Here is a 57,671-nt window from a genome sequence, read left to right on the forward strand (position 1 = left end):
TATAACAATCCCAGAGCATTCGCTCAATAAAGTTGATTTTTTAAAGAGCCGTGTTCAGAAAGGGGGGATTTGCTTTCGTTTTTCTTGTCTTTGTTTCTTGATTTCTGTATCCTTAATGTGATTGGGCCGTTATGCCGCTGAATGTGCCGCATAACGTGGCTTTCGAAAGTTTGAATTGCCCGTGAAGCAGATGGCAGATAGCTTTCTTAGGGGATGCCAGCAGGCAAATGTAGAAACATGCCAGCAGTTTTCTTATGCCATCCAGATTTCTGCGTGCAAATAGTACTCGTGCGCGCGACATATAAAATTCTCTCAGTGGCGTACCTCTTTGTGCCGTCATGCTTTCCTTATGATAGACCACGGAGGCGGGTTCGTACCAAAGTCTGTATCCGGCACGGCGTATCCGCACGGACCAGTCTATCTCTTCATAGAAAAGAAAGAAAATGTCGGTCATGGGACCTACCCGTTGCAGTACGTCCCGGCGCACCATCATGGCGGCACCATGCAGATAGGGAATTTCACGGGGAGAGGAGTATTGCCCGTGGTCCGGTTCTCGTTCTCCTATCATCCGGTTTCGCAGGGTAATGGGGGAGAGGGGAGTGAATCCGGCAAATTGTATGACGTTCATATTACTGCCATATTTCAACATCGGTGATACCCCACCGTTCTGTCGGTCCTTGAGGCGATGTACTAATTTTTTTAATATCGGTCCTGTGATGAAAGCGTCGTTGTTGATGAAGAAGAGATAATCGCCTTCTGCCACTTTCAATCCGGCGTTGTTTCCTCCTGCAAAGCCGTTGTTGATATTCTGCACGACTTTAATCTGAGGTTTGTCGGGATACTGTTTCTTGATTTTTTCTGCCTGGGGAGATTGAGAACCGTTATCCACTACAATAATTTCGTAAGGATAGGTCTCGTTTTTCAGAAATGAGTCAATCATTTCGCAAGTGTCGGACAAACCGTTATAGTTTACGGTAATGATGGATACCATTGCATTGGGTTGTTTATTGTTTTATCCATTCTTTCTTTTCAAAATCATATCGCTTGATTACTTTTGCGGGGTTTCCTACGGCTACCGAGTAGTCGGGTATGTCTTTAGTGACAACGCTTCCGGCTCCTATCTGGCAACGGCATCCTATATGTACGCCCGCTACAATCACAGAGTTGGCGCCTATATGTGTATCTTTCCCTATAATTACTTCTTTTTTATCAAGAGGCTGTATGGAGGAATTTTGCGTTCCGTCTTTATATCCGTGATTGAACCCCGAAATAAAGACATGCTGCCCTAATCCGGCACCCGACTGTATCGTGACTGGGCCTATCACTACGGAGCCGATACCAATGCGTACCCCATCTCCCAATATCACATCTCCTGCTCCGTTGTTGACGGTAGCAAAAGTCTCAATAACCGTTTCTTTTCCCATGCGGAATTGTTTCCAGGGAAAAACATCCATACGTGAAGGACGGCGTATGATGCTACCTTTTCCTCTGCTGTGAACCAGTGGATTCAAAAAAAACTTGACCCATAATCGCGGTTTGGGATTTCGCTGGGGGGTGATAATCCAGATTGCGAAATCGTGAATCTGTTTATTCTGCTTGATTTTTTGTTTTAGTTTGGATAGTGACATATTGTTGGGCTCTTATTATATAATCATATAACTTTGACACACTGTTTTCCCAAGTGTGTGTATGCGCAAATTCGATGCGTCTCTTTGTTGCATCCGGATTGTGCTCTTGCAATGCCTTGCGGATGGCTTGTATATATTCGGAGGCTCCCAGGCAATTCAAAACATAGTTGTCGAAAATCTCCATCGTTTTGGTTCTTGTTGCTACCACGGGTTTGCCTAACGCCAGATATTCGTCCACTTTGCGGGGATAGTTCCCGACGGTGATTTCATTGATTAGCTGCGGATTGATGCATATATCGAAATGCGACATATAGGCTACTGTCTCTGCTTGTTGCTTTGCTCCCAAAAAGAAGACATTCTTCAGTGAGTGCAATTTGTGTGCCTTGAAATAGTCGTCTTCTCCACCCACCAAGACCATTGAGCATTCAGGAAGTTTTTTTGCCGTTTCATACATAAGGTCAGCGTCTAAGCGGCGGGAAGTAATCCATCCCATATAACCGATGATGGGGCGTTTGATGTCCTTCATATCTTCAGGAAGCGGATAGTTACCGTCTGCTTGGTAATTTTTCAAGTCTACGCCTTGACCTATGTCGTAGCAATGGGTATTATAGGGGCTGACTGCCTCTGCCAGTTGCCGTGAGTTGGCGACTATCAAATCACTTTTGCCGCACAATAGCGGCTCTAAGCGTGGAGCGTGTTTTTTCCAGAAAGCACTGACCATATTGTCTCGCCTGTAATAGACGGACAGTGAGGGTTTTAAAAAGTTTTTGGCATAGAAACTGCGGTAGATGTCATTGTCTATGAAAAGAATATAATCCTTGAATCCGATTGAACGGGCCGTGGAAAGGACGTGATTGTATATTTTCCGGTTATTCAGTTTGTTTACCGCGTCGAATAAACATCCGTCGGGAAGACTGTTCACCGGATAGACAGTGAAAGGGCAGTCCAACACCCATAGGTTGGATGAAACCTGTCTGACCCCGTTTCCTTTATTCTTTCTGAGGTTCTTGATGCGTTGTACGTTGGCATCCTCAGGATGTCTTAGGTAATTCAGTTTATCCACCGGCGTGTTTATATAGAGTACACGGTTGTGTCTGGCTATTTCCATGGCTATGTCTTTGGCGTTGCTGCCAATCGTGATGTCCCACGGTTGCATGCCGCTGATGATGAAGTCTCGTCCTGTAATCATGACATCAGATATTTATGGATTGATAAACTTTCAGCAGTTCTTCTGCGGTTTTTGTCCATGAGAACTGCCGCGCCCTTTGCAGGCCGTACTCTTTTTGCTTCTGGTATAAATCCGGTTGCTGTTCCAGTTCCAGTAGTTTGCCGGCAATTTCTTCCGGTTTGAAGGGATTGACGGTCAGCGCGCCGCTTCCCGCCACTTCGGGCATGGCGGAGGTGTTTCCTGTGATGACGGGCGTGCCGCATGCCATGGCTTCCAGCATGGGAATACCGAAACTCTCGCGCAACGAGGGGTAGAGAAATGCAAAAGCTGCGTTGTAGAGTGTGGCGAGGTCGCTGTTTGGAATGTAACCGGGGAAGTGCAGGTATTGTTTGATATCGTTGATGCCCTCCTGTTGCAGCAGTTGGTCTATATAGGTTTCCTTGAGGTCGGCTATGAGCAGAGGACGTTTTATAATGGACTGTTGCAGATACAGGCTGTACGCCTTCAGCACACGTGCCGCATTCTTTTTGGGATCGGTATTGCCCAGAAAGAACAGATAGCCCTTTTGGGGGATATATCGCTGCACAATATGCAGATCGGTGTCCGGCAACGGGTGGAAGTGCGTATTGTAGCCGTTGTAGATGGCGGTGATACGTTCGGCGGGAATATGGAGCGTCTGGCGGATGCGGTCGCACTCAAAGCGGGAAACGGTGATGATTTTCCGGCATTTCTTCAGAATGCGGGGTACTACCAATCGGCGATAATGCCGGCCCATTTCCTGATAGAGAGAGGGACTGCGGTGTTGGCGGGGTTCCAGATAGATGATGTCGTGAAGCGTCAGCACCAACGGCACGGGACACCACAGTGGTGCGGTGTTGGAGGTGCAGTGCAGCAGGTCCGCTCCTAAACTCTTGACGGCAAGCGGTAGCGCCACTTGCTCCCAAAGCGGATAGCCACCGGGGCAGCTTATCTCTACAATGGACAAGTTGGACGAATTTTCCAGGCAACGGTCTTCACCCGGAGCTACAAGCACATAGTATTCGTTGCCGTCCTTCTGTTTCTGCAATTCGCGGATAGATTCCAATGCTACGAAATCCATACCGTGTTTGTTGGCGCGGAAAATGCGCTGGGCTTCAATGGCTATTTTCATAAGATTCTTTATTGGGCTTTTCTTTTTTTCTTGAACTGCAGGACATGACTGAAAATGGATTTGAACATAAGGACGGGGAACGCCCATATCGCTTTTCTGAAGCGCAGGGCTATCTCTCCTTCGGGCAACGCCATGATAAACGTGAAGCCCATGGCGGCCGATAGCAGGTACCACTTGGGGCAAAGCGTCCAGTCTGTGACGGTGGTGACAACTGTGAAAAAAAGGATAAGCGCTATCAGCAGGAAGCGTGAGGGGAGCAGCCATTGGAACAGTTTGTTGCAATAGTCCCATTTGCCTTTCAGAACCGCCATAGGAAGGTGCCTGATGGCAAACAGTCCGCTACTGTACTGCGAGTGAAGCCATCCCAGTCGGCGGGCTTCGTAGCCGTCGGCGTTTTCTTCTTTCTTGCTGTAGCACACCACTTCTTCCATGTATTCTGTATAAATATTCTGTTTTAAGAGGGCTATTTCCGTCGTTTTGCTGATGTCTGATCCTCTCAAGGTGGGGGCTATCTCATGAAACATCTTGAAGTCAAAAGCCATGGCCGATCCTATTAAGGCTGCCGAGAGCCCCATGCGGGTATGTCCTTTACGGAAAATGTTGTTGTTTATTTCTTCACTGGTGGCATTGAGCACGGCAATGTCGGTGGTCAAGTTTTCGGTCATACGGTGTGCCTGCATGGCATCGCAACCGGAGTAATAGGCATTGTTGAATAGACATAAGGCGTTGGAGACCGCTTTGTTGTCGGAATTGAAGATGACTATCATGTCATACTCGTCGGGAGAATAGCGTTCCATGACTTGTTGGATAGCATAGACTTTGGTACATCGGTCATTATCCGGAACCACAATGTTGACGGGCATTTGCAATAATGTCATCAAGTCTTCTTCAGGCAGTCGGGTGGCAGCTACGGCTATGTCGTATTTTTCGCGCGGATAATCTTGGTTCTCCAGAAAGTGGCTGACGGATTCTATGACTTCTTTCCCGTCGCGCAATACGGTAAACAGTACCAGGAAGCGATGCTTTATCCTGCTGGCAGGGTAGGGGTTTCTGTACCGTCCCAATGAGAAGAGGGCACAGACAAACAGGTATAGTACCGGTATGGCCATGAAAAGGAACAATATGGAATCTGTTATTTGCAGTGTATTGTTGTTGTCGTTCATCCACCAGCCCGGGTTGAATATGGAGAAGATATCAAGATTCATGTTTCCGTTTATTTAGTTTGTTATATTTTGTCTGTGAATGCAAGCGTCTATCCGTTGTCCGTTCAATGTTGCAGCCAAGAAAGTGAATACGATGATCTGGGTGGGGAACTGATTGAAGAAGGCATTGCCATAGGCGCTGACCATCAGTCCGAACACACCGCACAGCATGGCTGTGAGTATTCCCCGGAACTCTTTGTTCTTGATGCGGAACATCACTATGTAGCATGCCCGCAAAAGACTTGTGATAAGTACTCCCAGATATAGTGAAAGGCCGACTATTCCGGTTTCCATCCATAGTTTTACGTAGGTGGAATCATGGGGGATAACTGTGGTGACGCGCATGGCGAAACGTTGCGCTTCCACACCGCCCAGCCCCAGGCCTTCACCGAAAGGACGTTTTTTGAGATATACCGCCAATTTCTTCTTGTTTTCTGCACGCACGTTGTACGAAGCGTCTTCCGTGGGATTGAAAGCCGTACGCATGCGGCGTATCATGGGGTTGTCCTGGCCTATGTAGGTATGGGCGAAGAATATGTAAATGCTGATGCCGAGCAGACCAGTCATCAGCATCATACTGACTTGCTTGTTTATCAAGGCGAAAAGTAGCATTCCGCCCAACGGGACGGCTATGGCTCCGCGGGTTCCGGAAAGGAACATGGCATATATTCCCAATGAAGCGACGATGGCGTAATAGATTTTATACCGCTTTTCGGGAGTATAGAAGGCAATGATGCCGTAAAGCACACCGGCCATACCCATATTGGAACCGAGATTGCCTGCATCCGTAAAGAAAGAGAAGTAGCGGGTACCCGTAGCGATGATGTGTGTTTTGGCACCGCCTTGGGCGAGCCATACTTTCTCTAAAGAGTCGAATCCTATATATTTCTGGATAAGAGTTTTCAACACTGCCAGCAGCACCAATATAGATAAGATAAAGACAAGCTGTTTCACGTACTTTAGCCGGTTGATGAGCACGCTGCCCAAAAAAGCGGTCAGAAGCCCGGTGTATATGATTCCTCGTGAAGCGCTCCATGCCTCGAAAGTGGCAGTGGGATTGGCTACTTCAAGAAGACAGTAGAGGCTCCATAGGAGGCAGCCTGCTGTAAGTATGTTTCTACCGTTCTCCCACGGAAGTTTCCGGCTTAGTATGGAGTGGGTCAGAGCGATAAACAGTGTGCCGAACAAACCGACGTCCATGATTACGCTGAAACCGGATAACTGGCCGTAGCGTATGATATAGTTGATGAAGTAGTTGAGTATGAACAGCCCATAGAAGGCGACTACCGGGAAACGCAGCGTCTGTATCAGGTAATACAAAGCCACCGGAAGCAACATGACTGCGATGACTCCGGACAGGCTTCCGCTGCCGGAGCAGATCGCTATGACTGCCAATCCTGTGATAAGGCCTGCATAAAGTAGCAGTTTGGGTGATATGTATCCTTGTTCTATCATCTTGGCTTTTATTTTACCGCTGCCTTGTGGGAGGTCAGTCCCAATTGGGCCAGATTACTGAGGAAACTGTGCGCAGGGTTGTAAGGTGGAAGCGGACCGGTGAATGATTCCACTACTTCACGGTCGGCATTGTTGAGGTAGAGGTAGAAAGGTTTCCCGGACAGTGTTTTCCGCAAGGAACGCAAGCGTGCGTCATCCTTGGCACTCCATAAACGCGCTGCATTGGCTATCAGTAAGTTGACGTCCGCAGTGGCTAGCACGGATTCCGGTACTGTATGGTGGCACAGAGCGGGATATTCTACCAGCAGTATGTCAGGAATCTTTTCGGCTTCATTCTTTTGCCAGAAGTCCGACAGTTGCCGGGCCTGTACATATTTTTTGTCTTCTATTTCAAAATCCGACTGATGGGTGACGATACGGACATTCAAGCTTTCTGTTCTCCAATAGTCGGCAAAGTACTTGGCAAGGAACGATTTCCCCTCCCGTTCTTCCATGCTGAGCAGGTTGATGACAGTCGTTTTTCCCGGTACGAGATATTGGTTAAGTTGCTGGCAGGCGTATGCGGCTGCACGGCGGTTGCATGCTTTGAGGAAACCGCGGAACTTCAGGTTGCTGATTCCATTGAATGCAGCGATTACAGGTAGTCCGGTAAGCCGCTTGCTACGTTCTACGTCCCGTAGGGTTCTGTCTATGAGTTCAACCAGCAAGGAGAGTCCTATGATAAATATCAGACTGCCGAAGAAAGCGGCAGCGATGAACAAGGCTCGTTTGCGTCCATTATCAGTCAGAGGATACTCCGGAGGGGTAATGATTTGAAGGTTGCTGGTACTCATTTCAATATTTTTCAGACGGAGACGAGCCTCGGATAATCCACGGAGGACTTCGCGGTAAGTATCTTCCGCAATGCCCACCGCACGTTCTTTACGGTTTACTTGAGTACCTACGGGAGAAAGCGCCTTGTAGCCTTCACGGATATCTTCCCGGCGTTCGTCCAGAACTTTAAGCTCCGCCTTGGCCTTGGCTTCATTGATCACCGCCAGCAACCATTCATTGACCATATTCTGGATACCGACTCCTTCCTTGGAGAAAGCATATTCATTGATATTGTCGGACAGGCGGCTGATGTTGTCCTCTGCCTGTTTCAACTCGCGTTTGCTTTTCAAAAGCTCTTCATTCTTACTATGTTCTGTATCGGTAGTGAAGATTTCTTGTTCCGTAATCTTCTCGTTCAACTTGCTGACCTTGTCCAATTCTTGCAATAGGTTGGTATTAGTACGCATCAGGCGGGCACGTATATCCATTTTCTTTTCCAGCATGTCGAGTAAGGCTCGTGCCCCTGCGTATTCTCTTTTGGTGAGTTCATAGCGGTCATCCACTTCATATTTGGTAATGGCGAGGGCTTTGGTCTGTTCTCCATAGTTAATGACTTCCTCTTGTACGCTGTAGCGCATCAAGTCATCCTCCTCTTTGGTGAGAATGCTTTTCGCTTTTTTTACTTGTTCTTCAAAGTAGGCTATTACATTTCTGGTCGAACTGAACCGCAATATCTCATAAGCTTTGGTCAGTTCATCTTCCAGAAGAATAAGAGTGTTCTGAGTGATACCGGGGTCGCCGCAAGTATAGGTGATGTCTATCAAATCGCTGTTGCCAAGACGTTTGATGACGATTTTACTTAATGCATTATAACTGAAGAAAGGACTTGTAGGCCGACTGAAGAGGGTGAATACGAAATTACCTTGGTTGGGCTTGCGGTATTTGAACAGGTTTTCGGTGGTTTTGCTGACCGACTCGCGGTCAACCAATGCAAGAACCTCTTTCGGTGTGTTTTTTATCAGTTGCCGGTAATGCTTGGCAAGGAGGTAGGGGGTGTCTTTGTTTTCGTCGCCATGAACCAGACAGGTGGCGAGCAGGCGGACGGAGACTTTTTCCAAAGTTCCTTTGGATTTACCAATGTTAATGATATTGTCGAATGTGCTGTTGATTGAGAAAAAATTGAAACTTTCTTCTGTAACGGCACTTGCGTTGGTCACACCTGCATAAATACTGCTGTTTACTGTGTAGCTGAACGGTAAGAATTGGGTGAAATAAATCACCAAGGCAGTTACAATGAGACTTCCCCATAACATTCGGTAACGGATGCGGTAAAGAAATAGGGATATGAACTGTATTACATCCATAGGGATTATTTGTCTTTGATGATTTTTACATTGGTCAGCATCTCCAGCAGGATGATGGCGTTGTGGAGGCTTACACGTGCCTGTTCATATTGTACCACGGCAGTAGAGCGTCTGCTCCTTTCTAAGGAAAGGGAGATGATGTCGATAGTCCCGTTGATGAAGTTATTTTCTGATATTTTCATTTGGGCGTTGTAGAGTGCGGCTGATTCTGCTTTTGCCTTGATGGTTGCAAGTTGTTCTGTCACGGAGTTATAAGCATCAAGAACTTTCAGCTTGCGGTCTTCCATGACCTCCTCTTGTGTATATTGCAACTGCTCAATGTCATACTTGTATTTTTTCAATTTTAGGGGACGATTGAATAGATCACTGAGGCTGACACTGATATTGGCTCCTACATAGAATGAATGACGAAAACTGGATGTGGAGGTCTGATACCAATTCTCGGTAGTAGTGCTGTTGTTGTCGAGCATGTTGTAGTAACCGTAGGTGTAATTGCTGTTCAGACGGAAGTAGTTCCACCAGTCTCTTTTTTGAAGGCGGTATTCGTTTTTCACTTGTTCTACCTGGGACTGGGCGCGTTTCACGCTGGCGTTTTCCGTCACCGCATCCAAAAAAGCCGAAAGGGGAGGCAGTTCCAGATTGTTGATCTCTTTGGAAATCTTGTCTGTACTTTGGGGTTGAACGGCCTTTTCTAATTCAGCGTCACTCTCTTTCAATAACTGTAATGTTTTGATGCGTTCAGAACGTGTCATATCTTGTTGAGCTACAATATTGCCTGAATAGCACAACAAAGCAAAAAATATGATTTTATATGTGTGAGCCAGATTATGTTTATTTCTCATTCTACATTTCATAAAGCAACAGGAGGTTTTGAAAATCATTATACATTCTCTTTCTGTACAAACGCCGTCGCTGTTCTGAGCAGAATCTTCATGTCCATCCAGAATGAGAAATTCCTGGCATATTTGATGTCCAGTTGTTTCCGTTCTTCAGCGGACATTTTTCCGGCTCCGCCACGTTTTTCCACCTGCCACAGCCCTGTCAGCCCGGAAGGTGCCATGAAGCGTTCCACGTAGTCGTCGCTGGTCAACAGCTCTGCCTCGTAGAGGGGCAGGGGGCGGTTTCCTACGATGCTCATGTCTCCATTCAGGACATTGATGAGCTGGGGCAATTCATCAATGCTGTATTTGCGGATGAAGCGTCCTACACGGGTGACGCGCGGGTCATTTTCTATCTTGACAAAAGCATTTTGTTTCTCTTGGGATTTCTTTTTCAGGAAATCTTCTTCCGAAATCACGAAATCGTCCGATATCAGTAAGGTGGCTTCTTCCTCCTCACTCCCCACAAGGTCCTCAAACCGGATATCCGGTTTCTCGTCAGCTGCCTCTTCTTCCATCTTGTACTGGTTCAGAGAGTTCAGTTCCTTCAGATGCTTGTCCGCATTGGCGTACATGGAACGGAACTTGAGAAAGTTGAATATGCGGTAATTACTCCCGACACGTTGTGACTTGTAAATGATCCTTCCCCTGCTTTCCATGCGGATGGCTATGACTGTGGCTATAAGCAACGGTGACAACGCGATGAGTACCCCTGCGGCAAAAAAGATGTCAAACAGCCGTTTCCACAAGGGCAATCGGAATTCGTTGAGCGACTTGCGGTGATACAAACTGAATTCCTGCAGCTTGCTTTCCTTGCGTGTTTTGAGAAACCGGGTCATTTGCCGGATCGAACTCTCATTTGCTTCGGGAGGTAGCGTATTGTTGACCCCTGCCTGCAGGTAGAGCCTGCGGTCCCGGTCCTGCAGCAGTTTCGTGATGAGAATGATATAGACACGGGGAAAGCGTTTGTGCAGGAAGGATATGTTCCTGCAATCCTCTTCCGCGTTGTTTTGCTCATAGAGAATGGAGGTGTTGTACCGTTCGCGGATACCGTCGATGACCTTTGTCGCTTTGTTGCAGGACGGGACAGCCATGAACATACCGTCTGTGACTTTGCTCAAGTGGTTTATGATGGTATGGTCGTTCCCTATGTAGATATAATATAGCATATCCTTGTTATGATGGGAGTTTAGAGATATTTCTTGATACGTGCCTTCAGTTCCATGGGGTTGAAAGGCTTCAGGATATAGTCTTCGGCACCGGCATTGAGCAGGTTGATCCGTTCTGTAGTACTTTCTTCACTGGAGAGCATGACAACAGGGATGTGCCTGAAAAGGGCGTTGCTTTTCAGATAGCATAAAAATTCACTGCCGGTCATTCGGGGCATCCGTATGTCTGAGATGATAAGTGCGGGTTCGTTTCCTTCGTTCAGCCATTCTATGGCTCTGATGGGATCTTCCACATATACTAAATCGTTTTCTTTTCCTAAATAGACAGAAAGTACCTTACCTATGGCAGGTTTGTCATCTACAAATAATATTGTTTTCATTGTTTATGTTATATACCTTGTTTGCTATAAACAAAAATACATGTTATTATTATCTTTTTATATAATTGGTAATAAAAACAAGAATGCATTAATGATTATTAACTGTTTCCTCCAAAAGTGTGAGAAGTCATACCGTCTGATGTTGTTTCACACTTTGAGTGAGGAAGTAAAAAGTACGGATCTCTAATCTTCCTTTATAGGAGACAACTGGGTCAGAGGGTATATTTCTCCGTTGTTATAGTTGTACCATTTTCCGTTTCCGCTTTCATCTCCGTCTTCTTTGCCGCCGGTGGTCACCCATTTCTTGAAATAGGGATATACGGAGGAAATCTTGTAGTGCTCCATAGGCCATGGGAATTCGGTAGGGATGACAACGGCCCATGCCAGATTCTCGTTGCTGACATAGTATTGGCCTTTGGTCAGGGACCGGTCATTTCCTTGGTCGAAATATCTGGTGTTTGCCAGTTCGGTAGGCTTGAAACCAACCACATGCACTTCGGTGCGTAAAGACTTGACTGTGGCGGGGGATGTGATGGCGAAGACGTCTATATGGTTGATGTTGAAGGCGTCTGCCTTGATGCCTGCCGAAGCGGGGATTTCCATAATGATATCGAATCCTTTGGTATCGTATTTGCAGTTGACCCCGTTGGGCAGGGTATTGATGAACGGGCCATTTTCTTTATAGTCATCGTTTCCCCATAAGGTGAGGTGGGCGTTGTCAAAGAGGATGTAGGTAGGGGCGTTCTGTCCTTTTTCAAAGGAACTTGCCGTACCGTTGACCGTGAATTTGTCCGGTTGCAGGCCGGCTGGCAATTGAAGGAAACGGATGCCGGCTCCCAAGGTTTTGGATGCTCCTACGGCACGGACTTCTATCCGCATTCTAAGACGCGTTACGTGGTTGTCACCGTTTAGCTGGAGTTTTTTGACCGGCATCACAAGGACGAGGTCATTCAGTTCGAAGTCTCCGTATGCGGGCCAGTTATCTTCGAAGGCAAAGGTATAGACATTGCTTTCACCTGTTTCTATCGGAAATTCAGGATTAGTTGGCGTACTGCCTTCATTGCCGTCATAAATGATGCCCGCACACGTTTCGACGGTGTATTTTGATGCATCGGTGCCGACGGACGAGCAGTGGGTCTTTGTCACTTGCCAGTCTTCACTTCCTAACGGGTAATAATCGGTCTTGTTGTCTTGCCAATTGTATTTACGGACATATTCTTTTCCAAGATCCAGGATCAGGCCATTGAATGTGTTTTTACCGGGGTAGTAAGTTTCCGCGGCTTTTATCATGGAGAGGGAGGTTCCTTCACCGGTGCATGTTCCTGTATTCCCGCCGGTGAGTTTTTCGGCCAGAATAATGGAACTGTTCTTCAGTATGGCCTTTGCGCTGTTGTAAAAGGTGAAGTTTTTGACCGGTTTCCACGTCTTTCCATCCTGTGGTCCTGTGATGGAGCCATTGTCCAGTATTAGTGTGCCGCTGAATACAAACAGGTCGGATATGATGAAGGTACAGGCGTTGTATATGGAGCTGGCTCCATTGTTTTGAGTGTCGTATGTATTCAGAACGATTGTTCCATGATTGTTGACGGTAGATCCGTTCATGATGGAGGTGGCGTGAATGGTGGCGTTCCCGAAGTTGTTGAGGATAGCGTCGGAATTCCCGTTCATTTGGATAGTCAGTTTGTCTGCCGGATGAACGGTTCCGATTTTGCCTTGATTGTCAAACTGTGCGGAGACCAACGAAAGCAGGCCGGTAGCTTTGATTTCTCCTTTGTTCAGTATCTGGCTTGTACCGGCATGGAATTCTTTACTTGAGACAGTGGTACCGAGGTTGTAGAATCTCACGCTTCCGGCTTGTATTTCTATTCTTGTTTTTCCTGTAAATATACCTTTATTATAGAACTCGGCTGATTCTTGCAGCTTTGCATGGTCTGTTGTCAGCACGTTGAAATTCTTGATTCGGCTGGCCGATTGGGCTGTCAGGGATGTGCAATCCGCTTGTCCGTCGCTTGAGACGGTCAAGGTTGCATTATTCTGCAATGTGATGCTTTTCCCGCTGAAAGTTCCTTGAATGTAAATGTTGACTCCCTGTCCTGCCGTGATTGGTTGGCTGAAGGTGGTACCGGACTTTATGAGGTAGTTTCCGGCATTCCATAAGCTGCATCCCCATGGATAGTCCTCATTCTTCAGTTCCTTGGCATCTGCCGGGATAGCCGGCTCCGTATATGACGGGTCGGCAATGGCACTTTCTGCATGTGCGGTGCCGTAAGCGCGCGTGTCGGTCTGTGCGATGTACGGCTTGCAGTGCAATGTCCCTCCATGTTCCGGGACTTCGTATTCGTAAATTTCTTTACGCTGTTTCGGGTCTGTCTGCCGGATATACAGGCGCTTTATGGCGTTGGATATATTGATGCCGGCTGTGTAGTCGCTGCCGCCTTTTGCCATTCCGGCTGCAATGGGAGTGGCTGCCGGGTCATTCAAAGGATTGGCTGTAAACACTTCTATCAGATAATTGTATCGCCCGTTGAATTCATCCTTGACCGCAACATTCAGATTGATGGAGTTGATCATTGACCAGTTAAAGCCGTCGGGAGCAATAAAATCTTCTCCTAATGGGTTTTCCTTGGGCTCTGTTTGTATCCCTCTCTCGGGATCATACACATCCTCTGTACAACCGGTAAATGTCAATGTGCATGCAATGGCGGTCATTGCCGAAAAATAATTTAATGATTTCATAAGCTAATCCGATGTGCGTTTTTATCTTTCGATATTGTTTTGTTTGCCTAAAATAATCAAGTTTTTGATTCCTCACGCCACAAAATTAGGCATATTCTTTGGAATATAGCTTGTGATAATTGTTTTTTTTATTCTATGAATAAGTGTTTCTTGCCAAAAACAGGCTTTTTAACCTTTGGAAAAGTTGTATATGCTGTTCATATGGTCCGGCAGGCTTAGTCTTTGGTGATTTCGCCTGCGAGGTCGGAGTTCATGCGGTAACGGATTTCTTCTTGTGTCAGTCCGTGTCCGAGGAGGAACATAAGTTTGGTGACCGCACATTCGGGAGTGCTGTCGTAACCGCTGATCACACCTGCCTGAAGCAGATGAAGTCCGGTTTCGTAACGTCCCATTTCTACAGCACCGCTTTGGCATTGGGTGATGTTGACAATGACGATTCCACGTTCCGAGGCATCCTTCAATTGGCGGATGAACCATTCCTTCTGGGGGGCATTCCCGGAACCGAAAGTCTTGAGGACTACAGCTTTCAGCCCCGGAACGTGCAGTACGGAGTTGATGATACTTTCCTGTATGCCGGGGAAGAGGGTGAGCACCACGACGTTGGTATCGAAAAGGTAGTGCGGCTTCATGGAACGTGACGGGTCCGGGCGGCGGATCAAATGCTCGTTATAGCGGATATGAATGCCTGCTTTTGCCAGGGCGGGATAGTTGAAGGAACGGAAAGCGTTGAAATTCTCGGCATTGATTTTGGTTGTCCGGTTGCCCCTCATCAGTTCGTTTTCAAAAAAGATACATACCTCGGGAACTGCGGGGGTACCGTCAGGATTCTTGGCAGCGGCTATTTCGATGGAGGTGATGAGGTTTTCCTTGCCGTCGGTGCGTAAGGTACCGATGGGAAGTTGCGAGCCGGTAAGAATGACGGGTTTGGAAAGATTTTCGAGCATGAAGCTGAGGGCAGAGGCAGTGTAGGCCATTGTGTCAGTGCCGTGCAGGATGACAAAGCCGTCAAAGCGGTCATAGTTGCGGTGAATGATTTCGACAATCTTTGCCCAGAAAGAGGGCTCCATATCCGAAGAATCGATGGGAGGGTCGAATGGATGTGAGGAGATGTGATAGTTGAAACGTTTCAATTCCGGAACATGTTTGAGCAAGTGGTCGAAATTAAAGTTTTCAAGGGCACCGGTTTCCGGGTTTTCTATCATTCCGATAGTTCCACCTGTGTAAATCAATAGTACGGAAGGGCAATTGGCTTTCATAAATATTGTATTTGCGTTCTTTTCGGGGCACAAAGATAGTGAAAAAGTGATTACCTTCCGATTTCTTCCTTCAGTTTTTTTATCGCTTTTTCAGTGTTCCCACCGGCTTCATTGAGCAAAGTGACGAAACGGCTGCCGATGATGGCACCGGAGGAGTTGCTGCAGGCAGCGTCAAATGTCTGTTTGTTGCTGATTCCGAAACCCACCATGAGGGGATTGCGGAGATTCATATCCTGTATCTTCTTGAAGTAGGCCTGCTTTTGGATGTCGAAGTCTTTTTGGGCGCCGGTGGTGGCTGCACTGGAAACCATGTAGATGAAACTGTCTGTATGGGCATCAATTTCGCGGACACGGGATTCATCGGTTTCGGGAGTGATGAGCATGATGACCCGTATGTCACATTTCCGGGCAATGGCCTTGTAACTTTCTTCGTAATCCTTGAAGGGGAGGTCGGGGATGATGACACCGTCGATGCCGCATTCGGTACACTTCCGGCAGAAATTCTCGAAACCGAATTGCATGATGGGGTTGAGGTAGCCCATGAGGATGAGCGGGATGTGGACGTCACGGCGAATGTCCTGCAGCTGTTCGAAAAGGAGGCGGAGGGACATGCCGTTCCGGAGGGCGCGGGTGGCGGCGTTTTGGATGACGATGCCGTCAGCCATCGGGTCGCTGAACGGGATGCCGATTTCTATCATGTTGACTCCGTTCTTTTCAAGGGTACGGATAACATCGGCTGTACCTTCCAGGTTCGGACAGCCGGCACAGAAGTATATGGACAGCAGATTCTTGGGGCTGTCCTGGAAAAGTGGGTGGATGCGGTTTACCATTGTTGTTTACGATTTTATGATTTTACAATTCTATGATTTTATGATGTACCGTTTACGGTTAGTTTTATTTGTGATTTTTATCTGTGAATCTGATTCTGGTCGTAAACGGTACATCGTCAAATCGAACTTTCTTTCAGTTCTCTCAGAAAGGTTTCGATACGCTCTGTGTCTTTTATGCCCGGCGCCGTTTCGAAGCGGCTGTTGAGGTCGATGCCTGCAAAGCGGGAATGACGGAATTCCTTGATGGATTTTGCGCTGTAGGGATTGATGCCGCCGCTGAGCAGAAAAGGGGTGGGACCGCTGTAGCGGTACAGCAGGTTCCAGTCGAACTGGTTGCCCGAGCCGCCGTAGCAGGGTGTTTTCGTATCGAAAAGATAGTAGTCGCACAGACCGTTGTAGCTTGAGGTGGCGAGCAGGTCTTTCAGGTGAGAAATGGAAAATACCTTGATGAGGCGCAGGCCGTGGCTTTGCAGGGAGCGGCAATATTCGGGTGATTCCGTTCCGTGCAGCTGGATGTAGTCCAGACTGAAACGGTCGGCATACATCAGGATATTCTCTTTGTTTTCGTTGACGAAGACACCTACACGTTTAGCGTGTGTGGGCAGGTACTCGGGCATTTCGCACAGGCAACGGGGAGATTTGGGGTAGAAAATAAAGCCAATCATATCCACGCCCAGTTGTTCTACATTGCGGATGTTCTCCGCTTCGGTCATTCCGCATACTTTGATAAGGGTAGCCATGGTGTTTTACTGTTTATCGGTTTATGAATAATTAATAATTATTTTTTACAGTCTGTCACTGACCTTTATAAACTCTTTCAGTGCATCGCCCGGACTTGCTGTTTTCATGAAGGTTTCACCGATAAGGAAACCGTGGAAGCCGGCAGCACGCAGGTTGTGCAGAGTGGCGGGACTGGAGATGCCGCTTTCGGATACCAACAGTGGAAATTCCGTTCCGTTGGTAGCTTCGCGGAGTTGTCCGGCTATTCGGAATGAGTTTTCCACATCGGTGGTGAAAGAACCGAGGTTACGGTTGTTGACCCCGACCATATCTATCTCCTTATTTATATAGGAGAGTTCTGAAGGGCTGTGAATTTCAAGTAGCACCTCCAGGCCGAGCTCATGGGCAAGGAGGGTGAGGTCATTGCATTGCTCCGGGGTGAGGCAGGCTGCAATGAGCAGCACGGCATCGGCGCCGACAATACGGGCTTGCAAAAGTTGATACTCGTCAATGATGAAATCCTTGCGCAGGATAGGGATATTGACCAGCGGGCGTGCCGTGCGGATGTCACGCAGGGAACCGCCGAAGAATCTTTCGTCTGTAAGTATGGAGAGGGCAGAAGCGCCGCCGGCTTCGTAGGCTACGGGAATCTCTTCCGACCGGGCGCTCTCGTTAATCCAGCCTTTGGAGGGAGACCGGCGCTTGAACTCGGCGATGATGCCTGTGGCTGAAGCGGCAAGGGCGCTTTTCATACTGCGGCAGGGCGTAGTGCCTTCATGTAGGACGATGGCAGCTTGTCCGCGCAGATGCTGCAAAGAAACGGCGTCTTTCTGTGATGCGATCTCTACTTTCTTGTGGGCAATTATTTCGGATAAAATATCTTTCATTGTTAATCAAATATGGCTGTTAATCTCTATGAATTTCTTCAGTGCCTGCAATGCCCGCCCGCTTTCCAGGGATTCGCGGGCAATGGCGATGCACTCTTCAATCTCTTTCTCCGGCTCCATGATCTGGATGGCAAACGCAGCATTGACAATCACGCATTGGGTCTGGGCTGCCGTGGCACAGTTGGCCAGGATATTGTCGAATATGCGGGCGGCATCTTCCTTGCAGGCTCCCCCCGAGAGTTCTTCAGGATGGGCGTCCCTGAAGCCAAGCGCCTGCGGGCGATAAATGCGTTCGTAGTTGCGGGTCATCACCTTGAACTCGTCAGTCAGTGAAATTTCGTCGTAGTTGTCAAGGCTGTTGACTACGGCAAAGTCGATACCTAATTTGTAGAACACGTGGGTGTAAAGCCGCATTTGCGAGAGGTCGGCAACTCCGAGCAACTGATAGGAGGGCTGGCAGGGATTGACCAGCGGGCCGAGCAGGTTAAATAGAGTACGTACCCCCAATGCCTTGCGGACAGGCCCTACCAATTTCATGGCCGGGTTGAACAGTTGGGCGTGCAGATAGGCAATGTTGCACTCCTCCATACTGCGTTTCAGAATGTCGGGATTGTTGGTGAAGCGCACTCCGTGCTGCTCGATGACATTGCTGGCACCGCTGACGGAAGTGGCGCCATAATTACCGTGCTTGGCAACTTTGTAACCGGCACCGGCTACAATGAAACAGGCGCAGGTGGAGATGTTGAACGTGTTCTTGCCGTCTCCTCCCGTGCCCACGATATCTATAGGCCGGTAAGGGGCAAAGTCTATCGGAATACGTGTTTCCATCAGTGCTTCACGGAATCCGGTGAGTTCGTCAACCGTGATTCCGCGCATCTGAAATGCGGTGAGCAGGGCGGCTATCTGCGCTTCCGGGTACATCTCCCTGGTAATATTCAGGAGGATTTGCTTGGTTTCCTCCGAAGTAAGTTCTTCATGGTTGAAGAGACGGGACAATATTGCTTTCATCTTGATATTTACAGTTAAAGTTACTCCTTTTTGAAATGCCGTTCATTTGAAAAGCCAGTTCTTCAGGATGGTTTTCCCGTCCGGAGTCAGTATGGATTCCGGATGGAATTGAATGCCATGAATATCATATTTCCGGTGCTTCAGTGCCATGATTTGCCCTTCGGGGCTGAGGGCGGTTACTGCCAACTCTCCGGGGAATCCTTCCGTATCCACTACCCAGGAATGATACCGTCCTACGGGAATCTCCTCGGGTAAGTCGCGGAAGATGTAGTCTTCTTCGAGCATGACATTTCCTTGGGTTCTCTCTTCGATTTCTCCTTTTTTCTCTTTACAGTTTCCGGTTCTCACCTTCGTCTGCACTCCGTGGAATACCTTGCTCAGGTTGACAAGTTTTCCTCCGAATGCCTGGCCGATGGCTTGTTCGCCGAGGCAAACGCCCAGTATCGGTTTCCGTCCGGCATAAGTGCGGATGGTATCCAGCAGCAGTCCGGCTTCTTCGGGAATGCCGGGACCGGGCGAGAGTATGATCTTGCTGTAGGGAGCCAGGTCTTCAAGATTGAATTGGTCGTTGCGCAGAACGTCTGTTTCTACGCCGAGTTCTTTCACCAAATGGGCAAGGTTGTAAGTGAAAGAGTCGTAATTGTCTATGATAACTGTTTTCATTGCTGATTATTATTGGGGGTTCGTTACAGGTTGTCACTTTCTGCCATCTCAATCGCCTTTTTCAGTGCACCGAGCTTGTTGTTGACCTCTTGCAGTTCATATTCATCATTGCTTTTGGCTACAATACCGCCTCCGGCCTGGAACCAAAGTACGCCATTGCGGCTGACGAAGGTGCGGATGGTGATGGCTTGGTTCAGTGAGCCGTTCAGGCCGATGAACCCGATGCAACCGCCGTAAGCGCCGCGGTTGTGCGGTTCCAGTTCGCTGATGAGTTCCATGGCACGTACTTTCGGTGCACCGCTCAGAGTGCCGGCAGGAAAGGTGTCGATGAAAGTCTTGATAGGGTCGGCATCTTCATTCAGCGTGCCGCTGACACGGCTGACGAGGTGAATGACGTGGCTGTAATATTGCATCTCCTTGTAGAAGTCCACCTTTACTTCCCGGCAGTTGCGGGACAGGTCGTTGCGGGCAAGATCCACCAGCATGACGTGTTCGGCATTCTCTTTGGGGTCATCGTGCAGGTAACGGGCGTTGATGGCGTCCTGAACGGCATCTCCGGTGCGTCTGGTGGTTCCGGCGATGGGGTCGATATAGGCATGGCGTCCTTCGATGCGGCAGTGGGTTTCGGGTGAGGAACCGAAGATGCGGAAACCGCCAAAGTCAAAATAGAACAGGTAGGGGGAGGGGTTGATGCTGCGCAGGGCACGGTAAAGTTTGAAGTCATCGCCCACAAAGCGTTGTTCAAAACGGCGGGACAGGACCATCTGGAAAACGTCTCCTCGCAGACAATGGGCTATGCCTTGGCGGATGTTCGCTTTATGCTCTTCGTCGGTGAGCGGAGAGGTGGTTTCACCGACGGCACGGAAATCGTATACGGTGTAGTTGCGGTTGTGGATGGCTTTCTGCACGGTATCCAGTTCGCTGGCTTCACCGGGGGCAAGCATTTCAAGAAGCATCATCTCGTTTTTGAAATCGTTGAAGATGATAAGGTATTTGTACAGTATGTAGAGCATGTCCGGTGCGTCATTGGTTGCCTCTCGACTGTCCTTGACGGGGATATTCTCAAAATAGCGTATTGCGTTGAAGGAAGTGTATCCGTAGAGTCCGCAATAACGGCTATACTCGCCTTCCACGCGGAAGCGGCCCAGAAAATCATTAAGGGCGTTTTCCACACGGTATCCTTCTGTTACGGGATGCTCCTCACGGGTACCGTCGGGCAGACGGAAAACGGCGATACCGTGGTCAATGCTGACGCTTGCCACCGGACAGAGACCGATGAAAGAACGGTTGTTTTCGCTGCTATGATAATCGGAACTTTCCATCAGGGCGCTCTGTGGAAAGAGATCACGTACTTTCAGATACGTGCTCACCGGAGTATGCAGGTCGCCAAGTACGGTGCGGCTGACTGTGGCATATGGATATTGTTTCATTGCCTTCTCAAATAATTTATAATTCAAAATTCAAAAACGTCTCTACATCCTTGTCCCCTCTTCCCGAAACGGTCAGGACCACCACATCTTCCGGTTTGAATTTCATCTTTTCCAGTGCACCGAGTGCATGGGCACTTTCGAGTGCGGGGATGATGCCTTCCAACTTTGTCAGTTCATAGGCAGCCCGGATGGCCTCGTCGTCATTGACAGAGAGGACAAGGGCACGCTTCTGTGCCGCAAGGTTGGCGTGCATGGGCCCTATGCCCGGATAGTCCAGTCCGGCAGAGATGGAATAAGGTTCCTCAATCTGCCCGTCCTCATTCTGGATAACGTATGTGCGTGCACCGTGGATGATGCCCAGTTTGCCGAGAGCGATGGTGGCGGCGGTCATGCCCGTTTCTATCCCTTTTCCGCCTGCCTCGGCAAGTACAATCTGCACGCGTGGGTCATCTATGTAATGATAGATTGTGCCGGCCGCATTGCTTCCTCCGCCCACGCAGGCAATGAGATAGTCGGGGCATTCCCGTCCTTCGTGTTCAAGGAGCTGTTTCCTGATTTCTTCGCTGATGACGGATTGGAGGCGTGCCACCATGTCGGGGTATGGGTGTGGCCCTACGGTAGAGCCTATGACGTAGTAGGTGTCCGATGGATGGCAGCACCAGTCACGGATGGCTTCATTGGTGGCATCTTTCAGCGTCATGTTGCCGCTGGTGACCGGGACTACGGTTGCTCCCAGCATCTTCATCTTCTCCACATTGACGTGCTGGCGCTCCACGTCGGTCTTGCCCATGTAAACAATGCATTCCATGTTCATCAGTGCACAGACGGTGGCCGTGGCAACTCCGTGCTGTCCGGCACCGGTTTCGGCAATGATACGGCGCTTGCCCATGCGGCGCGCCAGAAGTACCTGTCCGATACTGTTATTGATTTTGTGGGCACCGGTGTGGTTCAGGTCTTCACGCTTGAGATAGATTTTGCAGCCGTACTTTTCGGACAGGCGGTGTGCCGGATAGAGTGGGGAAGGACGCCCTACATAGTCACGAAGCAACTGGTCGTATTCATGCTTGAAGTCTTCACTTTGCAATACCTTGAGATAGGTGTCCTGCAATTCATCTACACATTTGTGAAGTATCTCGGGGATGTATGCTCCGCCGAATTCTCCGTAATAACCATCTTTGTCAACTAAATAACTCATAACTGATATTTGAAGGTGTTGATTTAACGAAAAAAGCCCCGTCGCTTGGTGCGACAGGGCTCTTTCTTATTCCTTATAATATATTACATATATACATACGAGCACTGCTCCCTTACGACTGCCGGAGTTGTAACGGGTGCCACCACCAATATGTATTTACGAATCTTGTTTTCATTGTCTTTTTTTGTTTTTGACGGGGGACAAATATAAGCACTATGTCTGAAACATCAAAATAAAACTTACTTTTTTTCTTCAATAGAACATTTTTATTGAATTGTTGTTCTATTAGCGTATGATATGACAATTATTTACACTAAAAAAAGAAAGGAACAAACAATGAAACGAAAACATTTGGTCGCGATTGGAGTGGCTATTGCAATTCTTCTGTTATTATATTGGCTTTTGGTAGCCGAAGACATGAATGCCTGGTTGAATGTGAATTGATTTTTCGGGGCTTTCCTGCGGAGTTGTTCGGATAAATCTGTATCTTCGCAAAAAAACATAGACTCATGAAAGGAATAAGTTATTCATTTTTGCGTGCGATATGCGCGCTTGTAATCGGTCTGGTACTGGTCATGTTTCCCGACCGGGCCGGTGATTATTTTGTGATTACGATAGGTATCATTTTCCTGGTGCCCTCATTGATCAGTGTCATCGGCTATTTTGCCCAGAACGCCGAAATGCGCCGCCGCTTCCCTGTTGAAGGGGTAGGCAGCCTGCTGTTTGGTCTGTGGCTGATTGTCATGCCCGGTTTTTTTGCCGACCTGCTGACTTTTGTATTGGGATTTATCCTGGTGATGGGAGGAGTGCAGCAGATAGCCTCGCTTTCGGCGGCACGTCGCTGGATGCCGGTTCCGGGAGGCTTTTATGTGGTTCCGGCATTGATTCTGATTGCCGGCTTGATAGCTTTGTTCAATCCTACGGGAGTACGCTCTACGGCATTTATTATAATAGGTGTCAGCAGTCTGGTGTATGCGGCTTCGGAATTGGTGAACTGGTTCAAGTTCACGCGCAGGCGTCCCAAGGCGCCGGATACTCCGGTGAAGGGTGTTGACAATATTGAGGATGCGGAAATAATTCAGTGACGAGACGGTCTTGAATCAGCAAAGAGGGATGCCGGAACTCTATTTTTGAGAAGATGGACTTTTAATTTGAAATTAGAACCTCCTAAAAGAATAAAGAAGGAGGTGTGTCAAAATAAAGATTTGGAACACAAATTACACAAATTACGCAACCCCTGCTTTTTAATGACTACTGATAATCAGCGATTATCAGATTCGCTTTTTTTGCGTAATTTGTGTAATTTGCGTTCTTTTATCAGTTTTGACGCACCTCCCTTGCTGATTGGCGCTTGATACTTATTTCAACCATTGGTTAAGCAATTCGATGGCTTCTTTCTTTTCTGCTTCAGGCAATGTACTGATGCGTGCCTTGTGGCTTCCTCCGGGTTCAACAAACACATGAATGTTTTTCTTTTCTTTCAGCCAGGTGACTCCGGCCGCTGTCCAGGGATCGTTTTCGCCATAGATAAATATCATTTTCGGGTCATTCTCCTTCAGGAATTTTGTAATCTTCCGGCTCAGTGTCTTGTCAAAAGGCATGTCTTTCAATTCTTCGGGCAGCATCAGCCGGTGCAAATATCCTTTGCTTGACCGGATGGAAAGGTACTTCTTGAAAGGTTTTGTGTCGTAACCGTAATAGCCCAGTTCACGGGCAGCCTGTACAAAGAATGAAGCGGTCGGACTGTCGGCGATGAAGTAGTCGGGATTACTGATGTCGAGCAGGTGGGCAAGGAGTTCATCGTCCGGGGCTGTCACGGCAGGAATCGTGCTTGTCGGGGTACCCCATTGCCAGAGGGCAAAGGAATATTCCAACACTGAATAATCATAGATTTCTTCTATGGGAGCACGGAACTTCAGTCCTTTTTCAGTGCAATACTTTTCGAAACGCGGGAGTAGGGTCCCTTTCCGTTTCAGTACCTCCAGTTGGAAATCTTCAATTTTCTTGCGTGCCTCGGCTGTTGACACCTTTTGCAGAAAAGGCTCGTGACGTCCGTCTTCGGCTGCATAGCAAAGCGGGGCTACGTATGGAACGGAGATATCTACATCATCCGGATAGAAAGTGCGGTATAGCAAGGCTGTTTGTCCGCCCTTGCTGATGCCTGTGGCTATCCATTTTCCGGGGTAGATGCTTTTGAAGGCGTTGCGGACGGCATGCAGGTCGTCAGCGGAATTTTCGGCAGTCAGGTATTGCCAGTCCTTCGGTTCAGGGGTAGATTCGAGGAAGTAGCGGTGTTCTACAAAAATCATGTTGGCGTCCAGTAGCCGGGACAGCTCTTCGCGGTACTTCGGATGGAGGGCATAGGCAGCTCCATAGCCTTCGGTCACGATTACCGTGGGACGGTCAAAACCGACGTGGGATATGATGACACGTTGACGGAAGCTTCCTTTTTCCGGATGGCGGTGATCCAGCGGTTGGGTGAAGTAGGTTACATACTTTTCGGAGAATCGGGAAGACTCCAAAGATTGGGTTTCCGTGATGGCGGAAATTTTGCCCAGCTTTTGTTGCAGGTCAGTCTGTGCAGAAAGTGAGACTGAAGCAGACAACAGGGCAAACAGCAGAAATGCTGCATAGCAGCTGCGTAAGTTTTTCATAATTTTACGGTTGTTTTATACCGGGGACAAAGATAATGCAAACCGGGAGCAGAATAAAATGAACATGTTCTTTTTATTCTGCCAAGACAAAAAAAGATGGCTGGCTTTTCTAAAAACTCAGTCCGGCTACGAAGTAGGCTCCTTCTGTCCTTGGGTTCCAGGTTGCCTTGACAAACAATGGGAGGGAGAATGAGTCGGTAATCTTGATCTCTTTGTTTGCTCCCAGGCTGACGTCACATACAGCAAAGCCGTTTGAACCGTAGAAGTCTGTAGCCCATGGAGTAGCGCCGATTTCGGCAGTCCAGTCCAGACCTCCCAAGCTGAAAGGGGCGACCAGCGAGAGATAGGAAGAGTACGCTCTGTCGCCCTCTTTATTTACCCCGTCGGCTCCGGCGAAGTTTGTGTACCAATTGATAGCCAAAAGGCCGAAGTCATAACCTATTTGCCCCTCGAATACATGGGCCGTATTCCGGGCGCCATAATGGAAATATCCCGGACCGCCATTGAACCAGTAATCGGTTACCGATACGCTGAAACCTCCGGTCGAATATCCTAAAGTGAGGTCTAATTCCTTGTCGTCTTTACTTTCAAATCCTACCGACCCCCATGCTTCCAATGAAAAGCCTTTGTAGGCAACGGACGCGCTTGGCTGAAGGCTTACGCCTCCCAAATCCTGTCCGCGCCAAATGTAGCCGCTTACGAGGTCGGCACCTACCGATGCTTCCACTTTGTCCTGGGCTTTTGCCGTGAAAGGCATCGCCATTGATAATAACGCTGAGGCTATTACTCCCAATTTCATGCTTCTTGTTTTCATCTCTTTTTTAAAATATCTTGCAATACTACCGGTTCGTTGGTAGTGATGAAATCTACACCTTGGCTGATGAGCCATTCCATATCCGGGGTTTCGTTGACAGTCCAGGCATTGACTTTCATGCCAAGGTCGTGGCATTCTTTAATCCATCCGGGGTTCTTCTTGAATACGCTGAAGTGGTAGTCAGGCCCCGCACAGCCCCATTCTTTTAGTTCTTTGGGTGCAACATCCCCCGTCAGATAGTAAACGGGAGTACCTTTGGGTGCCAGACGGATAAATTCTTGGGTGGCATGACGGGAGAAAGTGATATATTCGGTACGTTCTTCCAATCCCATTTCCTTGATCATGCTCACGATACCTTCAACGGCACGCGTTTCCTGTTCGGGAGTTTTATGCCCTTTCAATTCCAGGATGAGGCGGGTCTTCAGTTTTCGGGCTTCATCCAGATATTGCCGCAGGGTGGGGAGCTGTTCGCCATTACCCAGTTGTACGGCGGTACATACTTTTTCTGTGGCGTTCTGCATGGTTACCCCTTTGAAAGTCTCGTCGTGGTTTACCACCAGTTGATGGTCGGCGGTGAGCCATACGTCGAATTCGGATCCGTAACAGTGGATGGAGTCAGCTTTTGCTAATGCGGCAAGAGAATTCTGGGCAGAGCCGCTGGTTTTCCAGAACCCCCGGTGTGCAATAACCTGTGTGTCCTGTGCCTGTATGGTGCTGCATGCGGCGATCAGTACGGCGGATACGAAAATCAGTTTTTTAAAGTTCATGGTTATCAGTGTATCTTTAATTTTTCACTTCAAAGATAGTACATGTATTTTGAATACAGGACAGGTTGATCTTAAATTTTTGTCCTGTGCCTGTTGAGGTGGCCTATACTTTGTATAAGTGGTACTATGCAGGGGATAAGTATTGGATATTAAAGGAAAAGTTGTCTGATGTAGGGAGAAAAAGTCTGCGGTACTGGGTGAAAACTTGTTCTTTGCTATATGAAATCTCTGTTCGCAGTGCGCGAATACATATTCGCAGTGCTTGAATATGTATTCGCACGGTGCGAATAAGCGTTCGCAGGCTTTGAACGAATTATGGGACGGTTGCATGAGTAACTTCACGTATTGCCCCTGCCTTCAGGCATTGCTCCGGTTATCCGAAAATGTACAGAGTGTTCGTTTTCGGACACTCTTTCTTTTACGCTTTCCGTTAATTTTCAATGGATTATGATTTTGGCACAGATTTCGTATAAGAGACTGTATCATGTTCGTTAATAATTAAACTATAAAGATATGGATAGAGAAATTCCCAAAGAAGTCCGTAATAAGGAACGCAATAAGAAAATCATCCGTTATGGTGGCATGGGTGCGGCAGGTATCGTAGTTGTCAGTATGCTTATCTCGTTGATGCGTACCGGCGTGAAAGAAAAAGACCTTGTTTTTTCAAAAGTGGACAACGGTACGATTGAGGTCAGCGTCAGCGCATCGGGGAAGGTGGTTCCCGCATTTGAGGAGATTATTAATTCGCCCATCAATACCCGTATCCTGGAAGTGTATAAAAAGGGGGGGGACAGTGTGGATATCGGTACTCCTATCTTGAAGCTGGACTTGCAGAGTGCAGAAACCGACTATAAAAAGCAACTGGATGAAGAACAGATGCGAAGTTATAAACTTAAACAGCTTCAGGTGAACAACCAGACCAAACTGAATGACCTGCAGATGCAAATCAAAGTCTCCGCCATGAAACTGAACCGCATGAAGGTGGAACTCCGTAATGAGCAGTACCTCGACAGCCTCGGTTCGGGAACGACAGACAAGGTGCGCCAGGCCGAACTCAGCTATAACGTAGCCCAGTTGGAGTATGAACAGTTGAAACAGCAGTATGCCAATGAAAAAGAGGTACTGGCTGCCGAGTATAAAGTGCAGGAACTGGAATTCAGTATCTTCAAGAAGAGCCTGGCCGAAACCAAGCGTACTTTGGATGATGCGCAGGTACGTTCACCCCGGAAGGCCATCCTTACCTATATTAACAATCAGATCGGTGCACAGGTTCCTGAAGGCACACAGATTGCCGTAATATCCGATTTGAGCCATTTCAAGGTAGAAGGTGAGATTGCCGATACCTACGGTGACCGTGTGGCTGCCGGCGGAAAGGCTATTGTGAAGATAGGCAGCGAGAAGCTGGAAGGTTCGGTAAGCAGTGTGACACCGTTGTCAAAGAATGGGGTGATTTCTTTCACCGTACAGTTGAATGAGGACAACAACCGCCGACTGCGTTCCGGTCTGAAAACCGACGTCTATGTGATGAATGCAGTGAAGGAAGACGTGATGCGCATAGCCAATGCTTCTTACTACGTGGGACGTGGGGAATATGAACTCTTTGTACGTAATTCGGACAAGGAGATCGTGAAGCGTAAAGTCCAGTTGGGCGACAGTAACTTTGAGTTCGTGGAGGTGATTGGTGGCTTGCAGCCGGGGGATGAAGTAGTGGTGAATGACATGAGCCAGTACAAGAACAAGAATAAACTGAAACTGAAATGATAATCAAAACATGAGTTGATACCGTGAATTGGAATATGTAAAACCTGAAATGTAATATGATAAAACTCTATTTAAAGCAGGCATGGATGCTGATGAAGCAGAACAAGCTTTTTACCGGCATTTATGTGGTGGGCACCGGGCTTTCCATAGCTTTGGTGATGACAATGTTCATCATCTTTTATGTGAAGTTTGCACCCATCTATCCGGAGTATAACCGGGACCGGACATTGGTGATGAAGAATATGAAACGTTACCCCAAGGGCAAGCCGGACAACTGGAATTGTAACGGCGGCGTGGCCTACCAGGTGGTGAAGGATATGCTGCCGGGACTGCCCCATGTGGAGGCGGTGGGAGGAGGACTCTCCGATTTTATGGGTGACAACAAAGTGACGCTCCCCAACAAGGAGTTGTTGCCCGTCAGTACTTATTATGCTGATGCGGGATTCTGGCGGGTGTTCACTTTCCGCTTCCTCGGCGGGAAACCTTTCACCAAGGCCGATGTGGAGGCATCCATGCCGGTGGCGGTGCTTTCCGAGGGACTGGCGAAGAGGCTCTTTGCCACGGCTGATGCCACGGGCAGGCATTTCCTGTACAACGGCAAGGACTTCCGCGTGACGGGCGTGGTGGAAGACGTTTCCAACGCTACCCCCGAAACGGCAGGCGACCTCTGGGTACCCATTTTACATGCCCCGTGGATGACAGTGGAATCGAAGAGGGGACTGCTGGGCAATACTTACGCCTATATTTTGGTGGACGATGCCGCCAACAAAGAAACGGTACGCCGCGAAGTGCAGGACGTGATACGCAAGTACAACCTGCAGGACAAAGAGTACGACCACGACATCATGGGGCAGCCCGACAATTACATAACGAGCACCTTCCGGCAGGATGTGTCGAAAGTACCGGACATGACGGAAATTGCCAAGAGCTTCTGCTATATCTTGCTGGCGTTACTATTCATCCCCGCCTTGAACCTCAGCGGCATGATTTCTTCGCGCATGCACCAGCGCCTCTGCGAAGTGGGCGTACGCAAGGCCTATGGTGCCACCCGCATGCAGCTGATGAACCAGGTATTGTGCGAGAACCTGCTGCTCACGGTGATTGGAGGCATAGTAGGTTTGCTCATTTCTTATCTGATAGTGCTGACGGCAAGCGACTGGATATTGACATTGTTTGATAAACGCATCGCTGATCCGACGAAGAATATGACCTTGACGACAGAAATGCTTTTTAACCCTATAGTCTTCAGCATAGCCTTCGGACTGTGCGTGGTGCTCAATGTGATTTCTGCGTTAGTGCCTGCCGCCTCGGCGTTGCGCCACACGATTATCCGCTCGCTCAATACCAACCGATAAAACAAGAAGGAGGACAAAGATATGCTGAAAATGATATTTAATCAATTATGGAACCAGCGTCGGCAGAATGGCTGGATATTCATGGAACTCTTGGTCGTCAGTTTCTTCTTGTGGACGGTCATCGACCCTATCTACGTGCTGACCGCCAACCGCCATATAGACAGCGGTTACCGTCCCGAAGGGCTTTACGTGGTGCAGATGGGGGCCTACAACGAGAGCAATGCCCTATATAATAAGGAACAGGACAATGATTCGCTGTCCAAGGCAGCCTATTGGCGCATCGTCCGCCTCTTGAGGCAGCAACCCGAGGTAAAGTCCTATTCCATATCCTACACATGGGCCTTTCCCAACAGCCGTTCATGGAGCGGCACGCAGATATATGCCGACACTGCATCCATCAGTAGGGAAGACGGCTATGTACATGCCCAGCGTTATGATTTCGCTGCCGTGGAAGGCAGTAACCTTTTCGCTGCTTACGGCATGACGGATGTCCGCACGGGTGGGGAACTGAAGCTGCCCGAGGACGTGCGTCACCGGGCTTTCATCTCCGAACGTCTGGCACGCCGCCTGTTTGGCACCATTGACGTGGTGGGACGGAAGGTGTATCAGTACAATAAGGAGGATGTGGAAGTGGCGGGTGTGTTCCGTGACTACAAGCATCGCGATTACGAGCAGCCTTATCCGTTGATAGTCTATATGGATACGGATATTTACGGCAGCAAATACATGGCTTGGGATTATGGCCTCATCATCCGTCTGAAGGACGGTGTGGATGCCGATGCTTTTGAACGTCGGTTCAAGAAGGAAGTGGGACCGATGCTCTCCATCGGCAACTTCTACTTCGACAAACTGCAGACCTTCAGTGAACTGAGCGACACGTATGCCGCCCAAAGCGGAATGACCAACAAACTCCGCCTGCAATATGCCTTGGCGAGTTTCGCTGTCCTCTGCATCTTCTTGGGGATGGTGGGCACGTTCTGGATTCGCTGCAACGCCCGCCGCCAGGAGATAGGCCTGATGGCAAGCATGGGAGCGGGCCGGAAGACTATCTGCCGCCAGTTCCTGGTGGAAGCCTGGATGCTGGTCACGGTGGCATTTGCGGTGATGCTTCCTCTGCTGCTGCATCATGCCTGGGTGAACGGTGTGTATGTCATGGAAATGAAAGATTACTTTGTACCCAATCCCGACTATTGGCAGAACCGCTTCGGCATGCACTTCTTGTTGGTGACTGTGCTGAGTTACTCGTTGCTGCTCGTAGTGGCGTTAATCGGTACCTACATTCCCGCCTACCGGGCCGCCCGTACGCTTCCCGCCGAGGCGTTGCGAGACGAATAGCGGGGAAGTACTGCCTAATGCCTTTTGGCAGGGTACTTGTTTTTTCTAAATATGTATTTGTGCAAAAAGTAAAACAGAACAGAATAATAACAATTAAATACTTACCATTATGATTAAGTTAACTGGCATCAACAAGATTTATCGTACAAACGAGATTGAAACCGTGGCATTGGAAAACGTAAACCTCGAAGTGAACAAGGGAGAATTCCTCAGTATCATGGGACCTTCCGGTTGCGGGAAATCTACGTTGCTGAACATTATGGGTCTGCTGGATGCACCTACCAGCGGCACCATCGAAATAGCCGGTACGAAAGTGGACGGCATGAAGGACAAGGAGCTGGCTGCTTTCCGTAACCGGAAGCTGGGCTTTGTGTTCCAGTCTTTCCATCTGATCAATTCTCTGAATGTGCTGGATAATGTGGAGCTGCCTTTACTGTATAGGAAGGTGTCTGCCAAGGAACGCCGTCATCTGGCGGAAGAGGTTTTGAAGAAGGTCGATCTGAGCCATCGTATGCGCCACATGCCTACACAGCTATCCGGCGGTCAGTGTCAGCGTGTAGCTGTTGCCCGTGCCATCATCGGCAATCCTGAGATAATTCTCGCCGATGAGCCTACCGGTAACCTGGACTCCAAGATGGGTGCCGAAGTCATGGAACTGTTGCACCAACTGAACAAGGAAGACGGACGTACCATCGTGATGGTAACCCACAATGAAGAGCAGGCCAAACAGACTTCACGTACCATCCGCTTCTTCGACGGACGTCAGGTGGAATAATCACTGCTTAGTAGCTGTCAACTATTAATTATCAACTATCAATGAATGAAATGCGAATCATAAGACAGACTTTTGCCATTTTGAAGCAGAATCCATTGCTAAGTACGATTTCCATATTGGGTACGGCCTTTGCCATCACCATGATTATGGTTGTGGAGCATGGTACGCTTTCTGGCTGGCTCGCTGGGGGCTTGGCTGCTGATAGCGCTGATGGTAGTGGTGGGAATATGGTTTCCGGCATGGCAGGCTATGAAGATTGAGCCGGCAGAAGCGTTGCATGAAGAGTAGGATGAAAGATAATAAAGAATTAACGATAAAAAGAGAAGAAAAATGAAAACTAATATAGTAGGTGTTATTATTGCATTGGTATTGGCATTCGTAGGTATGCTGAACGTTTGTGCACAAGATGTAAAAGTGAGTGAAGTGCGTAAAGTGGATGCCTTTTCGTCCATTGAGGTAACCTCTGTGGGAACCATTCATTTTACACAGAGCGACACTTATTCTTTCAAGATTGAAGGTAAGGAAAAGTACGTGAAGAATACGGAAACCACCGTCAAGGACGGCCGTTTGCTGATAGGCTTCAAGGATAAGAAAAACAAGCGTATGAGAAATCAGAAAGATGGCGTGGTCATTTGGATTTCGGCTCCCGATCTGAAGAAGGTGGAGTTTACCGGTGTAGGGGAATTCAAATGTGAGAAACCTTTGAAACTGGATGAAGTGTCATTTGAGGTAAAAGGAGTGGGTGAAGTGCATGTTTCCGATTTGACGTGTAACGAGTTGAAAGTTGCTTTGCGCGGAGTAGGTAGCGCCGATATTCATGTAGCCTGTGATTATTTGTCTGCCAAAATGAGCGGTGTGGGTGATGTCACTTTGAGCGGAACTGCCGGTCATGCCGACATTTCTAAAGGAGGCATAGGCGGGGTAAATACGGATAATTTGAAAATAGGTCGTTGATATGATAAAACAATATTTTACGCAAGCTTGGGCGCAACTCCGCCAGCAGCCGTTGATAAGCACTGTCAGTATTGCGGGTACGGCGCTTGCTATCTTCCTCATTATGCTGGTGGTGATGATACAACAGGTGCAGGTAGTTCCGTTTGCTCCGGAAAGTAACCGTGACCGTTTTCTGCACGTCAAATGGATGAGTATCTCCAATAAAGACTGGGGAGACGGGACAAGCAACGGGCCGATGAGTGTCCGTACGGCGCGGGAGTGCTTCCAGTCCTTGAAAACTCCCGAAGCTGTTTCCATCTATGCTTGTCAGACGGAATCTACGCCGGTCAGTCTGCCGGGACAACCGTCAACCGGAGTGGATATGTTGCAGACGGATGATGTGTTTTGGCGGGTGTTCGATTTTTCGTTTACTGCGGGCAAACCGTACGACAAGGCGACATTTGATGCCGGTATACCGGTAGCCGTCGTTACGGAGAGTGTATCGCGTCATCTTTTCGGGACTACAGAGTCCGTAGGTCGTGAGTTTTTGCTGAACCACGCCCCTTACCGGGTGTGCGGTGTGGTGAAGGATGTTTCTACCTTGGCCACTACAGCCTACGGACAGGTATGGATACCTTTTACCTCTACCGATTTTGAGAATGACGTGTGGAGTGACCACATGGGAATGGCAAGCTGTATCATTCTGGCACGCGACCGCAGTGATTTTCCTGCCATTCGTGAGGAAGCCGAGCGCCGTAAACTGGAATACAACACTCTTATCGGCGAGCGGGGCTATAAGCTGATTTACCGTAACCGCCCGTACGACCAGGAAAAGAATGCACTGGTGGAAGGTGCCAATGTGGAGCCGGATGTGGATGCGGCGCGCCGTCAACGACTCGTCATCTTTGTCATCCTGCTCATTGTTCCGGCTATCAACTTGAGCAGTATGACACAGAGCCGCCTGCGTCAGCGTGTCACTGAGGTGGGGGTGAGAAGGGCTTTCGGTAGTACGCGTATGGAAATTATGGGACAGATTGTGGCCGAGAACATGGTCGTGACATTCTTTGCCGGTGTGTTGGGACTATTGTTGAGCGTGACCTTTGCTTATTTGGGTGAATCCATGCTTTTTGCCGAAGGATTCAGCAAGGCTGTGAATGCGCCGCTTATCGATGCTTCCATTCTGCTGCATGCCTCCACTTTCGGATGGGCTTTGCTTTTCTGTTTTATCTTGAATCTGCTGAGTAGCGGGATTCCTGCATGGAAAGCCTCAAGAGTGGGAATCGTGAATGCATTGGGAGGAAAACTTCAGAAATAGGGTGTTAATATGTTGAAATAAATAAGATGACAAAGAAACTTTTTACACAGATAAAGAACGAGTGGCGGAGCAATACATGGCTGGCACTGGAATTGTTGGTCGTAAGCGTGGTGATGTGGTATATTGTGGACGACATCTATACACAGACCGCCACTGCCATGGAACCGAGGGGTTTTGATATTGAACATTGCTACCTTATTAATATGGGGCAGCTAACGGACAAAAGCCCTGACTATATACCCGGCCAGTCTGCCGAAGACCGGCAGAAGGACGTGCAGGAAATGCTGGACCGCCTGAAGCATCGTCCGGATGTGGAGGCTGTAAGCCTTTCACAGAATTCCTATCCTTACAACGGAAGCAACAGTTCGGCAGAGGTACGGTATGACACATTGCAGGCACCGAACTGGACCATAAGAAGCCTTGTAACACCGGACTTTGTGCGGGTATTCCGTTACCGGGGCACGCGTGGTGAGACTCCCGAACAGTTGGCTGCAATGTTGGAGAAGGATGACCAGTTCCTTGCTTCGGACAACCTTTTCAGAAAGTATGACGTTCCCCTGACTTCATTGGTGGGGAAGCGGTTTTATCTGTTCGGTGACACAACCAGCACTGTGAGGTTGGCTGCCGCCATACAGAATGTGCGTTACAGTGACTATCAACAGGCACGTTCTTCTTACCGCATGCTCTATAAAATGCCGTCCGCATGGATGGATTATAGCAAGGAATGGTGTGTCCGCGTGCGTCCAGACCAGGACAAGGGCTTTATCGAGCGCCTGAAAGCTGACAGTGAAAAGCTCTATCGTGTGGGTAATATTTTCATTGCCGAGGTTCGTTCGTTTGCCGATATACGTGATGATTTTCAGAGTGGTTGGGTGACAGGGCTGCGCAGCTATATGGTAGGTATGGGATTCTTGTTGCTGAATATCTTTCTCGGATTGTTGGGCACGTTCTGGTTCCGCACGCAACAGCGCCGGGCCGAAATAGCGTTGCATAAGGCACACGGTGCTACGGACCGTATCATTTTCAGACGCTTGCTTTGTGAGGGCTGGCTGTTGCTGCTGATAGTCACTCCTATAGCACTCGTCATTGATTACAATCTGGCTCATTTGGAATTGAACTCTTGGCGCAACGGTACTACCTTGGAAGGGGACAGATTATTGATTTGTGCCGCTATCACTTTCTTGCTTATCGCATTGATGATTGCCGTCGGTATTGGCATTCCGGCACGTAAAGCGATGAGGGTGCAGCCTGCCGAAGCGTTGCATGATGAATAAGTTTTTTTGAATATTCTGTGCATTTTCGCAAGAATACTTGTATATTTGCTAACTCTTAAGATTCTTGCACATAATATCCAAAAGTTTAATATTATGAGAAAATGCCTTTTCTTATCATTGTTGTTGGGCTTGTTGTGGGCGGTACCGGAGACACTTTCCGCTGCCGAACATACGTATGATGTACTTTTCATACAATCATATACCAGTCATACCCCTTGGCATAGCCGGCTGACAACAGGCTTGAAAAGCGGATTTGAAAAGGGAGGGGCCAAGGTAAATATTGTCACAGAGTATCTGAATGCGGATTTCTGGACTTTCCCTTCTGAATGTTTCATCATGCGCCGTATTTGTGAGCGTGCCAGACAGCGGAATACGGACATGATTGTGACTTCCGGTGATGAGGCATTTTATACATTGGTGCATTGCGGTGATTCTTTACCTTACCGGTTGCCGGTGGTGGTATCCGGTATAAAGTATCCCGACGAGAATGTCTTGAAGAAAATGCCCAATGTTTCCGGGTATGTCTCAAAGCCGGATTTTAGTGTATTGTTGGAAGAAGCGATCCGTATGTTCCCCTCACGAACAGAAATCGTTTGTCTGTCGGACAGCAGTTTCTTGAGCCGCAAGGGGGGAGAACAGGTGGAGGAAGTTTGGGAAGGGTTGAAACAGAAGTATCCTAAGCATAGCTTGAAGAAGATGAACGTACAGGCTCAGTCCTTGAATTCCATCATTACTTCTATTTGTTATGACTACAACGCCTACAAACATATTGTCATTGCACCGAAGTGGATTCCTTTTCTTTCTTTGAAACTGAAGTCTCCTGTTTTCGCCAGCCAGAATTTGGCCATGACAAACGGTGTCTTATGTGTTTATGATGTCGTACCTTCAGAAGATACCTATGCCGCAGGTAAATGGGCTGCACGTATTTTGAAGGGAAAGGAGCCTTTTTCTTTGGGAGTGACCAATTTCACGGGAAAATTGTTGTATGACTACAAGCAGTTGGAGTTTTTCCATATAGATGCCGGACGGGTAGAAGCTGAGGGGGTCATTCTGAATGTGCCGTTGGTGGAACGGTACCGTGTTTGGTTCATTTTCTTCTATTCGGTGGTTGTAGGTGCCTTGGTGCTGTTGGTGGCATGGCTTTACCGTATGAACCGCCGGGAGTCCCGCAGACGTATCCATGCGCAAACTCGTTTGCTGATACAGCATCGTCTGGTGGAACAGCGCGATGAGTTTGATAATATCTTTTGTTCCATCCGTGACGGTCTGATTACCTATGATATTGATTTTCGCATTCATTTCGTGAACCGTTCTTTGATGATGATGCTGGGGGTGGATTCAGAAGTTCATACCGCCCGTTATTATGAGGGACAGATGGCTGGTTCAATTTTTCGTATTTATATGGATGGGGAAGACGTCCTGCATAAGTTGCTGAAACAGGTCTATTCAGAGAGGAAGCCTGTTCCCATTCCGGAAAATGCATTTATGCAAGAGAAAGATAAGGAAAACTATTTCCCGATTTCCGGTGAGGTTGTTCCCATCTTCTCCAATGAACAGCTGACGGGAATGGCTATTGTGTGCCGTAATATTTCTGAGGAGGAGATGCAAAGACGCTTCTTTAATATGGCGGTGGAGGAAAGTTCCATCTATCCTTGGCAGTATAATATGCACATGAACTGCTTTTATTTTCCCGAAGGACTGTTGAAGCGTTTTAATATTCTGGCTGATACGGAGTTCTTGACAAGGGAAGATTTAGATAGGCTTATACATCCGGATGATTTGCCGCACACCCGTGTGCATTTCGATTCTATCTTGTTAGGACGGGAACTGAATTCCCGCATGAATTTCCGTTTACAGCATGTGGGGGGAGGGTATGAATGGTGGGAATTCCGGAGTACGGCATACAACGGCTTGAAACCGGAAGCTCCCTATATGGTGTTGGGCGTTTGTCAAAGTATCCAGAAGTATAAGGATACGGAAGAAGCATTGATTGCGGCACGTGACCGTGCTTTGCAGGCTGATAAGCTGAAGTCTGCCTTTCTTGCCAATATGAGTCATGAAATACGTACTCCGCTGAATGCAATTGTAGGGTTTTCCGATTTGTTGCAAAACCTGGATGTTTTCACCCCCGAAGAAGTGAAGCAATTTGTAGAGACCATCAACATCAACTGTACGTTGCTGTTGGCATTGATGAACGATATCCTGGACATGTCACGCATCGAATCCGGTACCATGGATTTCCAGTTTGAGTCGCATGATCTGACGTCTGTCCTGCAATAGGTATATGATTCCCAGCGTTTGAGTATGCCGCAAGGGGTGGAGCTGCGAACGGGATTTCCGGAAGAAGAGGGGAAGTCCATTCTGACCGATTCTGTACGTCTGAAGCAGGTAGTGAACAATCTGATAAATAATGCCAAGAAGTTTACCGTGGCAGGAAGTATCACATTCGGTTATCTGATGGATGAACCGGACTACACTACCCTTTATGTGGAAGATACTGGTAGCGGTATTTCTGAAGAGGATCAGAAACATATATTCGAACGGTTCTACAAAGCTGATAATTTCACGCAGGGTGCAGGGCTGGGATTGAGCATCTGTCATACGATTGTAAACCGCCTGCAAGGGGAGATTGCCGTTTCCTCGCAGTTCGGAAAGGGGACGCGGTTTGAGGTGAGACTTCCGGATGGTATCAGAGAATAAATCATTCGATTCTTTTACATCCGTTTGCCTGCAGAAACTCATCGAGCATTGTTTCATAATTACCGTGCAGCATGATGTGGTGATTTCCCAAAGGATTTTTCAAGAAATATTCGGCAGAGGAATGGAGCTTTACGCGTACCTGGGTACGGCACATATTGATATAGTTGGTATTTTCTGTCAACGTTCCTGTGCTCAAGTAGTATTCGTCCAGACACTCGCTGCCACATTTTACAATAGTTACATCTCCGGTAGGGAGAATACCCTGGATACCGATACCGCTTTCTGTCTCGAAGTGATTACGGATAATGAACTTCTCTGTTTGGGCAATGCCTACGGTGCAATGTGCCAGTATGACTTCGTTGGTGCGGGCATTGATCATGGAAGGATTCGCCATGAAAGTAGATTTCCCAGTCAGCACTTTTACAACAAGCATGCTGAATATGGATTGTAAGTCACCTTCACAGCCGGCTATGATTCCTTCGTCGTTCAGCAGGGCAAGGGCGAGACAGCCGGTAGTGCCGGTCTGTTCTATCAGGCGGAAGCAGCTCAAGGTAATGGCGCTCAACTTGTCTTCTTCCACGATCCTTTTGATGGCATGGTAGAGGCGCATGGCCTTTATCATATCTTCCGGTGTGGCTTCACGGCAGGCAAGTGCCTTTCCGGCAAGGGAGGCGCAGGCTTCACCGACCTCATCATCCGTTATCTGTTCATAATATTCATAAACCCGGTTCAACGGAACATCTATATATTCAATTCCCCAACGGCGTTTGGCAAGCAGATAGTCCACGTTACTCGCGATGAGCCAGTTGGACGGAGTGCCCATTACGCCTATGCGCATGCCTACAAGACTGCGCTGAGCCTTGAAGTTGCTGTACAATACGAAAATCCGTTTGATGATTTCTGACAATTCGCCGTGCAGGATTTCACTTCTCATTCCTCGTCCCCGCAGCCAGGAGGAAATTTCCAATGCGGCGGCAAGAGAGTTCTGCATGCCGTCTGCTAAAAGAATGGCAGGACGGGGAAGAGATTCGAAATGCTGGATAACCAGCCGTTCCACTCCCCCGGTAGCAATGAACAGAATACTGAAATCATTGGGCGTCAGTTTGTCTATATCCTGGTAGTCGATAAAGTTGACAGTAAAGTATTTTTCCAATTCAGTCAATATCACTTCATGTGAACTACGGATGGACGCTTGCTTATGCAGGATAGAAGCAAAGGTTATTAGGTTGATGACCATATTATTAATAGTGGTTTAATAATTTACGGTTTAACAATTGTAGTTGCTTATTTGTTTGATATTTCAAAGGTACAAGTTTCTTTTCATATAACATAGCGTTTTTAATATAGATAAGGTTTTTAAAGTTTTTATGTCTATGCATCCTTTGGGTTTCAAATAAATCGCTACATTTGCACTTTAATAATCAAATGATAGCAATATCAATCGTCAATCGTTAATAGTAAATTATCTCATGCCAACAATATCCATTCGCGGAGTAGAGATGCCTGCATCTCCTATCAGAAAGCTTGCCCCTTTGGCAGATGCTGCCAAACAAAGAGGCGTACATGTATTTCACTTGAATATCGGCCAACCCGACCTGCCTACACCGCAAGTCGCGATTGATGCGATACGCAATATAGACCGGAAAGTGTTGGAATATAGTCCCAGTGCAGGATACCGCAGCTACCGCGAGAAATTGGTGGGCTACTATCAGAAATATAATATCAATCTGACGGCTGATGACATCATCATAACTTCCGGCGGTTCGGAAGCGGTGTTGTTTTCGTTTCTTGCCTGCCTGAATCCGGGTGATGAGATTATTGTTCCCGAACCGGCCTATGCCAACTATATGGCGTTTGCCATTTCTGCCGGAGCAAAGATACGTACGATTGCCACCACCATTGAAGAAGGTTTCTCATTGCCTAAGGTGGAAAAGTTCGAAGAGCTGATAAACGAACGCACCCGTGCCATTTTGATTTGCAATCCCAACAATCCTACCGGTTATCTTTATACCCGTCGTGAGATGAACCAGATTCGCGACCTTGTGAAGAAGTATGATCTGTTCCTGTTCTCGGATGAAGTGTATCGTGAATTCATATACACGGGTTCTCCCTATATCTCAGCCTGCCATTTGGAGGGTATTGAGAATAATGTGGTATTGATTGATTCCGTGTCCAAGCGTTATTCGGAATGCGGTATCCGTATCGGTGCGCTGATAACGAAAAACAAAGAGATACGCGATGCCGTAATGAAGTTCTGCCAGGCGCGCCTCAGTCCTCCTTTAATCGGCCAGATTGCTGCCGAGGCTTCTTTGGATGCCGGTGAAGACTATTTGCGTGATACGTACGATGAATATGTAGAGCGCCGTAAATGCCTGATTGATGGTTTGAACCGTATTCCCGGTGTCTATTCGCCCATCCCGATGGGGGCTTTCTATACGGTGGCCAAGTTGCCGGTAGATGATTCGGACAAGTTCTGCGCATGGTGCCTTTCTGAATTTGAATACGAAGGCCAGACGGTCTTTATGGCTCCTGCCTCCGGCTTCTATACAACACCCGGCTCCGGGCGTAACGAGGTCCGTATAGCATACGTGCTGAAGAAGGACGATTTGAACCGTGCTCTTTTGGTACTTCAGAAAGCATTGGAGGCGTATCCGGGACGTACGGAATAATGAATATGGACTTATCCCGCTTTATAGCCCTTCGTATCTATCGCAACTCGGAGCCGGGCAAGCAGGTTTCCCGGCCTGCCGTGCTCATCGCCATGATTGGCATTGCCATCGGACTGGCGGTGATGATTATTGCTGTGTCCGTAATTGTCGGGTTCAAGAGCGAGGTGCGTGAGAAGGTGGTGGGTTTCGGAGCGCATATCCAGGTAAGCAACCTGGATGCCGTACGTTCATACGAAACTCGTCCGGTTGTGGTGGGAGACAGTATGCTGACGGCTCTGTCCGCCTATCCGGAGGTAAAGCATGTACAGCGATACTCCACCAAACCGGGCATGATAAAGACTTCGGACGCTTTTCAGGGAATAGTGCTGAAAGGTGTCGGGCCGGAATATGACAGGGCGTTCTTTTGCCGTCATCTGGTGGAGGGTGACATTCCGCAGTTCAGTGATTCGGCTTCTTCCAACCGGGTAGTAATTTCTAAATCCCTTGCCGGCAAGCTGAAACTGAAACTTGGAGACAAGATCGACACTTATTACATACAGGAGGATGTACGCGCCCGTCGCCTGGTAATTGCAGGGATTTACCAGACTAACTTTTCCGAATATGACAACCTTTTCCTGTTGACCGATTTGAATATGGTGAACCGTCTGAATAAGTGGGAACCGGATCAGGTGAGCGGTGTGGAACTGGAATTGCGCGATTACGGCACACTGGAGGAAACCACTTATCGGATAGCTGCCGATACGGATGAACGGCCCGACCGGAACGGGGCTGAATATTGTGTCCGTAACGTGGAACAGCTTAATCCTCAGATATTCGCCTGGCTGGGCATTCTGGATGTGAATATCTGGGTGATCCTTATTTTGATGATTGGAGTAGCCGGCTTTACCATGGTTTCCGGTTTACTGATCATTATCATCGAACGTACCTCCATGATCGGTGTATTGAAGTCCTTGGGTGCCGATAATTTTACCATCCGCAAAGTTTTCCTGTGGTTTTCAGTTTTTCTGATAGGGAAGGGAATGCTATGGGGCAATGTTATCGGCCTTGCATTCTATTTCGTACAACACTGGTTCGGTTTGTTCAAGCTTGATCCGGAAACATATTATATGGATACGGTTCCCGTGTCCTTTAATATCTGGCTGTTCCTGTTGCTGAATGCGGGTACTTTGCTGGCATCGGTTCTTATGCTGCTTGGCCCTTCTTACCTTATTACGCGCATCAGCCCGGCAACTTCCATCCGTTACGAGTAATCTTTTATTTTCTCAGAAAATCGCTTTTCTTGCGGAACAGGCAATACAGTTTCCAACGTAGGGACTGTACCGGTTGCAGCATGTCGAATACCGGCAACGTAAAGTAATACCTTCGTTTCTCCTCCAGATCTTTGGCAGTATGGTTGATGATGACGGCTTGTGTGGCAAAACGCAACAGGAAGAGCAGAAACGCGATGCTTGCTGCCAGCCAATGGAAATTCAGGATGCCGATGACGAGAGTTGCCGTCCATGTACCGTAAAAAGCCAGGCGTGTCAAGGTTTCCAATCCTGCCAGCCAACGTTGTGCTCCATGATACAGTCTTGAGGTAGAAGCGTAGCTGATCTTTTCTTCTCTCCAGTCTTTGGCGCGTACAACAGGTTGTACACGTACAATGGCATTCACATCGGTTTCTACCCTTGTGTTTTCCGGGGTGGCTACATGGTTGATGAACAGGTCGTCGTCTCCCCGTTGCAGATTAAGATGGGCGGAGAATCCTTTGTGCTGATAGAACAGTTCCTTGCGGTAAGCAAGATTGCGTCCGATACCCATATAAGGGCTGCCGGCCAAAGCAAATCCCAAGTAGCGCATGGAGGTAAACAGGTTGTCGAAACATACCCGTTTATGCAGCCAGCCTTTGCCGCGTTCGTAACCACTGTAGCCCAGTACCACCTGGGTGCGGGAGGTGAAATTGCGTGCCATCAGCCGGAGCCATTGGTTGCTTTGCGGCAGGCATTTGGCATCCGTAAAGACCAGCCAGTCATGCTTGCTTGCCTTGATACCAAGGGTGATAGCCAATTTTTTCCGGCTGATATAGCGGGAAGAACCGGGCACAAAGCTATGATAGAGGTGGGGATATTTTTCTTCCAGCAAAGTCAGGTAATCTTCGCTTTCATCTGTATCGCCGTCATTAATGACTATCACTTCAAACTGCGGATAATCCTGTTCCAGCACGGCACTTAGGTTGCGGCGCAGATTCTCGGATTCCTCGCGGGCGCAGATGATGACCGATATGGGCGGCAACTCCTGTGTGAAGTGCGTATCACCCCGTTTGGTGGCACGGCTACGCATGTGGATACGGTTGTAAAGACAAAAGTAGTAGAGGACTTGAGTGATGAAAAGAATGCCTGTCGCAACAAGCAGTATTTTTTCAGTGTGGTCAAATGTAAATGCTTCCATGTGTCGTAAGACGTTTTATGCGTCGCAAAGGTACTAAATTTCGTTACAAGAAATACTGGGACTTGCGTTTTTTTGACTTTCTCCCTGTCAGATCTCCGGCACCACCTCGAACTTTGTGTCCGGAAAATGCTTTGCCAGGTAATTTTTGATGTATTGCATCGTGTCTTCCTGAATGGTCTTGTCTTCCACGGTGGGATAGAGATTATACAATACCGTATCCAGCCTGATGCCTCTGTTTTTGATGGCTTCCAGGCTCAGCAGGGTATGGTTGATGCTGCCCAGCTTGCCGGAAGTTACAAAGAGAAGCGGATATTGCTTTTCTGCTATATAGTCTATTGTCAGATATTCCTCTGTCAAAGGTACCATGAGACCGCCGGCACCTTCTACAAGAACGATGTCGTAGCGGCGGGCAAGTTCCAGGGTTGCCCGTTCTATCTTATTGAAATCAATGGGGCGCCGGTCTATGCGGGCGGCAAGGTGTGGAGAGCAGGGATAAGAAAATATTTCGGGCATGGTAAGTCCTTCGCGGTCTTCGGGCAGGTAACCTGTCTCCATGATGCGTCGGTGAAGGTCGATGTCTTCGGAATGGCCTACATTTCCGGTCTGTATGAATTTCTGCGTGATGACGCGTTTGCCGTTTTGGGCAAGTTGACGGGCATACCAGGCAGTACAATAACTTTTTCCGGCATCGGTATCAATGCCGCTGATGAAGTAAATCTGAGATTCCATTGTCTTATATTCCATTGTTGTTATTTGTTTTAGTTCCTTTTTGAATTTTCTCTTGCGATAAGTTTTTATACTCTTGTCCTATTTATTCCTTTATCTTATTTTCTCAAAGAAAGATGAAGTGGGATTTAAACCGGTTTCTTGTTTTTGGCGATGATATAAATAGGGTGATAAGTCAGCGTCACGTTCCCGTCTGCATCAGTGAACTGTCGGATATACTCCTCACAGAACCTTTGCAGCCGTCCGCGTGTCCATATCCTCTTTTCGGTGCCTGTCACTCCGGTTTGTTTCAGATGTTTCAAGACGGCTTGCGGCGTGGTGAAGGAGAGGGATACAATCTCCTCTTCGGCATGAAGTACGTCGAAGTGGGGAGCCAACAGTTGTTGAAGGCGCTGGGCGGGCAGATAGTCCAGTCCGTGTCCGGTCAGACGGCGGATTTGATGCATGTTCTCTGTCCCGAAAGTGCTGAAGGCGAGGATACCGTCCTTTGCCAGTGCATGGTGGCAACGGAGAAAGAAAGCTTCCGGATCATTGAACCATTGCAGGGTGGAACAGGAAGTTATCAAGTCCGTGTATTCGGGGAAGTCAAGGCTCTCTGCATCTCCCGGCAGAAAACGGACTTCAGTCTCCGTGCTGCCCTCCTTTCGGGGGATGGCTTGTGCGGAACAGAGCTCTCCGACGCACTCCTCCATTTCCCGGCAAAGGTCGTTCAGCAATAAAGTGTCGGGTTGCAGCGTCTGTAGCAGGATACGGGAATAACTGCCCGTGCCGCAGCCGAATTCCACGATGTGCCGGAAACGTGCGGATAGAGTTTCCGGCAGGATATGCTCGGCAGAGTACAGGACATCTGTCAGTATCCGCATCATTTTCCCGGCAACCTGTTGTTGTACGCGGGCTTCGCGGGTATAAGTGCTGCGCGCTTTGGCAAAACGTTCGGCTATCAGTTGCTTGTCCATAGTTCTTGCAGATAGTGGCGGAATAGTTCTTCTTGATAGTGGGCGTCTTCCGTCTGCCGTGCCGGAGTCCCTGATGCTTCCCAGGCCTGCAATTGATTGGCGGGCGGGATGATGCGGTCATTGCTGCCCACAACGGCCTGTTGCCAATGGAAGGTGGCGGGAAGAAGCCTTTTATACATCTTTTCAATCTCTGCCAGTTCGTCGCGAAGCTCTTCCAGCGGACGTTGCGGGGTGATTTGCAGGAAGGCTCTGAAGGCGGTTCCGTCTGCACACATCCGGCGGAGGAATTTGTGCAGGGAGGCTCCGGTGAGCCCGTCCAATGTGCCGCGGAAGATGACGGGAGGAATGCCTAAATGTTCGTCGATGGGATAAGGGGTGCCGTTGATGGCAATGCTGTCTGCTATGGGTAACGACAGTTGCGGTACCACCTGCGAAGCAGCCCACACTCCCATGGACCAGCCGACGATGTTGACCGTCTTGTATTCATCCAGGCCGGACTTGTCAAAATCCAAGGTGCGGTAGTCGTAGCATACCATGAAATCACTGCGTTCGGGACGGTAGGTTTTGAAAGGTGTCTCGTCTGCTCCCCATCCGGCAAAGAATAGCAGCAGGCGGGGATGATGTTCATGTATAATATAAGTCTGTTTCATAATCTTCTTTTATTGCTTGATGGATATAGTATAGCTTCGCACACAGTGAACGGACCTTTTAGCTGATGTGCTTTATCAGTTCTTCTATCTCTTCCTCTCTGATATCCGCTGTCAGTGAAAAGCGGATTCGCGATGTTCCTTCGGGCACCGTGGGCGGGCGGACCGGCAATGCATAGAAACCGTGCCGTTGTAACTCTTCCGCACGGATCACGGTGTCTGCGCTGGGACCGACCACCAGCGGTACGATGTGGCTTACGCTGGGGCAGGAATAACCCTTGGCCTCCAATGCTTCGCGCAATGTACGGCTGATTCGGTCCAGATGCTTCCGCTCCTCCTGCATTTCGGGGATTCTGCGTATGACGGACAAAGTCCAGGCGATGTTTACGGGAGGCAGGGCAGTGGTGAAAATAAGTGTACGCATGCAGTTTACGAGGTATTCCCGAAGCACCCGGCTGCAGACAATATATGCGCCTGCCGATGCGCCTGCTTTTCCGAATGTGCCTACCAGAAAGTCTATGTCATGGATGCACCCGGCTTCTTCCGCACATCCCAGTCCGTGCTTGCCGCGCACTCCGAAAGCGTGCGCTTCATCCACATATAGCGATACGTTACCGTAGCGGTGTTTCAATTGTACCAGAGACTGGAGGTCGGCCCTGTCACCGTCCATGCTGAATATGCTTTCGGTTACGATGATGACCTGTTGATGGGATTGGGTGTGTTCCTTCAACAGTCGTTCCAACTGGTTCAGGTCATTGTGGCGGTAGCGGATGCAGCGTGCTGCTGAAAGCCGGATGCCGTCGATGATGCTGGCATGTACCAGTTTGTCTGCCAATATCAGAGTCTGTGAATTGCTTACAGCAGGCAGGATACCGGTATTGGCATGATAACCGCTGTTGAATACCAAGGCGGCTTCTGTGCCGAACCGTGCGGCCAATTCTGCCTCCAGCTCCTCGTAAACGCTGAAGTTGCCCGTCAGTAGGCGGGAGGAGGAGGAAGTGGGCAGGAATGAATCCGGTGTAAGTGTCTGTAAGAAGTCTTCCCTGATCTTTCTGTCTGTGCCCAGGCCCAAATAATCGTTGGATGAAAGGTTCAGCATCCGCCGGCCGTTTACGATGACTTCCCTTCCGTCGTGTACCATTGAAGGCAGGCGGCGAAGGTTGCTGTGCGATTCTAATTCTTGGAGCCTCACCCCCAACATGGTTGTCTCATTGTCTTGCTTCTTCATCATATTGTCTTTTATCATCATGCATATATCTTGCAGTCTTTCCTAATCTTTCTTTTTTATCAGTTCTGACGCACCTCCTCGGGGGTGAGGCTGTTCATCAGCCCCCTTGTCAGTTTCGTCAACTGCTCCGGCTCTATGATAAACGGTGGCATCAGATAAACCAGCTTGCCGAATGGGCGAACCCAGATACCCTCCTCCACAAAGCGCCGTTGCATCCATGCCATATCTACCGGTGTCTTGGTTTCGATGACACCGATGGCGCCCAATACACGTACATCGTTTACCGAAGGCAGTTCCCATGCAGGGGCGAGTTCCTCCTGAAGTTGCCGGGAGATGCGGTTGACCTTTCCTTGCCAGTCATATTCGGGAGACGTCAGTAGCCGGACCGATGCACATGCCACGGCACATGCCAACGGATTGCCCATGAAAGTGGGGCCATGCATGAAGGCGCCGGGCGAGTGGTTGGAGATGGTGTCTGCCACCTCATTCGTCGTCAGCACGGCAGAGAGTGTCATATATCCGCCGGTCAGCGCCTTGCCTATGCACATGATGTCCGGTTCCACACCGGCATGTTCCCAGGCGAACAGTTTGCCGGTCCGTCCGAATCCCGTCGCAATCTCGTCGAATATCAGCAGCAGATTGTATTCCTTGCAGAGACGTGCTGCTTCACGCAGATACTGCGGGTGATAGAACCACATGCCGCCTGCACCTTGTACGATGGGTTCGAGGATAAGTGCGGCCAATTCGTCGTGGTGCCGTTCTATTGTTTCTTTCAGAGGGAGGAGGTCTTCCGGATTCCATTCGCCGTTGAACCGCGAGGAGGGTTGCGGAACAAAGTGGCGTACAGGCAATGACGGGCCAAACAGGGAGTGCATGCCTGTCACCGGGTCGCATACGGACATCGCATTCCATGTGTCTCCGTGATATCCGGAACGGATGGTTACGAAGTTGTTCTTTTTCTCTTTTCCTTTGCCGTACCAGTATTGCACAGCCATTTTCAAAGCTACTTCTACGGCTACCGAACCGGAGTCCGCATAAAATATCTTCTGCATGGAGGGCGGTACTAAAGGCAGCAGCAGTTTGCCCAATTCTATGGCAGGGTCGTGGGTCAGGCCTCCGAACATGACGTGCGACATCTTGCGCAGTTGCTCTTCCGCCGCCCGGTTCAGTACGGGATGGTTGTAACCGTGTACGGCGCACCACCATGACGACATTCCTTCAATCAGCGTCTGTCCGCTTTCCAGAGTAATCGTCGCGCCTTCCGCCTGCTTCACCTTATATACGGGCAGGGGATGGGTGGTTGAAGTGTAGGGATGCCAAAGATGCTCGCGGTCGAACTGCGAATCGCTGAAACGGTAGCCCGCCTCTTCAATCAGCACTTTGTCTTCTGATACCTTGGAGCCGAGCGTGGTCAGCAGATCTCCTACAATGGCAGAGTTGATTCCTATATGCAGGGCTTTCTTTACTGCTTCTTTGCTCAGCTGCGAACGTCCTCCGGCAAAACGCAGGAAAGCCGTGGGGTTGATGAAGCGGAACAGTGCGATGGTGGTCAGTATCTCTTCTTCGCTCAGCGGTTCCTGCTTTTCCAATGGGGTGCCGGGAATGGGGCTTAGCAAATTGATGGGGATGGACTGGACTTCCAGGTTTTTCAGGGTGAAAGCAAATTCGATACGCTGCTGCATGCTTTCGCCCATGCCGATAATGCCTCCGCTACAGATGTCCATACCGGCATTGCGGGCAGCTTTCAGTGTACGCAGCTTGTCTTCCTGGGAGTGGGTACTGCACAGGTGAGGGAAGTAGGAAGGAGCGGTCTCGAGATTGCAGTGGTAGCGGGTAATTCCGGCTTCGTGCAAGGCGCGCATTTCTTCTTCGTCCAGCAATCCTAACGAGGCGCACAGCTGTATGGACGAGTGTTTACGCATGTGTCGTGCCGCTTCGCATAATTTTTCCATATTCTTGCTCGAAGGCTTTCTTCCGCTGGTTACCAATGAGAAACGGGCTACGCCTTGCTCTTCGTTGTGCCGGGCATGCCGCAGGCATTCTTCTTTGCCTACCAGGTCATAGACATCCGCTTGGGTCTTGTAGTGTGCTGATTGTGCACACCATTTGCAATTCTCCGGGCATCGTCCCGACTTGGCATTGATGATGGAACACATATCAAATTCCTCTGAGGCCAGGGCTTTGGTTATCCCGTGTGCGGCTTCGTATAGTGCTTCCTTGTCTGGTTGGGTGGCCAGCCATTCTGCCTGTTCCTCTTTAAGGGAGCCACCTTGCAATACAATTGCTTTCAGTTCGTTTACAGTCATATCCTTTTGTTATAAAATGGGTGGATAAAAAAGAGGCACGGATTGCCGGAGTCCATGCGGCGCATCGTGTGAGCTGCATGATTCCGGCAATCCGTGCCTGTCCTATTTTTTGTTTCTGAAATGTATGTTTCCTGCTTGCCCGTATTTGCATAGGCGCAAGTAACCGGTTCCCGGAACAGTACCTGCAGGTTTGTTCCCGGTTCCATAATCCCGTTGACAAGAGCCGCTTCGCTCCCTGATGGGATGCCGATATCTGTCTGCCTGCTGTGGGTGATTCCTTTCCAGGTACTTTCTTCGCCGCATCCCGCATGACCGGCAGTTCCCGTTTTCTTCTGCTTTGACAGTGAACTGTCCGCTACGCTTTTGCGCAGGCAACCGATAGTGACGCATCGGCCTATGCTGGCAAATGCGGCGTAGGCTTTTCTGCTCCAACGGCGAAAACGGATCGTATTTCCGGTGATTGCGGTACTCTTCATGCTTTTTGCTTGATATTGGCTTTTTTTGTGAGTGCAAAGATAGTGCAAATTTCCAATTAAACGGGTTTCGGGGGAGTGTGTTTTTAAGGCATAAAAAAAGGCTATCTTCCCAGACAGCCAATCTTTTTGTTAACCTTAAATCTAATACTATGAAAAACACATTGCAAAGGTACGGTTTTTATGGTAATCTCCAAATTCCCGAAGGAAAGGAAGCCCACTTATAACATGGTTTAATAGATGTTGCCGGGTTGTTAACTTTTAAGATTCTAATCGTTAAAAATCACTTTGTTCATCTATATTCGCGACCGTCATTTAGAAGTGTTTTTATGGTTAGAACTGTGAGTACGATTATGAATTGATTCTATGATTAAGTTTAAAATGATAAGTAGGAACGAGGTTTCCTTTTGATAAATAAATAGGCGAAAGGTTAACTTTATGTTCTCAAGAATATATATATTTGCAGCGCTAATCAAATACTGATAGAATTATGTGTGGAATCGTAGGCTATTATTTCTTTTCCCGACGTCTCGCCCTCATTCATAACGGCATTCTTGAAAGCTACGCCGTCCTTAAACTGTTTCAAGTCCGCAGCATACATTTAAAAAAAAGAGTTACCTTACGGTGTGCGGAAGCATAGATATATGTGTAGATAGTCAGTAAATCAACAAAATAGGAATAAATGGAACAACTGAAGCATGAATGTGGCGTTGCCATGATACGCCTGCTGAAACCGTTGGAGTATTATGAGGAGAAATACGGAACTTGGATGTATGGTCTGAACAAGCTCTATCTCCTCATGGAGAAACAGCATAACCGTGGGCAGGAAGGGGCCGGTCTGGCTTGTGTGAAACTGGAAGCCAATCCCGGTGAGGAATATATGTTCCGTGAACGTGCGCTCGGCTCAAGTGCCATTACTGAAATCTTCGGTACGGTACAGAGCAACTTTAAAGACCTGCCCAAAGAACAACTGCATGATGCAGGGTACGCCAAACGGGTGTTGCCTTTTGCCGGAGAGGTCTATATGGGCCATCTGCGTTACTCTACTACCGGGAAGTCCGGCATTTCGTATGTTCATCCGTTCCTGCGGCGCAACAACTGGCGCGCAAAGAATCTGGCCCTCTGCGGCAACTTCAACATGACGAACGTGGACGAGATTTTTGCGCGTATCACCGCCATCGGCCAGCATCCGCGGAAGTATGCCGATACTTATATCATGCTGGAGCAGGTAGGCCACCGTCTGGACCGGGAGGTAGAACGCGTATTCAATCTTGCCGAGGCGGAAGGGCTGGCAGGGATGGAGATTACCCGTTATATAGAAGACCACATCGACCTTGCCAATGTGCTGCGCACTTCAAGCAAGGAGTGGGATGGAGGATATGTGATGTGCGGGCTTACTGGAAGCGGGGAGACATTCGCTGTCCGTGACCCCTGGGGAATCCGTACCGCATTCTGGTATCAGGATGATGAGATAGTGGTACTTGCCAGTGAGCGTCCGGTGATACAGACGGCTCTTAACGTACCCGCCGGCTCCATCAGGGAACTGCAACCCGGACAAGCCATGTTCATCCATAAGGCGGGAAAGGTGCGTACGGTGCAGATCAACAAGCCGCGTGAGGTGAGACCTTGCTCGTTCGAGCGCATTTACTTCAGCCGTGGCAGTGACGCGGACATTTACCGCGAGCGCAAACTGCTTGGCGAGAAACTGGTTCCCAACATATTGAAAGCCATCGACTATGATATAGACCATACCGTTTTCTCCTTCATCCCCAACACGGCGGAAGTGGCTTTCTACGGGATGTTGCAGGGGCTGGATGAGTATCTCAACGAAGAAAAGGTCTATCAGATAGACGCGTTGGGACATGCTCCCGGCCATGACGAACTGGAACGCATCCTGTCACGCCGCATACGGAGCGAGAAGGTGGCCATCAAGGATATCAAACTGCGCACGTTCATAGCCGAGGGCAACAGCCGCAATGACCTGGCGGCCCATGTATATGACATCACGTACGGCAGTCTCGTGCCCGGTGAGGACAACCTCGTTATCATAGATGACAGCATTGTGCGCGGCACTACTTTAAGGCAGAGCATCATCGGTATCCTCGACCGTCTCAATCCGAAAAAGATAGTGATTGTCAGCTCTTCGCCACAAGTGCGTTATCCCGATTATTACGGTATAGACATGTCGAGGATGAGTGAATTCATCGCTTTCAAGGCAGCCGTTGAATTGTTGAAAGAACGGGATATGAAAGATGTGATTGCCGCCGCTTACCGCAAGTCCAAGGAGCAGGTGGGACTGCCCAAGGAGCAGATGGTGAACTATGTGAAGGATATCTATGCTCCTTTCACCGATGAGGAGATTTCCGCCAAGATGGTGGAACTGCTGACTCCGAAAGGGACGAAAGCCCAGGTGCAGATCGTCTATCAACCTCTTGAAGGGTTGCATGAGGCTTGTCCGAAGCATCCGGGAGACTGGTACTTCAGCGGTGATTATCCCACTCCGGGCGGGGTGAAGTTGCTGAATGCGGCATTTATTGATTATATAGAACAGGTATATCAATTTTAGCCTTCTCTTCCCCCTTCCCCGTAGGGAGGAGATGGCATGGAATTGTGACAGGTGATACTATACATAACATATATGAATAAGGAAAATAACAAACAAAATCTGACTTCTTCCCCCCTCCCTGCGGGGGAGGGGAAGGGGGTGAGGCTTCTCCTTGACGACGGCACCGTGTTTCACGGCAAGTCGTTTGGTTATGAAAAAACGGTAGCGGGAGAGGTGGTCTTCAATACAGCCATGACGGGTTATCCCGAGAGCTTGACCGACCCTTCGTATGCCGGACAGTTGATGACGCTTACTTACCCGTTGGTGGGCAATTATGGAGTGCCTCCTTTTACTGTTGAACCGAATGGGCTGGCTACGTTCATGGAGAGTGGGCATATCCATGCCGAGGCCATTATTGTGAGTGACTATTCTGAAAACTATAACCACTGGAATGCGGTGGAGAGTCTCGATGACTGGCTGAAGCGCGAACAGGTTCCGGGAATCACAGGTATCGATACCCGTGAACTGACTAAAATTCTCCGGGAACATGGTGTGATGATGGGCAAGATTGTCTTTGACGATGAACCGGACAGCGGACAATGGGGCGTTGATAATTATGGAGACATTAATTATGTAGATAGGGTAAGCTGCAAGGATATCATTGCATATGCCGGAACGGAAAGCTTGCATTTGAGTGTAGATGCCCCTGCGGCACAGCTTAACGCCCAACTCTCAGACCTCGACTCCAGGATCCTGAACCTCAACTCTGGATCTCTAAACCTCAACTCTGGATCTCTGGACCTCAACTCCCGACGGAAGAAGCGGGTACTTCTCGTTGATTGCGGGGTGAAGACCAACATTATCCGTTGTCTGCTGAAGCGGGATGTGACGGTAGTCCGTGTTCCCTGGGACTATGATTACAACGGACTGGAATTTGACGGCCTGTTTATTTCCAACGGTCCCGGTGACCCCGATACGTGTGATGCGGCCGTACAGAATATCCGTAAGGCGATGAAGGACGAGGCACTTCCCATTTTCGGCATCTGTATGGGGAACCAGTTGTTGGCCAAAGCCGGAGGAGCCAAGATATACAAGCTGAAATACGGTCATCGCAGCCATAACCAGCCGGTGCGCATGGTGGGTACGGAACGTTGTTTCATCACCTCGCAGAACCACGGTTATGCAGTAGATAACGGTACGCTGAACGAAGACTGGGAACCGCTTTTCATCAATATGAACGATGGTTCCAACGAAGGTATCCGCCATAAACGCAATCCTTGGTTCTCGGCACAATTCCATCCGGAGGCTGCCAGCGGGCCTACAGATACGGAATTCCTCTTTGATGACTTTGTGAAGTTAGTCATGGGTGGTTTTTGAAGGTAATTTGTAATTAGTAATCAATAATTATTGACGTGAAAGAAGACAATATAAAGAAAGTCCTGCTTCTGGGTTCCGGAGCATTGAAAATCGGTGAGGCGGGAGAGTTTGACTACTCCGGTTCGCAGGCACTCAAGGCACTGAAAGAGGAGGGTATCCATACAGTTCTTATCAACCCCAACATTGCTACGGTACAGACTTCGGAAGGGGTTGCCGACCAGATTTATTTCTTGCCCGTCACTCCGTACTTCGTGGAAAAAGTGATTGAGAAGGAACGCCCGGACGGCATCATGCTTGCCTTTGGAGGACAGACGGCTTTGAACTGCGGTGTGGCTCTCTATAAGGACAAAGTATTTGAGAAGTACGGGGTAAAGGTGCTCGGTACCCCCGTACAGGCTATTATCGATACGGAAGACCGTGAAATATTCGTGCAGAAACTGGACGAGATTGACGTAAAGACCATCCAGAGTGAGGCTGTGGAAAATGTGGAAGATGCCCGCCGTGCCGCTGCCGAATTGGGCTATCCGGTCATTGTCCGTGCCGCGTATGCCCTTGGCGGACTGGGTTCCGGGTTCTGTGACAATGAAGCGGAATTAAACGTACTGGTAGAAAAAGCTTTTTCTTTCTCCCCGCAGGTTCTGGTAGAGAAGTCCTTGAGAGGTTGGAAAGAGGTGGAATATGAGGTAGTCCGTGACCGTTTTGACAATTGTATCACGGTCTGCAATATGGAAAACTTCGACCCGCTGGGGATTCACACGGGTGAATCCATCGTTATTGCCCCCTCGCAGACATTGAGCAATGCGGACTATCACAAGCTGCGCGAACTTGCCATCCGCATTATCCGCCACATTGGTATTGTGGGAGAGTGCAACGTGCAGTATGCCTACGATCCCAACAGTGAGGATTATCGTGTGATCGAGGTAAATGCCCGCTTGAGCCGTTCGTCCGCACTCGCCTCTAAGGCAACGGGTTATCCACTGGCTTTTGTGGCGGCAAAACTGGGCTTGGGCTATGGGCTTTTTGATTTGAAGAATTCCGTAACGAAGACTACCAGCGCCTTTTTTGAACCTGCGTTGGATTATGTGGTCTGCAAGATACCCCGTTGGGATTTGGGCAAGTTCCATGGTGTCGATAAAGAACTCGGTTCTTCCATGAAGTCGGTAGGTGAGGTCATGGCTATCGGGCGTACCTTTGAAGAAGCCATCCAGAAAGGCCTCCGCATGATAGGCCAGGGCATGCACGGCTTTGTGGAAAACAAGGAGCTCGTGATTGCCGATATCGACAAGGCATTGCGGGAACCCACGGACAAACGTATCTTCGTTATATCAAAAGCTTTCCGGGCCGGATATACCGTTGGTCAGGTGCATGAACTGACTAAAATAGACAAGTGGTTTCTGGAGAAGCTGATGAACATCATGAATACCTCGAAAGAGTTGCACTCTTTTGCACCGTCCACCATCCCCTTGGACTTGTTGCGCAAAGCCAAGATACAAGGTTTCTCCGATTTCCAGATTGCCCGTGCCGTCGGTTATGAAAGAGATATGGAGGAGGGGATTCTTTATGTCCGCAACTTGCGCAAGCGTGCAGGAATCCTGCCGGTAGTGAAGCAGATTGATACCCTTGCCGCCGAATATCCGGCACAGACCAACTATCTGTATCTGACTTATAGCGGCGTTGCCAATGATGTACATTATCTGGGCGACCGTAAGTCGATCGTTGTTCTCGGTTCCGGTGCCTACCGTATCGGTTCTTCCGTAGAATTTGACTGGTGTGGGGTACAGGCTCTGGATACCATCCGCAAGGAGGGGTATCGCAGTGTGATGATCAACTATAATCCGGAGACGGTGTCCACGGACTATGACATGTGTGACCGTCTTTACTTTGATGAACTTACTTTTGAGCGTGTGATGGATATCCTCGAACTGGAAAATCCCCACGGTGTCATTGTGTCTACCGGAGGACAGATACCGAACAACCTTGCCTTGCGTCTCGATGCACAGAATGTGCCCATTCTCGGTACAAGTGCCAGGAGCATAGACAATGCCGAAGACCGTGACAAGTTTTCCGCCATGCTCGACCGCATCGGTGTGGACCAGCCTGAATGGAGGGCACTGACTTCTCTGGAAGATATCAATGCCTTTGTCGATAAGGTGGGCTTTCCGGTATTGGTCCGTCCTTCATACGTTCTTTCGGGCGCAGCGATGAATGTCTGCTCCAACCGGGAGGAACTGGAACGCTTCCTGCAACTGGCGGCGAACGTCAGCAAGAAACATCCGGTTGTGGTAAGCCAGTTCATTGAGCATGCCAAGGAAGTGGAGATGGATGCTGTGGCGCAGGACGGTGAAATCATGGCATACGCCATCAGCGAGCACATCGAATTTGCCGGTGTACACTCCGGTGACGCCACCATCCAGTTCCCGCCGCAGAAATTGTACGTAGAGACGGTACGCCGTATCAAGCGCATCAGTCGTGAGATTGCGCGGGAACTGAACATTTCCGGTCCGTTTAATATCCAGTATCTGGCCAAGGACAATGATATCAAAGTGATTGAATGTAACCTGCGTGCCAGCCGTTCGTTCCCGTTTGTCAGCAAGGTGCTTAAAATCAACTTTATCGAACTGGCCACGAAGGTAATGCTCGGCATTCCTGTACAGAAGCCGGACAAGAACCTCTTCGACCTGGACTATGTAGGCATCAAGGCAAGCCAGTTTTCCTTCAACCGCTTGCAGAAGGCAGATCCTGTGTTGGGGGTGGATATGGCAAGTACGGGTGAGGTGGGCTGTATCGGCAGTGATACCTCCTGTGCCATCCTGAAGGCCATGCTTTCTGTCGGTTACCGTATCCCCAAGAAGAACATCCTGCTTTCTACCGGTACTCCGAAGCAGAAGGTAGATATGCTTTCGGCGGCACGCATGCTTCAGAAGAAGGGGTATCACCTTTTTGCCACGGGAGGTTCCAGCAAGTTCCTTACGGAAAACGGTGTGGAAAATACGCGCGTTTACTGGCCCAGCGAGCCGGAAGGACATCCGCAGGCTCTGGACATGCTCCACAGGAAGGAAATAGATATGGTGGTGAATATTCCGAAGAACCTTACTGCCGGAGAGTTGGATAACGGCTATAAGATACGCCGTGCCGCTATCGACCTCAATATTCCGTTGATCACGAATGCCCGTCTGGCAAGTGCGTTCATCAATGCGTTCTGCACGATGAGTGTGGATGACATCGCCATCAAGTCGTGGGAGGAGTATAAATAAGAAGGGCAGGTGTGTCAAAATAAAGATTTCTTTTATCAGTTTTGACACACCTCCTGTCATTTGCAGCACTTGTCGTACAGCGTGCCGGCAGCCTTTAAGTAAGTAATGTAGTTCAGATAAAGCCGGAAATGTGCGTCCACGCGGGTCTCGTATGCCTGTTGCCACAGAACTTGTGCTTCCAGATGGTCGGACAGAGTTTCCAGCCCTACTTCATACTGGCTTTTGCTGACACGCATATTTTCTTCCGCCTGTTGCAATGAACGGTCTGAGAGTTCACTTTCCAGGCGGGCTTCATCCAGATTATTGGCTGCCTGTGTGAGTTCCAGCAGCATTTGCTCATTCATGTTTTCCTGTTCCAGGCGTGATTGTTCCAATTTGGCCTTGGCGGCACGTATCTTGTTGCTCCGTTCGCCGAAGTGAAACAAGGGGACGCTGACATTCAGAAATACAGAGAAACTGCCTTTGTCAAACAGGTCCTGGCCGTTCAGCTCAAATCCGTGTATGTAGTCGTACGAACCTTTGATACCGACTTTGGGCAGCAGTTCGCTGCGGTTCAATTTTACCTGCTGCTGTGCAATGGAGACCTGTTTGTTCAGGATACCGTATTCCGGACGGGCTGTGATATCGGAAACCTGCATCCGGATATCCTGTTCTATTTCAGGGAAGTCACCGGAGATTCGGATATCCGTAGCCAACGGCTTGCCGATGTAATGGCAAAGGTTCATGGTAGCCAGGCGGAGGGCATTCTCTGCTTTGCGGATGCCGAGTTCGCTTTCATTCAGTTTCACCCGTACTTTCAGAACGTCATTTTGTGGTTTCAGTCCGTGACGGTGGGCACTTTCCACGTTTTTCATCAGCTCCGTGAGGACGGCATTGTATTTGTCGGCCACCTTCTTCATTTCTTGTGCCTTGACTACGAGTGCGTAAGCCTGGTCTGTCTTCAGAATGACCTCAGTGGCAGTCAGGGTTTCGTTCATGTGTGCCATTTCCTTGTCCAACAGAGACATCTTGTAGGCTGCACGGATTTTTCCACCCATATAGAGAGGCTGTTCCACTTGTATGCCTCCCATATATATAGTCCCTGTTTTATAGTTCAAGTCTATGCCGGGAAAATATGCATAGCCGCCGTTAGGCAGGAATTGTCCGGTCGCATGGGGCAGGAAGGTGGGCAGGTTACCGCCCGGTATGCCCAAGCTGCCGTCTATTGTGCTGTAGATGCCCGTTCCGCCGGCGGTGAAGTTAGGGAAGAAATTTCCAAGATAACTTTTGGCGGTATAGTGGGCACTTTCCGTTTGTTTGGCGGAAGCTGCCATCTCTTTATTGTATTCCAGTGCCATTTCCCTGCATTGCTGCAAGTTCAGTATCTCTTGGGCAGGGAGGGAGAGGGGGAAAAGGAGGAATAAGAAAAGTACGGCCTTATCTCCGCCCCTTCTCCGAAAGAGAGGGGA

The 57,671-nt window shown here is 48.9% G+C and carries 45 protein-coding genes and 1 pseudogene (1 of these 46 running past the window's edge); 15 read left to right on the forward strand and 31 right to left on the reverse strand.

Features of this window, described 5'->3' with window-relative positions:
* Positions 1 to 112: 112 nt before the first annotated feature.
* The 19 genes from HMPREF9446_RS16070 to trpB all read right to left on the reverse strand — a co-directional run bounded on the left by HMPREF9446_RS16070 (position 113) and on the right by trpB (position 21,932).
* Positions 113 to 991 (reverse strand): glycosyltransferase family 2 protein, encoded by an 879-nt coding sequence (locus HMPREF9446_RS16070; protein ID WP_009126798.1) that lies wholly within the window; start codon positions 989 to 991, stop codon positions 113 to 115.
* A gap of 13 nt (positions 992 to 1,004) precedes the next feature.
* Entirely contained in the window at positions 1,005 to 1,628 is a 624-nt protein-coding gene (locus HMPREF9446_RS16075) for an acyltransferase (RefSeq protein WP_009126799.1), read from the reverse strand.
* A complete protein-coding gene (locus tag HMPREF9446_RS16080) occupies positions 1,588 to 2,817 on the reverse strand; it encodes a glycosyltransferase (RefSeq protein ID WP_009126800.1) in 1,230 nt (409 codons plus the stop codon). The genes HMPREF9446_RS16075 and HMPREF9446_RS16080 overlap by 41 nt, the downstream gene beginning before the upstream one ends.
* A 4-nt stretch (positions 2,818 to 2,821) precedes the next feature.
* Entirely contained in the window at positions 2,822 to 3,946 is a 1,125-nt protein-coding gene (locus tag HMPREF9446_RS16085) for a glycosyltransferase family 4 protein (protein ID WP_009126801.1), read from the reverse strand.
* A gap of 8 nt (positions 3,947 to 3,954) precedes the next feature.
* Positions 3,955 to 5,151, reverse strand: coding sequence for a glycosyltransferase family 2 protein (locus tag HMPREF9446_RS16090; protein ID WP_009126802.1), 1,197 nt, complete (start codon positions 5,149 to 5,151; stop codon positions 3,955 to 3,957).
* Positions 5,152 to 5,163: 12 nt separating this feature from the next.
* Complete coding sequence (locus HMPREF9446_RS16095; protein ID WP_009126803.1) at positions 5,164 to 6,603, reverse strand: O-antigen ligase family protein; 1,440 nt, start codon at positions 6,601 to 6,603, stop codon at positions 5,164 to 5,166.
* 8 nt (positions 6,604 to 6,611) lie between these two features.
* Positions 6,612 to 8,780: a GumC family protein gene (locus HMPREF9446_RS16100; protein ID WP_009126804.1), complete on the reverse strand. Its 2,169-nt coding sequence runs from the start codon at positions 8,778 to 8,780 to the stop codon at positions 6,612 to 6,614.
* A gap of 5 nt (positions 8,781 to 8,785) precedes the next feature.
* Positions 8,786 to 9,622, reverse strand: a complete 837-nt coding sequence (locus tag HMPREF9446_RS16105; protein ID WP_009126805.1) for a TolC family protein — start codon at positions 9,620 to 9,622, stop codon at positions 8,786 to 8,788.
* A 38-nt stretch (positions 9,623 to 9,660) separates the two neighbouring features.
* The gene (locus tag HMPREF9446_RS16110; RefSeq protein WP_009126806.1) at positions 9,661 to 10,827 is read right to left on the reverse strand and encodes a sugar transferase; all 1,167 of its coding nucleotides are present in this window, start codon (positions 10,825 to 10,827) and stop codon (positions 9,661 to 9,663) included.
* A 20-nt stretch (positions 10,828 to 10,847) separates the two neighbouring features.
* Positions 10,848 to 11,207 (reverse strand): response regulator, encoded by a 360-nt coding sequence (locus HMPREF9446_RS16115; RefSeq protein WP_009126807.1) that lies wholly within the window; start codon positions 11,205 to 11,207, stop codon positions 10,848 to 10,850.
* 183 nt (positions 11,208 to 11,390) lie between these two features.
* The gene (locus HMPREF9446_RS16120; RefSeq protein WP_009126809.1) at positions 11,391 to 13,943 is read right to left on the reverse strand and encodes an LruC domain-containing protein; all 2,553 of its coding nucleotides are present in this window, start codon (positions 13,941 to 13,943) and stop codon (positions 11,391 to 11,393) included.
* A 215-nt stretch (positions 13,944 to 14,158) separates the two neighbouring features.
* The gene (locus HMPREF9446_RS16125; protein ID WP_009126810.1) at positions 14,159 to 15,199 is read right to left on the reverse strand and encodes an asparaginase; all 1,041 of its coding nucleotides are present in this window, start codon (positions 15,197 to 15,199) and stop codon (positions 14,159 to 14,161) included.
* Positions 15,200 to 15,249: 50 nt separating this feature from the next.
* Positions 15,250 to 16,029, reverse strand: coding sequence for a tryptophan synthase subunit alpha (trpA, locus tag HMPREF9446_RS16130; protein WP_039969859.1), 780 nt, complete (start codon positions 16,027 to 16,029; stop codon positions 15,250 to 15,252).
* Positions 16,030 to 16,145: 116 nt separating this feature from the next.
* Complete coding sequence (locus tag HMPREF9446_RS16135) at positions 16,146 to 16,769, reverse strand: phosphoribosylanthranilate isomerase (protein ID WP_009126813.1); 624 nt, start codon at positions 16,767 to 16,769, stop codon at positions 16,146 to 16,148.
* 45 nt (positions 16,770 to 16,814) lie between these two features.
* Positions 16,815 to 17,636, reverse strand: coding sequence for an indole-3-glycerol phosphate synthase TrpC (gene trpC / locus HMPREF9446_RS16140; protein WP_009126814.1), 822 nt, complete (start codon positions 17,634 to 17,636; stop codon positions 16,815 to 16,817).
* A 6-nt stretch (positions 17,637 to 17,642) separates the two neighbouring features.
* Positions 17,643 to 18,644, reverse strand: a complete 1,002-nt coding sequence (gene trpD / locus HMPREF9446_RS16145; RefSeq protein WP_009126815.1) for an anthranilate phosphoribosyltransferase — start codon at positions 18,642 to 18,644, stop codon at positions 17,643 to 17,645.
* Between the two features lie 42 nt (positions 18,645 to 18,686).
* Positions 18,687 to 19,307, reverse strand: a complete 621-nt coding sequence (locus HMPREF9446_RS16150; RefSeq protein WP_009126816.1) for an anthranilate synthase component II — start codon at positions 19,305 to 19,307, stop codon at positions 18,687 to 18,689.
* Positions 19,308 to 19,330: 23 nt separating this feature from the next.
* Positions 19,331 to 20,737: an anthranilate synthase component I family protein gene (locus HMPREF9446_RS16155; RefSeq protein WP_039969864.1), complete on the reverse strand. Its 1,407-nt coding sequence runs from the start codon at positions 20,735 to 20,737 to the stop codon at positions 19,331 to 19,333.
* A gap of 16 nt (positions 20,738 to 20,753) precedes the next feature.
* Entirely contained in the window at positions 20,754 to 21,932 is a 1,179-nt protein-coding gene (gene trpB / locus HMPREF9446_RS16160; protein WP_009126819.1) for a tryptophan synthase subunit beta, read from the reverse strand.
* Between the two features lie 509 nt (positions 21,933 to 22,441).
* On the opposite strand from trpB, the gene HMPREF9446_RS16165 reads away from it, so the two are divergent.
* Entirely contained in the window at positions 22,442 to 23,017 is a 576-nt protein-coding gene (locus HMPREF9446_RS16165) for an HdeD family acid-resistance protein (RefSeq protein WP_009126822.1), read from the forward strand.
* Positions 23,018 to 23,290: 273 nt separating this feature from the next.
* Here HMPREF9446_RS16165 and HMPREF9446_RS16170 read toward each other — a convergent pair whose 3' ends face one another.
* The 3 genes from HMPREF9446_RS16170 to HMPREF9446_RS16180 all read right to left on the reverse strand — a co-directional run bounded on the left by HMPREF9446_RS16170 (position 23,291) and on the right by HMPREF9446_RS16180 (position 26,167).
* Entirely contained in the window at positions 23,291 to 24,586 is a 1,296-nt protein-coding gene (locus HMPREF9446_RS16170; protein WP_009126824.1) for a S28 family serine protease, read from the reverse strand.
* 109 nt (positions 24,587 to 24,695) lie between these two features.
* Positions 24,696 to 25,400 (reverse strand): hypothetical protein, encoded by a 705-nt coding sequence (locus HMPREF9446_RS16175; RefSeq protein ID WP_009126825.1) that lies wholly within the window; start codon positions 25,398 to 25,400, stop codon positions 24,696 to 24,698.
* Positions 25,397 to 26,167 (reverse strand): glycerophosphodiester phosphodiesterase family protein, encoded by a 771-nt coding sequence (locus HMPREF9446_RS16180; protein WP_009126826.1) that lies wholly within the window; start codon positions 26,165 to 26,167, stop codon positions 25,397 to 25,399. Before HMPREF9446_RS16180 ends, HMPREF9446_RS16175 begins: the two co-directional genes overlap by 4 nt.
* Before the next feature lie 513 nt (positions 26,168 to 26,680).
* On the opposite strand from HMPREF9446_RS16180, the gene HMPREF9446_RS16185 reads away from it, so the two are divergent.
* From HMPREF9446_RS16185 to HMPREF9446_RS16225, 9 genes and pseudogenes are all read left to right on the forward strand, one after another.
* A complete protein-coding gene (locus HMPREF9446_RS16185; RefSeq protein WP_009126829.1) occupies positions 26,681 to 27,928 on the forward strand; it encodes an efflux RND transporter periplasmic adaptor subunit in 1,248 nt (415 codons plus the stop codon).
* A 56-nt stretch (positions 27,929 to 27,984) separates the two neighbouring features.
* Positions 27,985 to 29,283 (forward strand): ABC transporter permease, encoded by a 1,299-nt coding sequence (locus HMPREF9446_RS16190; protein ID WP_009126830.1) that lies wholly within the window; start codon positions 27,985 to 27,987, stop codon positions 29,281 to 29,283.
* A gap of 30 nt (positions 29,284 to 29,313) precedes the next feature.
* Complete coding sequence (locus tag HMPREF9446_RS16195) at positions 29,314 to 30,618, forward strand: ABC transporter permease (RefSeq protein WP_245532300.1); 1,305 nt, start codon at positions 29,314 to 29,316, stop codon at positions 30,616 to 30,618.
* A gap of 109 nt (positions 30,619 to 30,727) precedes the next feature.
* Entirely contained in the window at positions 30,728 to 31,393 is a 666-nt protein-coding gene (locus tag HMPREF9446_RS16200; protein ID WP_009126832.1) for an ABC transporter ATP-binding protein, read from the forward strand.
* A 50-nt stretch (positions 31,394 to 31,443) separates the two neighbouring features.
* Positions 31,444 to 31,653, forward strand: a complete 210-nt coding sequence (locus HMPREF9446_RS18825; RefSeq protein WP_039969860.1) for a hypothetical protein — start codon at positions 31,444 to 31,446, stop codon at positions 31,651 to 31,653.
* A gap of 70 nt (positions 31,654 to 31,723) precedes the next feature.
* A complete protein-coding gene (locus HMPREF9446_RS16210) occupies positions 31,724 to 32,347 on the forward strand; it encodes a GIN domain-containing protein (RefSeq protein WP_009126834.1) in 624 nt (207 codons plus the stop codon).
* A 1-nt stretch (position 32,348) separates the two neighbouring features.
* Positions 32,349 to 33,641, forward strand: a complete 1,293-nt coding sequence (locus HMPREF9446_RS16215; protein WP_009126835.1) for an ABC transporter permease — start codon at positions 32,349 to 32,351, stop codon at positions 33,639 to 33,641.
* A gap of 26 nt (positions 33,642 to 33,667) precedes the next feature.
* Positions 33,668 to 34,915, forward strand: coding sequence for an ABC transporter permease (locus tag HMPREF9446_RS16220; RefSeq protein WP_009126836.1), 1,248 nt, complete (start codon positions 33,668 to 33,670; stop codon positions 34,913 to 34,915).
* 93 nt (positions 34,916 to 35,008) lie between these two features.
* Positions 35,009 to 37,615: pseudogene (locus tag HMPREF9446_RS16225) on the forward strand (sensor histidine kinase).
* Between the two features lies 1 nt (position 37,616).
* On the opposite strand, the gene HMPREF9446_RS16230 reads toward HMPREF9446_RS16225, so the two are convergent.
* Positions 37,617 to 38,852 carry a fucose isomerase gene (locus HMPREF9446_RS16230; protein WP_009126839.1) on the reverse strand — a complete coding sequence of 412 codons (1,236 nt, stop codon included), beginning with the start codon at positions 38,850 to 38,852 and terminating at the stop codon, positions 37,617 to 37,619.
* 232 nt (positions 38,853 to 39,084) lie between these two features.
* On the opposite strand from HMPREF9446_RS16230, the gene HMPREF9446_RS16235 reads away from it, so the two are divergent.
* Together HMPREF9446_RS16235 and HMPREF9446_RS16240 are read left to right on the forward strand one after the other, a co-directional pair.
* On the forward strand, positions 39,085 to 40,284 hold the full coding sequence (locus HMPREF9446_RS16235; RefSeq protein ID WP_009126841.1) for a pyridoxal phosphate-dependent aminotransferase: 1,200 nt from the start codon (positions 39,085 to 39,087) through the stop codon (positions 40,282 to 40,284).
* 5 nt (positions 40,285 to 40,289) lie between these two features.
* Entirely contained in the window at positions 40,290 to 41,534 is a 1,245-nt protein-coding gene (locus HMPREF9446_RS16240) for an ABC transporter permease (RefSeq protein ID WP_039969865.1), read from the forward strand.
* Positions 41,535 to 41,538: 4 nt separating this feature from the next.
* On the opposite strand, the gene HMPREF9446_RS16245 is transcribed toward HMPREF9446_RS16240, so the two are convergent.
* The 7 genes from HMPREF9446_RS16245 to HMPREF9446_RS16275 form a co-directional block, all read right to left on the reverse strand.
* Positions 41,539 to 42,711 carry a glycosyltransferase gene (locus tag HMPREF9446_RS16245; RefSeq protein WP_009126843.1) on the reverse strand — a complete coding sequence of 391 codons (1,173 nt, stop codon included), beginning with the start codon at positions 42,709 to 42,711 and terminating at the stop codon, positions 41,539 to 41,541.
* An 87-nt stretch (positions 42,712 to 42,798) separates the two neighbouring features.
* Entirely contained in the window at positions 42,799 to 43,440 is a 642-nt protein-coding gene (gene bioD / locus HMPREF9446_RS16250; RefSeq protein ID WP_039969866.1) for a dethiobiotin synthase, read from the reverse strand.
* 125 nt (positions 43,441 to 43,565) lie between these two features.
* Positions 43,566 to 44,393: a malonyl-ACP O-methyltransferase BioC gene (gene bioC, locus HMPREF9446_RS16255; protein WP_009126845.1), complete on the reverse strand. Its 828-nt coding sequence runs from the start codon at positions 44,391 to 44,393 to the stop codon at positions 43,566 to 43,568.
* The gene (locus HMPREF9446_RS16260) at positions 44,378 to 45,043 is read right to left on the reverse strand and encodes a DUF452 family protein (RefSeq protein WP_009126846.1); all 666 of its coding nucleotides are present in this window, start codon (positions 45,041 to 45,043) and stop codon (positions 44,378 to 44,380) included. The genes bioC and HMPREF9446_RS16260 overlap by 16 nt, the downstream gene beginning before the upstream one ends.
* Positions 45,044 to 45,101: 58 nt before the next feature.
* Positions 45,102 to 46,271 (reverse strand): 8-amino-7-oxononanoate synthase, encoded by a 1,170-nt coding sequence (locus tag HMPREF9446_RS16265; protein ID WP_245532301.1) that lies wholly within the window; start codon positions 46,269 to 46,271, stop codon positions 45,102 to 45,104.
* Between the two features lie 56 nt (positions 46,272 to 46,327).
* A complete protein-coding gene (gene bioA / locus HMPREF9446_RS16270; RefSeq protein WP_009126848.1) occupies positions 46,328 to 48,574 on the reverse strand; it encodes an adenosylmethionine--8-amino-7-oxononanoate transaminase in 2,247 nt (748 codons plus the stop codon).
* A complete protein-coding gene (locus tag HMPREF9446_RS16275) occupies positions 48,571 to 49,050 on the reverse strand; it encodes a hypothetical protein (RefSeq protein ID WP_009126849.1) in 480 nt (159 codons plus the stop codon). The genes bioA and HMPREF9446_RS16275 overlap by 4 nt, the downstream gene beginning before the upstream one ends.
* 679 nt (positions 49,051 to 49,729) lie before the next feature.
* Between HMPREF9446_RS16275 and HMPREF9446_RS16280 the strand changes: the two genes are divergently transcribed.
* The 3 genes from HMPREF9446_RS16280 to carB all read left to right on the forward strand — a co-directional run bounded on the left by HMPREF9446_RS16280 (position 49,730) and on the right by carB (position 56,223).
* A complete protein-coding gene (locus HMPREF9446_RS16280) occupies positions 49,730 to 51,613 on the forward strand; it encodes an amidophosphoribosyltransferase (protein ID WP_009126852.1) in 1,884 nt (627 codons plus the stop codon).
* 72 nt (positions 51,614 to 51,685) lie between these two features.
* On the forward strand, positions 51,686 to 52,969 hold the full coding sequence (carA, locus tag HMPREF9446_RS16285) for a glutamine-hydrolyzing carbamoyl-phosphate synthase small subunit (RefSeq protein ID WP_009126853.1): 1,284 nt from the start codon (positions 51,686 to 51,688) through the stop codon (positions 52,967 to 52,969).
* A gap of 35 nt (positions 52,970 to 53,004) precedes the next feature.
* A complete protein-coding gene (gene carB, locus HMPREF9446_RS16290; RefSeq protein ID WP_009126854.1) occupies positions 53,005 to 56,223 on the forward strand; it encodes a carbamoyl-phosphate synthase (glutamine-hydrolyzing) large subunit in 3,219 nt (1,072 codons plus the stop codon).
* A gap of 56 nt (positions 56,224 to 56,279) precedes the next feature.
* Here carB and HMPREF9446_RS16295 read toward each other — a convergent pair whose 3' ends face one another.
* Positions 56,280 to 57,671, reverse strand: the 3' portion of a protein-coding gene (locus HMPREF9446_RS16295) for a TolC family protein (protein ID WP_009126855.1). It continues 57 nt past the right edge of the window; 1,392 of the gene's 1,449 nt are visible here — the last part of the coding sequence; its start codon lies beyond the right edge, outside the window; it ends in the stop codon at positions 56,280 to 56,282.

The organism is Bacteroides fluxus YIT 12057 (genome assembly GCF_000195635.1).
Taxonomy (GTDB): domain Bacteria; phylum Bacteroidota; class Bacteroidia; order Bacteroidales; family Bacteroidaceae; genus Bacteroides; species Bacteroides fluxus.

Excerpts from the sequence above, each read along its gene's own strand:
- HMPREF9446_RS16230 (WP_009126839.1), bottom strand. The coding sequence starts at position 38,852 with ATGGTCATCAACCTAATAACCTTTGCTTCTATCCTGCATAAGCAAGCG.
- HMPREF9446_RS16155 (WP_039969864.1), bottom strand. The coding sequence starts at position 20,737 with ATGAAACAATATCCATATGCCACAGTCAGCCGCACCGTACTTGGCGAC.
- HMPREF9446_RS16080 (WP_009126800.1), bottom strand. The coding sequence starts at position 2,817 with ATGATTACAGGACGAGACTTCATCATCAGCGGCATGCAACCGTGGGAC.
- bioC (WP_009126845.1), bottom strand. The coding sequence starts at position 44,393 with ATGGACAAGCAACTGATAGCCGAACGTTTTGCCAAAGCGCGCAGCACT.
- HMPREF9446_RS16115 (WP_009126807.1), bottom strand. The coding sequence starts at position 11,207 with ATGAAAACAATATTATTTGTAGATGACAAACCTGCCATAGGTAAGGTA.
- HMPREF9446_RS16200 (WP_009126832.1), top strand. The coding sequence starts at position 30,728 with ATGATTAAGTTAACTGGCATCAACAAGATTTATCGTACAAACGAGATT.
- HMPREF9446_RS16235 (WP_009126841.1), top strand. The coding sequence starts at position 39,085 with ATGCCAACAATATCCATTCGCGGAGTAGAGATGCCTGCATCTCCTATC.
- HMPREF9446_RS16090 (WP_009126802.1), bottom strand. The coding sequence starts at position 5,151 with ATGAATCTTGATATCTTCTCCATATTCAACCCGGGCTGGTGGATGAAC.
- HMPREF9446_RS16105 (WP_009126805.1), bottom strand. The coding sequence starts at position 9,622 with ATGAGAAATAAACATAATCTGGCTCACACATATAAAATCATATTTTTT.
- bioD (WP_039969866.1), bottom strand. The coding sequence starts at position 43,440 with ATGGAATCTCAGATTTACTTCATCAGCGGCATTGATACCGATGCCGGA.
- trpC (WP_009126814.1), bottom strand. The coding sequence starts at position 17,636 with ATGAAAGATATTTTATCCGAAATAATTGCCCACAAGAAAGTAGAGATC.
- HMPREF9446_RS16240 (WP_039969865.1), top strand. The coding sequence starts at position 40,290 with ATGGACTTATCCCGCTTTATAGCCCTTCGTATCTATCGCAACTCGGAG.
- HMPREF9446_RS16185 (WP_009126829.1), top strand. The coding sequence starts at position 26,681 with ATGGATAGAGAAATTCCCAAAGAAGTCCGTAATAAGGAACGCAATAAG.
- carA (WP_009126853.1), top strand. The coding sequence starts at position 51,686 with ATGAATAAGGAAAATAACAAACAAAATCTGACTTCTTCCCCCCTCCCT.
- HMPREF9446_RS16245 (WP_009126843.1), bottom strand. The coding sequence starts at position 42,711 with ATGGAAGCATTTACATTTGACCACACTGAAAAAATACTGCTTGTTGCG.
- HMPREF9446_RS16075 (WP_009126799.1), bottom strand. The coding sequence starts at position 1,628 with ATGTCACTATCCAAACTAAAACAAAAAATCAAGCAGAATAAACAGATT.
- HMPREF9446_RS16095 (WP_009126803.1), bottom strand. The coding sequence starts at position 6,603 with ATGATAGAACAAGGATACATATCACCCAAACTGCTACTTTATGCAGGC.
- HMPREF9446_RS16190 (WP_009126830.1), top strand. The coding sequence starts at position 27,985 with ATGATAAAACTCTATTTAAAGCAGGCATGGATGCTGATGAAGCAGAAC.
- HMPREF9446_RS16275 (WP_009126849.1), bottom strand. The coding sequence starts at position 49,050 with ATGAAGAGTACCGCAATCACCGGAAATACGATCCGTTTTCGCCGTTGG.
- HMPREF9446_RS16210 (WP_009126834.1), top strand. The coding sequence starts at position 31,724 with ATGAAAACTAATATAGTAGGTGTTATTATTGCATTGGTATTGGCATTC.
- bioA (WP_009126848.1), bottom strand. The coding sequence starts at position 48,574 with ATGACTGTAAACGAACTGAAAGCAATTGTATTGCAAGGTGGCTCCCTT.
- HMPREF9446_RS16260 (WP_009126846.1), bottom strand. The coding sequence starts at position 45,043 with ATGAAACAGACTTATATTATACATGAACATCATCCCCGCCTGCTGCTA.
- HMPREF9446_RS16150 (WP_009126816.1), bottom strand. The coding sequence starts at position 19,307 with ATGAAAACAGTTATCATAGACAATTACGACTCTTTCACTTACAACCTT.
- HMPREF9446_RS16280 (WP_009126852.1), top strand. The coding sequence starts at position 49,730 with ATGGAACAACTGAAGCATGAATGTGGCGTTGCCATGATACGCCTGCTG.
- HMPREF9446_RS16085 (WP_009126801.1), bottom strand. The coding sequence starts at position 3,946 with ATGAAAATAGCCATTGAAGCCCAGCGCATTTTCCGCGCCAACAAACAC.
- trpB (WP_009126819.1), bottom strand. The coding sequence starts at position 21,932 with ATGAGTTATTTAGTTGACAAAGATGGTTATTACGGAGAATTCGGCGGA.
- HMPREF9446_RS18825 (WP_039969860.1), top strand. The coding sequence starts at position 31,444 with ATGCGAATCATAAGACAGACTTTTGCCATTTTGAAGCAGAATCCATTG.
- HMPREF9446_RS16215 (WP_009126835.1), top strand. The coding sequence starts at position 32,349 with ATGATAAAACAATATTTTACGCAAGCTTGGGCGCAACTCCGCCAGCAG.
- HMPREF9446_RS16120 (WP_009126809.1), bottom strand. The coding sequence starts at position 13,943 with ATGAAATCATTAAATTATTTTTCGGCAATGACCGCCATTGCATGCACA.
- HMPREF9446_RS16180 (WP_009126826.1), bottom strand. The coding sequence starts at position 26,167 with ATGAACTTTAAAAAACTGATTTTCGTATCCGCCGTACTGATCGCCGCA.
- HMPREF9446_RS16100 (WP_009126804.1), bottom strand. The coding sequence starts at position 8,780 with ATGGATGTAATACAGTTCATATCCCTATTTCTTTACCGCATCCGTTAC.
- HMPREF9446_RS16220 (WP_009126836.1), top strand. The coding sequence starts at position 33,668 with ATGACAAAGAAACTTTTTACACAGATAAAGAACGAGTGGCGGAGCAAT.
- HMPREF9446_RS16195 (WP_245532300.1), top strand. The coding sequence starts at position 29,314 with ATGATATTTAATCAATTATGGAACCAGCGTCGGCAGAATGGCTGGATA.
- HMPREF9446_RS16175 (WP_009126825.1), bottom strand. The coding sequence starts at position 25,400 with ATGAAAACAAGAAGCATGAAATTGGGAGTAATAGCCTCAGCGTTATTA.
- HMPREF9446_RS16170 (WP_009126824.1), bottom strand. The coding sequence starts at position 24,586 with ATGAAAAACTTACGCAGCTGCTATGCAGCATTTCTGCTGTTTGCCCTG.
- HMPREF9446_RS16135 (WP_009126813.1), bottom strand. The coding sequence starts at position 16,769 with ATGGCTACCCTTATCAAAGTATGCGGAATGACCGAAGCGGAGAACATC.
- HMPREF9446_RS16265 (WP_245532301.1), bottom strand. The coding sequence starts at position 46,271 with ATGATGAAGAAGCAAGACAATGAGACAACCATGTTGGGGGTGAGGCTC.
- trpA (WP_039969859.1), bottom strand. The coding sequence starts at position 16,029 with ATGGTAAACCGCATCCACCCACTTTTCCAGGACAGCCCCAAGAATCTG.
- trpD (WP_009126815.1), bottom strand. The coding sequence starts at position 18,644 with ATGAAAGCAATATTGTCCCGTCTCTTCAACCATGAAGAACTTACTTCG.
- HMPREF9446_RS16070 (WP_009126798.1), bottom strand. The coding sequence starts at position 991 with ATGGTATCCATCATTACCGTAAACTATAACGGTTTGTCCGACACTTGC.
- HMPREF9446_RS16165 (WP_009126822.1), top strand. The coding sequence starts at position 22,442 with ATGAAAGGAATAAGTTATTCATTTTTGCGTGCGATATGCGCGCTTGTA.
- HMPREF9446_RS16110 (WP_009126806.1), bottom strand. The coding sequence starts at position 10,827 with ATGCTATATTATATCTACATAGGGAACGACCATACCATCATAAACCAC.
- HMPREF9446_RS16125 (WP_009126810.1), bottom strand. The coding sequence starts at position 15,199 with ATGAAAGCCAATTGCCCTTCCGTACTATTGATTTACACAGGTGGAACT.